Below are 54,590 nucleotides of genomic sequence, written 5' to 3' on the forward strand. Positions count from 1 at the left end.
AAGCAGTACACGCACGCGTGCGTGCAGCCCCGGTAGGGGTTGACCGTCCATTCGAACGGCATCCGGGAGGCGCCCGGCACCCGGTTGAGGATCGAGCGGGCCCGCACCTCGTGGAAGGTGATGCCCCGGAACTCGGGGGCGTCGAAGGTGCGGGTGGTGACCGCGTCCGTGCCGAACAGGGCGATGTCGGCGGGAGCGGCGGGGGTGTCGCCCAGATTGTCCCAGCGCATGGACGCCTCCTCGATGGCTCTGGCTCGGCCCCGCTTCGACTCCGCGTCGGCCGTTCGACCAGAATAGAACAACTGTTCCCTTGATCGTCGCAACCCCGATTTCGCGCCCCGGAGCCCACGTGGTTCCCTAGGCCCACACCCCCGAGGAACCACGAGCTGGAGGAGGAAGTCAATGGCGCAGGTCGAGGCCACGACGGAACGGATCATCGCCGCGGACGCGGAGACGGTGTTCGACGCGCTGGCCGACTACAGCGGCACGCGCGCGAAGGTGCTCCCGGAGCACTTCAGCGAGTACGAGGTGCGCGAGGGCGGCGACGGCGAGGGCACCCTCGTCCACTGGAAGCTCCAGGCCACCAGCAAGCGCGTCCGCGACTGCCTCCTGGAGGTCACCGAGCCCACCGACGGACAGCTCGTCGAGAAGGACCGCAACTCCTCCATGGTCACCACCTGGACCGTGACCCCCGCCGGCGAGGGCAGGTCCCGCGCCGTCGTCACCACCGTCTGGGACGGCGCCGGCGGCGTCGGCGGGTTCTTCGAGCGGACCTTCGCGCCCAAGGGTCTCGGCCGCATCTACGACGCCCTTCTCGACAAGCTGGCGGACGAGGTCGAGCCTCTCGCCAAGAAGTCCGACGACGCCGGGAAGTAACGCCCGGAGCGTTCACCGGTTCGAGTGGATCGCCCGCGCCCCCGTCACCCGCGTCCGCGCGCGACGGGGGCGCGGGCCTTCCTGTCAAACGCGCTGATGAGCGCCCCAAGTGCGCCGTGACGCCGGGACGTTCACCACCCCGGACGCCACGGGCGGCCCGTACCGCCCGACTTGCTCCCCCTTCGCGCCCAATGCGAAGAATGGCGCGGCGCAGACGCCGTGACGAGGGGAGCAGGTACGTGGGTGCGATCACGATGGCCGAGACCACCGAGGGCGCGGCGGGCACGGCAACCGCGAAGGGCGCCGACCACCTCCCCGCGAGCGGTCCGCCCGGCGGCCTCGCGCCGCCGCCCGAACCCGCGCCGGCCCCCCTCGACCCCCGCCGCGTCCGGCTCGTCTTCTGCGGCCTGATGCTCGCGCTGCTCCTCGCCGCCCTCGAGCAGATGATCGTGGCCACCGCCCTGCCGAAGATCGTCGGCGAGCTCCAGGGCCTCGACCGGATGTCCTGGGCGATCACCGCCTACCTGCTGACCTCCACCATCGGTCTGCCGATCTACGGAAAGCTCGGCGACCTCCTCGGCCGCAAGAGCGTCTTCCTCTTCGCCATCGTCGTCTTCGTCATCGGCTCCGGCCTCGCGGGATGGTCCCGCAGCATGGACGAGCTCATCGCCTTCCGCGCGATCCAGGGCATCGGCGCCGGCGGCCTCATGATCGGCGTCCAGGCGATCATCGCCGACATCGTCCCCGCCCGGGAACGCGGCCGGTACATGGGCATGATCGGCGCCGCCTTCGGCCTCGCCTCCGTCGCCGGGCCCCTCCTCGGAGGCTTCTTCACCGACCACGTCTCCTGGCGCTGGTGCTTCTACTTCAACGTGCCGTTCGGGCTCCTCACCCTCGCCGTCGTCGCCGTCGTCCTCAAGCTCCCCACACCCACACCGCGCGGGCGCTTCGACGTCCTCGGCGCCCTGCTCCTCGCCGCCGCCTCCACCTGCCTGGTGCTGCTGACCAGTTGGGGCGGCACCGAGTACGCCTGGGACTCCCGCGTCGTCCTCGCCCTCGCCTGCGGCGCCGCCGGAACCACCCTGCTCTTCCTGGTCGTCGAGCACCTCGCGCCCGAACCCCTCATCCCGCTCCGGCTCTTCCGCGACTCCGTCTTCACCGTCACCGCCCTCATCGGCGCCGTCGTCGGCGTCGCGCTCTTCGGCGCCGCCAGCTACCTCCCCAGCTTCCTGCAGATGGTCGAGGGTGCCAGCGCCACCGAGTCCGGGCTCCTGATGCTGCCCCTCATGGGCGGCATCGTCATCGCCTCCATCGTCTCCGGCCAGCTCATCAGCCGCACCGGCCACTACAAGATCTACCCGGTGGCGGGCGGCGCCGTCTCCGTCCTCGGCATGTGGCTGCTCTCCCGGATGGACGCCGACACCCCCCGTCTCCAGCACAGCCTCTGGCAGGCGGTGCTCGGCACCGGGATCGGCCTCGTCATGCCGGTCCTCATCCTCGCCGTGCAGAACTCCGTGCGCCCCGCCGACCTCGGCACCGCCACCAGCGCCCACAACTACTTCCGCCAGATCGGGGGCAGCGTCGGCGCCGCCGTCTTCGGCACCCTCTTCGCCTCCCGGCTCGACGACGCCCTCGGCGACCGGCTCGCGGGCGTCCTCTCCGGCGGCCCGACGTCCCTGCCCCCGGCCGAGTCGATCACGCCGCAGACGGTGCACACCCTGCCGCCCGCCGTCCGCGACGCCTACATCCAGGCGTACGCGGACGCGATGCCGCGGATCTTCCTCTACCTCGTGCCGGTCCTCGTGCTCGGCCTCGTCCTCGCCTTCTTCCTCAAGGAGAAACCGCTGGTGTCCCACCACAGCCCCACCACCGAGGCCACCGGGGCCGACCACCTCGGCGTCCAGGCCGTCCCGCACGCCCGGCACGTCACCCCCGCACCCGCCTCCGTCGCCCCGCCGCACTCCGGGCTCCCCGTCTGCGGCACCGTCCAGCACCACGACGGCAGCCGGGTCCCCCGGGCCGCCCTCACCCTCATCGACGTCCAGGGCCGGCAGGTCGGCCGCGGTGCCAGTGGCGAGGACGGCCGGTACGCGCTGAGTGTCCCCGGCAACGGCGCGTACGTCCTCATCGCGGCGGCCGGAGGACACCAGCCGCAGGCCGTGGCCGTCACCGTCGGCGACCGGCCGATCGAGCTCGACGTGGTCCTCGGCGGCGCCGGGCGGCTCGCGGGCAGCGTCGTCACCGCCGACGGGACGCCCGTACGGGACGCGGCCGTCACCCTCACCGACGTACGCGGCGAGGTCGTCGCCTCCACCCGCAGCGGACGGGAGGGCGGATACGTCATCACCGAACTGGTCGCGGGCGAGTACACGCTCGCCGCCAGCGCCCCCGCCTTCCGGCCCGCCGCGCTCCCGGTGAGCGTCCAGGCCTCCCGGGAGACCCGCCAGGACATCGAACTGGCCGGCGGCGCCGTACTGCGCGGCACGGTACGGGGCGGCGGCGGGCGGCCCGTCGAGGACGCCCGGGTCACCCTGCTCGACGCGGCGGGCAACGTCGTCGACACCCTCACCACCGGCACCGACGGCATCTTCCGCTTCGTGGACCTGTCATCCGGCGAGTACACGGTCATCGCCGCCGGCTACCCGCCCGTCGCGACCGTCCTCCAGATGGCCGGCGGAGGCCGCACCGAGCGCGACCTCCAGCTCGGCCACCAGGACTGAACCCCCGCGCCGGTCAGGAGGCGGTCGTCGCCTTGCGCAGCGCGCTGATGCAGCTGCCGATCGCCTCCTGGAGGGCTTCGAGGCGCTGGAGCATGTCGGCCTCGTAGATGTCCTCCTCCATCACCTCGTCCAGGGTCAGCTCCTCGAAGACCTTCGTCGCCTTCTGCAGGCTGTTGTAGAACTTCGTCCGCCGCTCCTGCACGCGCAGCGCCGGGTCCTCCTCGACCGCCTTGGCGACCAGGCCCTTCACCGTGTCGTAGGCCTCCCCGGCCCACTCGCCCGCCTCCTCCGAGTCGTCGAGCTCGTCGAGGAGGGACAGGTGCCGCTCCGCCTCGGCCCGCAGCCCGGCCGGCGCCTCCACGAGCTGCCCGGCGGGGGTCTTGATCCGGCCGTTCTCCACGATCTGCCGCACGTACCCGATACGGTCGGCCGCCTTCGCCTCGCTCGCCACCGCCTTCTTCAGACCGTCGGTACGCGCGATGGCGCGGGCCATCTCGGTCTGCAGGGCCGGGTCCTCCTTCATCCGGTCGAGCAGCGCGCCGCGCGCGGCCTGGGCCGTCCCCGGGTCGGCGAGGATCGCGGCCCGCAGCGCCGTCGGGTTCTCGGCGACCTCCAGGGCCTTCGTCGGCCGGATGCCCTCCGCCTCGGCCGCCGCGCTGATCGCCTGGCCGCGCACGGAGGAGGCGCCGTTGCGGGAGACGTAGTACGCGTGCCAGACGTCCGCGTCGGGCAGCTCGACGTCCTCACCCGGGACGAGCACCTCGAACTGCGGGACCAGGCCGTCGTCGGCCGCCATGTCCCAGGCCTTGTAGTGGCGCATGACCCGCTCGGGCGAGCACCCCGCGAGCTCCGCGAACGCCTTCGCGGAAACCTTCCTCCGGGCCGTCCCCTCGGCGGGCTGGCCGCCGGGCCGGACGCTGCGCGCCACCTTGAGCGCGAAGGCCCAGCCGCCCGTGCGCGCGTACACCCCGAAGTCCTGGGCGTCACGGACGACGACGGGGTCGAGGTCGACGGCGGAGGACTCCTCGGGCCGGGGCCCGTCCTGCGCGCCGGAGGGCTCCTCCGGCACGGGCGCGGGCTCCGCCGGGGCCTGTGGCTGCTGTACCCAGAACTCCTCCGAGGCGTCCGGCCGCGCCGCCGCGGAGGGCTCGGGACCGGCGGGGGCGGGGACGGTCGAGGAGGTGTCGGACGGGTCGAGGACGATGCTCACCGAGTGCACTCCGGAAGGTCGGGTAGGAGAACTGCGGCCGACAGCCTATACGCACCCCTTGACGCCTTTCGCCCGTTTCCCTGCGTCGTTCCCCAAGGGGTGTCCGGAACCGTGCGGGCGTCCCGTACCGCCGTCCCGGTGACTCCAGTGGTCCACTCCAACGGCGGTTATCCACAGGGGTGGTGGGGTCGCCGGGCGGCGCGTACGGTGCCAGACATGAAGATCCTCATCAGCGCCGACATGGAGGGCGCGACCGGTGTGACCTGGCCCGCCGACGTGCTCCCCGGCACGCCCCAGTGGGAGAGGTGCCGGGCGATGTTCACCTCCGACGTGAACGCCGCCGTGCTCGGCTTCCTCGACGGAGGCGCGGACGAGGTGCTCATCAACGAGGCGCACTGGTCCATGCGGAACCTCCTCCTGGAGCGGCTCGACGAGCGGGCCGAGATGCTGACCGGCCGGCACAAGTCGCTCTCGATGGTCGAGGGCGTGCAGCACGGCGACGTCGACGGCATCGCGTTCGTCGGCTACCACACGGGCGCCGGCGCCGAGGGCGTCCTCGCCCACACCTATCTCGCGAACTCCATCACGGGCGTCTGGCTCGACGGCGAGCGGGCGAGCGAGGGCCTGCTCAACGCCCGGGTGGTCGCGGAGTACGGCGTCCCCGTCGTCCTCGTCACCGGTGACGACCTCACCTGCGAGGACGCCCTCGGCTACGCGCCGCAGGCCCCGAAGGTCGCCGTCAAGGACCACGTCTCGCGGTACGCGGCGGTGTGCCGGACCCCGGCCAGGACCGCCGCCGACATCCGGTCGGCGGCGAAGGCCGGTGCCGCGCTGGCCGTCCGCCACGAGCCCGACCGGGGCGGCCCCCACACCGTGGAGCTGGAGTTCGACGCCGACCACCTCGGCGCCGCCGCCACGGTGGTTCCCGGCGTGGCGCGGAGCGGCGAGCGGCGCGTCTCGTACACCAGCGAGACGATGTACGAGGCGATTCGTACGTTCAAGGCGGTCACGACCATCGTCTCGGCCGCGGTGGAGGAGCAGTATGGCTGACGAGGCCCGGGGCCCGGACGCGACGGCGCTCGACGAGGTGGTCACCTTCACCTCCGAGCTCATCCGCATCGACACCACCAACCGGGGCGGCGGCGACTGCCGTGAGCGGCCCGCCGCCGAGTACGTCGCCGAACGGCTCGCCGCCGCCGGGATCGAGCCCACCCTCCTGGAGCGGACCCCCGGCCGCACCAACGTGGTGGCCCGCATCCCCGGCACCGACCCCTCCGCCGAGGCCCTCCTCGTCCACGGCCATCTCGACGTGGTGCCCGCCGACCCCGCCGAGTGGAGCGTCCATCCCTTCTCGGGGGAGGTCCGCGACGGGACCGTGTGGGGGCGCGGCGCCGTCGACATGAAGAACATGGACGCGATGGTCCTGGCCGTCGTCCGCTCCTGGGCCCGCCGGGGCGTCCGGCCCCGCCGCGACATCGTCCTCGCCTACACCGCGGACGAGGAGGCCAGCGCCGACGACGGCTCCGGCTTCCTCGCCGACCGGCACGCCGCGCTCTTCGACGGCTGTACGGAGGGGATCAGCGAGTCCGGGGCGTTCAGCTTCCACCCGCAGCCCGGCACCACTCTCTACCCGATCGCCGCGGGGGAGCGGGGCACCGCCTGGCTCAAGCTGACCGCCCACGGCCGCGCGGGCCACGGCTCCAAGGTGAACCCGGCGAACGCCGTGACCCGCCTCGCCGACGCCGTCGCCCGGATCGGCTCGCACACCTGGCCGGTCCGCCTCACCTCGACCGTCCGCGCCGCCCTCACCGAACTCGCCGCGCTGTACGCCATCGACATCGACACCCGTGCGCCCGACCTCGACGTGGACCTGCTCCTCGACAAGCTCGGACCGGCCGCCGCCCTCGTCCGGCCGACCGTCCGCAACAGCACCAACCCGACGATGCTCGACGCCGGCTACAAGGTCAACGTCATCCCGGGCCAGGCCGTCGCGTACATCGACGGGCGGACGCTGCCGGGCACCGAGGAGGAGTTCGCCGCGACCATGGACCGGCTCACCGGCCCGGACGTCGCGTGGGAGTACCACCACCGCGAGGTCGCCCTGGAGGCACCGGTGGACTCGCCGACCTTCGCGAAGCTGCGGGCCGCCGTCGAGCGCTTCGACCCGACCGGGCACGTCGTGCCGTTCACCATGTCCGGCGGCACCGACGCCAAGCAGTTCTCCCGGCTCGGCATCACCGGCTACGGCTTCTCACCGCTCCGGCTGCCCCCGGACCTCGACTACGGAGCCCTCTTCCACGGCGTCGACGAGCGGGTCCCCGTGGACGCCCTGCACTTCGGCGTCCGGGTGCTCGACCACTATCTGAAGTCGGCGTAGGACTGTGACGGGTCCACGCGACACCGCGACCGGGGGAGTTCGGATGACCACGACCACGGCGGCCTACGGCAGCTGGCCGTCACCCGTCGACGCGGTGCTCGCCGCCGCCCACGACGGGCGGCCCGAGTATCTCGGCGCCGTCGGCGACGAACTGTGGTGGACCGCGCCGCGCCCCGCCGAGGGCGGCAGGCGCGCCCTCGTACGACGGCGCGCCGACGGCGCCGAGGAGAGCGTGCTGCCGGCTCCGTGGAACGTCCGAAGCCGGGTGATCGAGTACGGCGGCCGTCCCTGGGCGGCGGCCGTACGCCCGGAGGGCGGCCCGCTCGCCGTGTTCTGCCACTTCCCGGACCAGCGGCTGTACGCGTACGACCCCGACGCCCCCGCCGGCGCCGCGCCCCGGCCCCTCACCCCCGTCTCCGGGACCGGCGGCGGACTGCGCTGGGCGGACCCGGTGATCCACCTGGACCGGGGGGAGGTGTGGTGCGTCCTGGAGGAGTTCACCGGGCCCGCGCCGACCGACGTGCGCCGGGTGCTCGCCGCCGTCCCCCTGGACGGATCGGCCGCCGACGACCGCGCCGCGGTCCGCGAACTCTCCGACGGACGCCACCGGTTCGTGACCGGGCCACGGCTCTCCCCGGACGGGCGGCGGGTGGCCTGGATCGCCTGGGACCACCCCCGGATGCCCTGGGACGGTACCGAGGTCCAGCTCGCCGACGTCGCTCCCGACGGCACCTTCCGGGGGGCCAGGACCGTCGTCGGTGGCCCCGCAGAGTCCATTCCGCAGGTCGACTGGGACACGGAGGGACGCCTGCTCCTCGTCAGTGACCGCACCGGGTGGTGGAACCTCTACCGGGCCGAAGTCGACACCGCCGGCGACCTGACCGACCCGGTCGCGCTCTGTCCCCGGGCCGAGGAGTTCGGCGGACCGCTCTGGAAGATCGGACTGAACTGGTTCACCCCTCTGGCGGACGGGCTGATCGCCGTCGTCCACGGCAGGGGGAGCACCGCCCTCGGCATTCTCGACCCCGGGCGCGGCACCCTCGTGGACGCGGCGGGCCCCTGGACCGAGTGGGCCTCGACGCTCGCCGCGCACGGCACCCGGGTGGTCGGCGTCGCCGCCGGGCCGCGCACCTCGCACGAGCTCGTCGAACTCGACACGCGCACCGGGCGCACCCGCGTGGTCGGTGCCGCCCACACCGACGTGGTCGATCCCGCGTACCACCCCGAACCGCGCGTCCGCACCTTCACCGGCCCCGGCGGCCGGGAGATCCACGCGCAGATCCATCCGCCCCACCACCCGGGCCTCACCGGACCGGAGGGCGAGCGGCCGCCCTACGTCATCTGGGCGCACGGCGGCCCCACCGGACACGCGCCGCTCGTCCTCGACCTGGAGATCACCTACTTCACCTCGCGGGGTATCGGGGTCGCCGAGGTCAACTACGGCGGCTCGACCGGCTACGGCCGGGAGTACCGCGAGCGGCTGCGCGAGCAGTGGGGCGTCGTCGACGTCGAGGACTGCGCCGCCGTCGCCGAGGCCCTCGCGGCCGAAGGCATCGCCGACCCTGCCCGCCTCGCGGTGCGCGGCGGCAGCGCGGGCGGCTGGACGACGGCCGCCTCCCTCGTCGCCACCGACGTGTACGCCTGCGGCACGATCCTCTTCCCCATCCTCGATCTGCGGGGCTGGGCGACCGACGAGACCCACGACTTCGAGTCGCAGTACCTGTACGGCCTCATCGGCGCCCTCGACGAGGTGCCCGGCCGGTACAAGGAGCGTTCGCCGATCGAGCACGTCGACCGCGTCACGGCCCCCTTCCTGCTCCTCCAGGGACTCGACGATGTCATCTGCCCGCCCGCGCAGGCCGAGCGCTTCCTCGCGGCCATGGCCGGCCGGGGCGTCCCGCACGCCTACCTCGCCTTCGAGGGCGAGGGCCACGGCTTCCGCGGCGCCGACACGCTGGTACGCGCGCTGGAGGCCGAACTCTCGCTGTACGCGCGGGTGTTCGGCTTTGAACGACCGGACGTCCCGGGTCTGGAGTACCGCACATGACCGAGCCCGCCGCCGAGTCCGCCGCCGAGGCCACCGCCGGGCCCGTCACCGGGCTCGCGGCCGGGGGCCGGCCGCGTGTCGGCCCGCTCACCCGGCCCGAACGGCTCCGGGCCGGGGCGCGGGTCGCCGTCGTCGCGACGAGTGGTCCCGTCCCCGAGGACCGGCTCGGGGCGGGGCTCGACATCCTGCGCGGATGGGGCCTGGACCCCGTGGTCGCCCCGCACGTCCTGGACACCCATCCCCAGCTCGGGTACCTCGCGGGCGCCGACCGGGCGCGGGCCCGGGACCTGACGGAGGCCTGGTGCGACCCGTCGGTCTCCGCCGTCATCTGCGCGCGCGGCGGATACGGGGTGCAGCGGATGGTGGACCTCGTCGACTGGGCGGCGATCGGGGAGGCCGGGCCCAAGGTGTTCGTCGGCTACAGCGACGTCACCGCCCTGCACGAGGCCTTCGCCGTCCGGGCCGGGTACGCCACCCTGCACGGCCCCATGGTCGCCGCCGGCACCTTCCTCTCGGACCCGCGCACCCAGGAGTCGCTGCGGGCGACCCTGTTCGAGCCCGAATCGGTGCGGACGCTGGGGCCCGGGACGGCGAGGGCCCTGGTGCCGGGCCGGGCCCGGGGGGTGACGCTCGGCGGCTGCGTCAGCCTCATCGCCGCAGACCAGGGCACCCCGCACCACCGGCCCTCGGCACGTGGCGGGCTGCTGCTCCTGGAGGACGTGGGGGAGGAGCCGTACCGGATCGACCGTGTCCTCACCCAGCTGCTGCGCTCCGGCTGGCTCGACGGGGTCGCGGGCGTCTGCCTCGGCTCCTGGGTGGCGTGCGGCCCCTACGAGGAGGTGCGGGCGGTGCTCGCCGACCGGCTCGGCGTGCTGGGAGTGCCGGTCGTGGAGGAGATGGGGTTCGGGCACAGCGCGACGGCGCTGACCATGCCGCTGGGGGTGCCCGGGACGCTCGACGCGGAGCGGGGCACGCTCACCCTCGACGTACCGGCGCTGCGCTGAACCGCGCGGCGCCGTACGAGAACGCGTCCCGGGACCTCGTACGGCGCCTGGTCCAGAGGTGGGTGGGGGTAGCCGGGCCCCACCCCCCTCCACGGGAGACGGTCAGAGCGTCGCGTACCCCGGGCGGACCACCTCGTCGATCAACCGCTGCCGTTCCGGCAGCGGCAGGAACGCGGCCTCCACGGCGGCGACCGTGAACTCCTCGAAGATTTCCGGGCCGTACCCGAAGGCGTCCACCATGTGCTGGAACTCCTCGCTCATGGTGGTGCCGGAGACCAGCCGGTTGTCCGTGTTGAGCGTGATCCGGAAACCGAGACGGCGCAGCTCGTCGATCGGGTGCGAGGCGTAGTCCTTCGCCGCGCCCGTCTGGAGGTTGGAGGTCGGGCAGACCTCCAGGGCGATGCGGTTGTCCCGGACGTACGAGGCCAGCCGGCCCAGGGTGCCGTCCTCCGCGATGTCGTCCGTGATCCGCACGCCGTGGCCGATCCGCTCGCTGCCGCAGACCTGCACCGCCTCGTGGATCGACTCGGCGCCGACGGCCTCGCCCGCGTGGATCGTGAAGTGGCAGTTCTCCCGCTTCAGGTGCTGGAAGGCGGGGAGGTGGCGGGCCGGCGGGTTGCCGATCTCGCCCCCGGCGATGTCGAAGCCGGCGACGCCGTTGTCCCGGTGCGCGACGGTGAGGCGCGCGATCTCCAGGGAACGGTCGGTGTGGCGCATGCCGGTGAGCAGCGTACGGACGGTGATCCGGCCGCCGGTCCTGCGCTCGCCCTCGCGGAAGCCGTCGTTGACCGCCTCGACGACCTCGTCGAGGGTCAGCCCGCCCTCCAGGTGCTGCTCGGGGGCGTAGCGGACCTCCGCGTAGACGACACCGTCCGCCGCCAGGTCCTCGGCGCACTCGGCCGCGATGCGCGTGAGCGCCTCACGGGTCTGCATCACCGCGCAGGTGTGGGCGAAGGTCTCCAGGTAGCGCTCCAGCGAACCGGAGTCGGCGGCGTCCCGGAACCAGACCGCGAGCGCGGCCGGGTCCTCGGTCGGCAGCGCGGTGTAGCCGCACTCCCGCGCCAGCTCGACGATGGTCGCGGGACGCAGCCCGCCGTCGAGGTGGTCGTGGAGGACGGCCTTGGGGGCCCGGCGGATCCACTCGGCGACGGTGGTAGCGGCAGGCGTGGAGAGGTTGTCAGACAAGTGCATGGCGGGGAAGTGTACGCGACGGGGGAGGCGCGCGCTGTGACGGGCCTGACGGGGGCCGAGCCGACGCGGCCGACGGTGCTGTGACGGCCGGGGCGGGGGCGCCACCGGGGACCGGCCGGTGGCGCTGTGGCAGGTCGAAGCGGGGCGCCGTCGCGGCCTGATCGGAGATGCCGACGGGCCGGACGGTGAGCGTGCGGGCGGGCCCGACCCGTTGTGCCGACGGGCCTTACCCCGACCGTGCTGGCGGGGTCTGGCCGCCCTGCGGGCCCGCCGACCACGCCCGGCCGGCGTTCGGTGGGACTTCAGTGGGACTGGAGTACCGGCAGGGCCGGAGCGCCCGTCGGCAGCATGTGCTTGGCCGCGAGGACCGGGACCTCGCCCACCCGGACCACCTGGGTGACCAGGACGGCGGGGGTGTCCGCCGGGCGGCCCAGTTGCTCCCCGCGCCGCCGTCCGAGCAGCGTCGCCGTGATCCCGCTGTGCGCGCTCAGGGCCGTATCGCGCGAGGCCCCGATGAGCACCGACAGCATGGAGACGGCCGGTCCGCGCCCGGCGCCCCTCACCTGTGTCGCCCGAAGCGCGCGCGCGAACTCCGGGTGCACCCGGTCGAGCAGGTCGTCGGCCGTCGCCCACTCGTGGCTCAGCGCCGCCGCCGTACCCTCTCCGGTCAGCACGGACTCCCAGAACCGCAGCTCGGCGCGGGCCGGAGCGAGGAGGTGCTGGGTGGTGAAGTCGGTCGGCTCCTCGACCGTCCGCAGCAGCGCCCGCACCCGCAGCGGAGTCCCCGCACCGATCAGCTCCTCCAGCGGCTGGACGTGCTCGAAACCGCGCCGGGGCGGGCGGTCGTTGACCGTCCGTCCCACCCCGCGCCGTACGGTCAGCAGACCGTCCTCCTGGAGCAGCAGCAGGGCCTCGCGCAAGGCGGGCCGGCTCACTCCCAGCTCGGTGGCGAGCTTGGGTTCGGAGGGGAGCGTCGACCCCGGCGGATAGGTGCCGTCGTGCACGGCGTCCGCGATCCGCTCGTAGAGCGCGACGACCGGTCGACGTCGCTGTCCGCTGACCGCCACGGCCGCTCCTCGTCTCGTTCCCGCCGGTGTCCGGCACCACCGTAGTCGGCCCACGTTGTCTGACAAGTCACCCGTACGGCGCTCTACACCGTCACGGTGGAGCCGCGCTCACCCCATTCTGGTCCCACGGCGGTGGCCGCGTACGACCGACGGCACACGACGGAGGAGAGGGCCGGGCATGAGTCCGAAGGAGACGTCACGGGCGTCGGGCGGGGGCGGGTCCCGACTCACCGAAGCCCTGACGCCGGGCCGGATCGCGATGCTCGCGCTCGCGGTCATGACCCTGGTCTTCATCTTCCAGAACACCGGCCAGGTCAGGATCAGGCTCCTGGTCCCGGTGGTGACCATGCCGCTCTACCTGGCGCTCCTCGCCACCACCCTCATCGGCGTCGCCTGCGGCTTCTCCTTCGCGGCCCGGAGACGGGCGTGAGGCGGCGCGCCGTCGTGGGCGCGGGCGCGGTCCTCGCGCTCGCCGCGCTCGCGTTGACCTCGACCCAGGAGGCGGCGACGGCGAGGACGAGGGCGGACGCCGACCCCCGGGGCCGTCCGATGCCGGACTTCCTCGGTCAGGGGCTCTGGCGTGTCCTCACCCGGCTGGACCGCGGAGCACGGCTCGACGTCCACGACGTGAGCGGCCACGACCGGCGCGTGCTCTGGCCGCCGAGGTGGCAGGTCTGCACGCAGTACCCGGTCGCGGGCGCGGGCCTCGACCGCCGGGCCACCGTCATGATCGGAGTCGTACGCAAGGGCGAGACCTGCCCGCCCCGGGTTCGGACGGCTCGGCGCTGAGATCCGTCGACGGAGCGGGACGTCTCCACACCGACGTACGAGGCGGGTGTCAGGCTCGGCGCTTGTAGTTGATCTTCATCGTGTCGAGGTCGGTCACCGTCGAGCGCAGCGCCCCGTGCCCGTGGCCGAGTTCCCTGAGTGCCGTCTCCACCCGGTCCTCGGCGAGCGCGCCCGCCATCTCGTCGCCGTCCTCGGCGTCGGAGGCGATGACCAGGCGGTACGAGAAGTGCTTCAGCGTCCGGTCGTAGGACAGCGAGCCCTCCTCCGTGAACTGCATCGCCGTCAGCCCGTGCGCGTCCACCTCGGCGAGCAGCCGGGACCGGCTCTCCTCCGACAGGCCGTCGAACGCGCCGCGCACGATCACCCGGTAGGTGTGCTGCGTGCCCATTCCTCGTACTCCCCGCACCGTGGTTCCCCGGCCGCCGATCAGCGCGCCGACCGACCACCCTACGGCGGGGGGCCGCGGCGCCGCCGGGAATATCCGGCGGCACTCCGGGCGAGGCCGGGCCCGGGGGCGTCCGGCGGGTGCGGCCGCGGACTGTCCCGGGAACGTCAGGAGGCACTCCTCGCGGCCGGCCGGCCGGCCCGACCGCGCCAGGTCCCTCTGGGGCAGGCTGCCGGAACGGGCCCGGCGCGGCGGGGCGTTCCGGCTGCTCGAAGCGCGGCTGCTGCTCGCCGAGGGCAGGAAGGACGAGGCCCGCGCCGTCTTCGACACCGGCTTCGAGGTCGCGGACCTGTGCGAGGGCGCCGAGATCCTGGGGGAGGTCTGGGCCCGCCTGACCGACGAACCCCTGCCGTACGCCTACGAGTTCCGGATGCGACCGAGCTGAGGGAGGGGCGCGGCGGGGCGCCGGTCAGGACACCCCGGCCGCTCCACGCGGGGCACCCGTCAGGACACCCGGCACAGGATCTCGCCGTGCGGGACCATGAACCAGGCGTCGTCCCGCGTGCCCCACTCCCGCCAGGCCTCCGCGATCGACGCCAGCTCGGCGGTGGTCGCGTGGCCGCCCGAGACGGCCAGGTCCGCGTAACCGGAGTCGGTCGTACGGTCCGCCCACAGGCCGCTCCACCAGGTCCGCTCGTCGGGGGTGGCGAAGCACCAGGTGGCGGCCGTCGTGGTGATCTCGGTGAAGCCGGCTTCCCGGGCCCAGGAGAACAGGCGCCGTCCCGCGTCGGGTTCGCCCCCGTTGGCGCGGGCGACGCGGTGGTACAGGTCCGACCAGGCGTCGAGCGCCGGCCGTTCGGGGAACCAGGCGAAGGCTCCGTAGTCGCTGTCACGCGCCGCGACCACACCGCCGGGGCGGCACACCCGGCGCATCTCGCGCAGCGCCCGTACGGGGTCGCCGACGTGCTGGAGCACCTGGTGGGCGTGGACGACGTCGAAGGAGTCGTCGGGAAAGTCCAGGGAGTGCACGTCGGCGACGGTGAACCGAACGTTTTCCAGAGCGCGTTCGGCCGCCACGGCGCGCGCCTTCGCCAGGACGTCCTCGGCCGCGTCGACCCCGGTCACCCGGCCGGGTGCGACCAGGGCGGCCAGGTCGGCGGTGATGGTGCCGGGCCCGCAGCCCACGTCCAGGACGTCCAGGCCGGCGCGCAACTCGGGCAGCAGATAGGCCGCCGAGTTGTCGGCGGTCCGCCAGCTGTGCGAGCGCAGGACCGACTCGTGGTGACCGTGGGTGTAGACGGCGGTCTCGTGGGCCGCGTCGGGGATGGAGGGGGCGGAGGCGTGCGTCATGGAGGCGACTCCCTCGGTGGCGGGTGCGTGCTCCCACCGTACGCACGCGTGCCGAATGATGAGACCCGCGTCTCGTGATGTGGGCATACCCTCGTCGGGCAACCCGTACCGCGACCGCCGCCCCTGCCGCAGGACCACGCGTACCGCGACCGTCCGACCCTGCCGGCGGGCAGTCCGTTCCACGACCGTCCGGTCCTCCGGCCGGACCTGACGAACCCTCTGTGACAGCACCGTGAACAGACCGCCCGAACCGCCCCCGCGCGCCTAGTATCGGCGCGCCGCCGCCCGGTGGTCCGCCGCTGCCACGTGCCGAGGAGTCCCGTGCCGAACCCGCCCGCGCCCGCCCGCCGCTCCCTCCTGAAGCTGCTCGCGGCGGGGTCCGCCGCCTCCGCCGTCGCCGGGCTCGCCGCCCCCGCGTACGCCGCACCCGCCGTCCCCGGCGCCCTCGCCGTGCCCGGGATGGTCAAGGCCCTGCCGCCCGAGCACTTCACCGTCCGGGGCACCAACGCCGAGGCGCGGTTCGACGGCTTCGCCGACACCGGGCTCCTCACGCCCGTCGACCGCTTCTTCGTCCGCAACCACACGTCCACCCCCGTCCTCGACGCCGCCGACTGGCGCCTGACGCTCTGGGGCGACGGACTCCACGGCCGCGCCCCCGTCCACCTCACCTACGGGCAGCTCCGCGACCTGCCCTCCGTCACCCGTACGGCTCTGATCGAGTGCGCCGGAAACGGCCGGAGCCTCTACGCGAGCCAGCAGGGCGAGCCGGTCACCGGCACCGCCTGGACCCTCGGCGCCGTCGGAGCCGCCCGCTGGCGTGGCGCCCGCCTCTCCGATGTGCTCCGGCGTGCCGGGATCGCCCGCGACGCCGTCGACCTCCTGCCGCGCGGCCTCGACGACCCGTACGTCTCCGGTGGCGTCGACCACGGCCGGGTCCGCCGCCCGCTGCCGGTCGCCAAGGCCTTCGACGACGTGATCCTCGCGTACGAGATGAACGGCGAGCCCCTCCCGTACGACCACGGCTTCCCCGTCCGGCTCGTCGTCCCGTCCTGGGTCGGCATCGCCTCCATCAAGTGGCTCGGCGACATCGAGGTCTCCACCCGGCCGCTGGCATCGCCCTGGTCCACCGACTGGTACCGGCTCTTCGGCACCGCCCACCCGGAGGGCGGCAGCGCCCCCATCAGCCGCCAGACCCTCAAGTCCGCCTACCAGCTGCCCTCCGGCGCCACCCTGGAGGCGGGCCGCGTCCATCGGCTCACCGGCCGGGCCTGGTCCGCTCTCGCGCCCGTCCGCACGGTGGAGGTGTCCACCGACGGCGGCGCCCGCTGGCGCCCCGCCCGGCTCCTCGACACCCCCCGGCGCAACGGCTGGGTCCGCTGGACCGTGGCGTGGCATCCGCACCGCACCGGGCCGGTCACCCTGCTCTCCCGCACCACCGACACCGCCGGAAACACCCAGCCCGAACGGGCCGTCCACAACACCCAGGGCTATCTCTTCGACGCGGTCGTACGGCACCCGGTGACCGTCGTCTGAGCCCGCCCGCTCCCGCTCCGCCGGGTCCCGCCCCAGCCGGCCCCGCCCGCCCCCGCCCGGCTGCATCCCCCGCCGTCGCCGCACCGGCACCCCCCCACGGGCATCGCCTGAAGCGACGTCTGGGGCGGCGGGAACGCCCGAAACTTCGTATAAAGGGCACGGGGGTGCCGTATCGGCGCCCCCGTCCGCTCAGGAGGTACGGGACATGCGGCAGACGGTTCCGGACGGCCGTGGCCCGGTGCGCTACGGCCCCCCCGTCCCCGACACCGGCCTGCCCGTCCTGCCGGGACTCGCCGCACTCCTCGCCGCGGCCGCCGAGCGAACCGCACCCGAACCGCCAGGGGGCGGCCCCGTCCTGCGGGAGGCGGCCTCCGGCTACTGGTGGCGCCGCGGGCTGCGCACCCACCCCGAGGACGTCGTGGCGGGCCCCGGCGCCCCCGCTCTCCTCCTCGCCCTGATCGCCGCCCACGGCGGCGACCTCCTCATGCCCCGGCCCTGCCCCGCCCGCTGGACCCCGCAGGCCCGGCTCCTCGGCCGCCCGGCCTACCACGTGCCGACCCCCGCCGAGTGCGGCGGCGTCCCCGACCCCTACGCCCTCCTGGAGACGGTCCGGCGGGTCCGCGCCGAAGGCGGCACCCCCCGCCTCCTGCTGCTCTCCGTCGCCGACGACCCCACCGGCACCGTCGCCCCGCCCGAACTCGTCCGCGAGGCCTGCGAGGCGGCCGTCGCCGAGGGCCTCCACGTCATCAGCGACGAGACCTGGCGCGACACCCTCCACCAGCCCCACGACACCGTCTTCCTCAGCCCCGCCGAGATGTGCCCGGACGACGTGACCGTCGTCAGCGACCTCGGCGGCGCGCTCACCCCGGCCGCCTGGCCCTGCGCCGTCGCCCGCTTCCCGCCCGCCGACCCGTCCCGCGCCGACCGCTGGACCGACCGCAGGGCCCGCGTCCTCGACGTCCTCACCGCCCTCGGCGCCGTCGTCCCCGGACCCGTCGCCCCCGCCGCCGCCCACGCCCTCGACGAACCCGAGGACGTGACCGTACGGGCCCGCCTCGCCGCCACCGTCCACGGCCGCCTCGCCGGGGCCGCGCACCACGCCGTCCTCGCCGCCGGGGCCCTCGCCCTGCCACCGGCGGCCGGCCGTCACCTCTACGCCGACCTCGGGCCGCTCCGGGCCGGCCTCGCCGCGCGGGGCGTCACCGACTCCCTGGAGCTGGAGAGCCACCTCACCGAGCGGCTCGGAGTCCCGGTCACCGGCGGTCACCGCTTCGGTGACGAACTCGGCGCGCTGCGCGTCCGGATCGACACGGGCATGTTCCTGGGGACCACGGGGGAGGAGAGAGCCGAGACGCCGCAATTCCGGAACCCCCTCGACCTCCCCCATGTGACCCGCGGCCTCACGGAGTTCGGGGGAGCCCTGGAGGAACTCCGATGACAGAGCCCGCAGATCCGCCACGAGCCGCACGACCCGCGCAGATCGGAGTCCGCAGATGACCGAACGGACGGCACCGCCCGCGCGCGCCGTACAGTCCCCGGCCACGGTTCCCGTCGCCGTGCCCGGCGCCGAGCCCGCCCCCGCGTCCGTCCTCCAGCCCGTCGGGCGGCTGCGGTCGGACTGGCCGCGCACCTTCGCCGACCGGCTCACCGCGCCCCTCCCCGGCATCCGCGCCCTGGCCAGGTTCGCCCGCGAGGGATCCGTGCGCCCCCGTCCGGAGGGTCTCCGTGACGTCCCCCTTCTGCCCTTCGAACCGAGCCCGCTCCCGCCCGCTGGGCCGGACACCCTCGCCGTCACCTGGGCGGGGCACGCCAGTTGGGTGCTGCGGCTCGGCGGGCTCACCGTGCTCACCGACCCGGTCTGGTCCCACCGCATCTTCGGCACCCCGGCCCGTCTCACCCCGGTCGGCGTCCCCTGGGCGGACCTCCCGCCCGTCGACGCCGTCGTCATCAGCCACAACCACTTCGACCATCTCGACGCCCCCACCCTGAAACGGCTGCCCCGGCACACCCCCGTCTTCGTCCCGGCGGGCCTCGGCCGCTGGTTCACCCGCCGCGGCTTCGGCCGGGTCACCGAACTCGACTGGTGGGAGGCGGCCGAACTCGACGGCGTGCGCTTCGACTTCGTCCCCGCCCACCACTGGTCCAAGCGCACCCTTCTGGACACCTGCCGCTCCCTGTGGGGAGGCTGGGTGATGACCGACCGGGCCGGGCAGCGCGTCTACTTCGCGGGGGACACCGGGTACGGCCACTGGTTCGCCGAGATCGGCCGCCGGTACCCCGGCATCGACCTGGCGCTGCTCCCGATCGGTGCCTACGACCCCCGCTGGTGGCTCAGCGACGTCCACACCGACCCGGAGGAGGCGGTCCGCGCCCACCAGGACCTGGGGGCACGGCGGATGGCGCCCATGCACTGGGCCACCTTCGTCCTCTCCTCCGAGCCCGTCCTCGAACCCCTCGCCCGGGTCAGGACCGCCTGGGAGAAGGCCGGGCTGCCCCGTGAGGACCTCTGGGACCTGCCGGTCGGCGCCTCACGGGTGCTCGCTCCCTGACGGAGCGGCCGCGCGGGGCGCCCCCCGGACCCGCCGCCACAGGCCGGGGACCGCGCTGACCAGCACCGTCAGGAGCACCGCCGCGAGGACCCCCTGCCACGGTTCCGGGAAGAGCGAGCCGCCCAGGATCCCGATCAGCTGGTACGTGGCCGCCCACGCCAGGCAGGCCGCGACATCCCCCCGGACGAAGCGCCGCAGCGGCATCTCGGAGAGCAGACACGCCAGCATCACCGGGATCCGCCCCGCCGGCACGAGCCGGGACAGCACGAGCACCGACACCTGATGGGTGTCGAGCCGCTCCCGCGCGTGGGCGAGCCGGTCCGGGGTCACCCGTCGCCGCAGCGCGGCGAGCCACCGCGAACCGTTGCGGGAACGGCCCCCGCGCTGCCCGAGCCAGTAGAGGGCGGCGTCGCCGAGGCACGCGGCGAACGCCGCCACCAGGAAGACGAAGAGCAGCGCGAACGGCGAGGACTGGTGGAAGGCGACCACCGCCGCCGAGCTGACGATCGCGCCCGTCGGCACGATCGGCACGAGCGCGCCGAGCGCCACGAGCAGGAACAGCGTGGGATAGCCGACCGCCTGCTGGGTCGACTCCGGCGGCAGCTCCCGCACCACGTCGACGATCCGGGTGAACCCGTCGCTCACCGCGCGACCTCCGGCCGCACCCGTTCGCCGTGATCGAGCCGATGGACCGCGACCTTCGGGGCCAGCCGGGCCGCGTGGCGTACGAACTCGTCGCCGGGCGCGTGGAACTCGTGCGGCCGGATCCCGTCGAGACCGATCGGCCAGTACGTGCCGTAGTGCACCGGGACCGCCGCCGCGGGTGACAGCGCGGCGAGCGCCTCGGCGGCCCGGCCCGCGTCCAGGTGGCCGTGGCCGAGGTACGGGCCCCAGCCGCCGACCGGCAGCAGTGCCACGTCCACCGGCCCCACAGCCTCCGCCATCCCGTCGAACAGGCCCGTGTCCCCGGCGAAGTACGTCCGTGCCTCGCCCTCGACGACATACCCGAGGGCGGGCGCGCGGTGCGGTCCGACCGGCAGCCGCCGCCCGTCGTGGAGCGCCGGCACGGCCCGTACCGTCACTCCCTCCACCGTCACGGTGTCACCCGGCTCGACCTCGGTCAGCCGCACGCCGTTCCCGTCGAGCCTGCGCAGTCCGGGTACGGCGGCGGGGGCGCCGCGCGGTACGACGAGCAGGGTCCCGGGCGCGAGCCGGGCGAGCGAGGGCAGATGCAGGTGGTCGGAGTGCAGGTGCGAGACGAGGACGGCCTCGGCGGCGGCCGCCTCGGGCGGCGGCAGGGCACCTCGCCGTCGCCGCAGGTGGGCGAGCCGCCGGGCGAACAGCGGATCGGTGAGGAAGCGGACCCCGGAGTCCTCGACCGTGCAGGTCGCATGACCCCACCACGTGACCTCCACCGGCGTGCCGCCTTCCGTTCTCGTGGGCTCCGGCCGCCGTTCACGATGTCCACGGCCGTCCCGTACCTCCGTAACGAGGGTAAATGCCCGGGGCGGGCGCCGGAGGATGTTCGGCCGTGCCGGACCGCAGTAGGGTCGGCCCATGGACGACGTTCGGGTGGCGGCGATCGCCAGCCTCACCCCGCTCGAAGAGCTGGACAGCGAGCCCTTCCTTGTCGACACGCGCCGCCAGCACGCGGTGTGTGCCCGCTGGGCCGACGACAAGGGGTACGTGGTCGCCCGCCAGTTGCTGTTCTACGGCATCCGGCCCGACCACGCGGCCCTGTGGGCGGACGTGGAGGCGGGGGCGGTCGACCTGTTCGTCGCCGCCAACGAGCGGGTCCTCGCCCGCGCGTTGACCTCCGTGCCCGGCTTCCGCGCCGAGTGCGCGCGGCGCGGGGTGCGGGTGGAGACCGTCTGTCCCGACGAACCGGCGTACGACGCGGCGGCCAAGGCGGGGGTGCACCGCCGGCTCTCCATGCCGACGGCCGGATACGACGGCTGCTGAGCGGCCGCCCTCCCGCCCACGGTGCTCCGTACACGGCCGGACTCATGGCCTGACACACGGCCCGACGTCTCACGGACGCTGGATCTGCCAGGTGCCCCGACGCCTCACGGACGCACGCCCCACCGGGCGACCTGACACAGACCTGACACACCAGGGCCCGACAGAGGGCCTGACACGAGACCTGACACACCAGGGCCGATCGCCGTCGCCCCTCGTCCCCGTCGGTCGCGGGCGTTGTGCCACGCTTGCACCAGGAAACGGGCGAAAGGTGAGGCGGGCGTGGGTGACGGGCGATGGGGCGGCGCCGACCGCTGGCGATCCGCGGGCCGTGCGCTGGGGCAGGTCGCGGTGGTCTGGGCGGTGTCCACGCTCACCCTGCTGATCCTCGCCGGGCTGCTCCCCGACTTCCACCTCCAGTCCCCGGACGGCGACACCTTCACGAGGACGGCGCTCACCGCCGCCGCGGCGGCGGGCGCCTTCGGTCTGCTCGGCGCGCTCGTGTGGCCGCTGATCGTGCGGGCTCTGCTGCTCGTCCCGGCCCTCGTCCTCGGCCTGCTCGGCTTCTTCCTCAACGGCTCGCTGCTGCTCGTCGCGCTCTGGCTGGTCCCCGACGGGCGGGGGGCCGCCGACCCCGAGACGGCCGTCGTGGTCGCCGCCGTCATGTCCGCCGTCGCCTCCGCCACCTCCACCGCCCTCGCCGTCCGCGACGACGACGCCTACCGGCGCCGCCTGTACCGGCTCACCGGCCGCACCCGTCCCCGCGCACCGGGCGACGCCCCCGAGCAGGTCCCCGGCACGGTCTTCCTCCAGCTCGACGGCGTCGGCCACCACGTGCTCCGGGGCGCCGTCGCCGCAGGGCTCATGCCGACCGTCGCGGGCCTGATCGACACGGGCCACCGGCTCGTGCCCTGGCGCACCGACTGGTCCAGCCAGACCGGCGCGAGCCAGCTCGGCATCCTGCACGGCTCCAACGAGGACGTGCCCGCCTTCCGCTGGTACGAGAAGGACACCGGCCGGATCATGGTGTCGAACCGTCCGGCCAGTGCCGTCGAGCTCCAGCGCCGGGCCGTGCGCCGCACCGGGGACGGCGGGCTGCTCACCTTCGACGGGGCCTCCCGGGGCAACCTCTTCAGCGGCGGCGCCGACCAGGTCGCCCTCGTCCTGTCGGTGGCCGCCCGCCGCGGCCGCCGCAACCGCTCACGGGCCGGCTACTTCGCGTACTTCTCCGACCCGGCCAACGCCGTCCGTACCGCCGGATCGTTCGTCGCCGAATGCGTCCGCGAGGTGGGGGAGTCGGTCCGGGCGCTGCTGCGCCGCGAGACGCCGAGGGTCTCGCGCGGCGGCACGTACCCCTTCGTCCGCGCCTTCGCGACGGTCCTGGAACGGGACGTCGTGGTCTCGGCCGTGATGGGCGACATGCTGGCGGGGCGGACCGCCGTCTACGCCGACCTCGTCGCCTACGACGAGGTCGCCCACCACTCGGGCCCGCACGGCCGGGACACCGACCGGGTCCTGCGGCGCCTCGACCGCTCCGTCGCGCTCATCGCCACCGTCGCCGAGCACGCCCCGCGCCCGTACCGGATCGTGCTGCTCTCCGACCACGGGCAGAGCCCCGGTGAGACCTTCGAGGGGGCGTACGGACTGACGCTGAAGGACCTCGTCAGGGCGGGGTGCGGGCTGCCGGTGCCACGGCGGGTGGGCAGGACCCGCAGCGGTTCGGAGGCGCGGGACGCGGCCAGGGACGCGCTGCGCCTCGCGCTCCACCGGCCGGTGGACGAGACCGACGAGACGGCGCGTGAGCTGCCCGCCCGGCCCTCGGAACCGGTCGTCCTCGCCTCGGGCAACCTCGGCCTCGTGTCCTTCCCGGACGTGCCCCACCGGATGACCCGGGAGGAGATCGACCGGCGCCACCCCGCCCTGCTCCGCACGCTCGCGAACCATCCGGGCGTCGGCTTCGTGCTCGTGGCGAGCGCGGAGCACGGCTCGGTGGTGCTCGCCCGTGACGGGGCGGAGGTGCCGGTCGCCGAACTCGACGACGCGGGGCCGCTGGCCGTCTTCGGGCGGGGCGCGGCACGGGCGGTGCGGCGCACGGACGGTTTCCCGCACGTCGCGGACATCATGGTCAACTCCATGTACGACCCGGCGACCGGCACCGTGCACGCCTTCGAGGAGCAGATCGGTTCGCACGGCGGCCTGGGCGGCGAGCAGTCGTGTCCCTTCCTCCTCTCGCCGCCGGAGCTGTCGCCGGCGGTGGCCGAGGGGGAGGAGCTGGTCGGCGCGGAGCAGGTGCACCGGGTGCTGCGGCGCTGGCTGCGGGAGTGCTCGGGCCCGCAGGTGCCGGTGCCCCCGCTCGCGTCCCTGGACTCGTCCGACGACGGACCGGGACCGCTCCTTCCGGTGGACGACCCGGTCGCGCAGGACGAGAAGCACTGACGCGGACGCCTGTTCGTCGCGAGCGGACGACGGTCCGGAGGCGTACGACGGGGCGGCCGCCGCCCCTTGACGCCGACTTGACCCTCACGGGCCCGGCCCGCCGGCGGCGCGGTCGTCAGTCCTGGCGACCCCCGGAGGTGACCGCCGGGGCGGTGAAACAGGGGCCCCACCCGTAGGCCGCTCGGGCGGATCTCGGGCCCGGGGCGCCGCGCCGGGACCCCGGCGGGGCAGTACGGATCTCCATGAGCCCCGCGCCCGAGCCGACCGTCGAGCCCGCCACCCCGGCGGGCCGCCCGGCACGCCCGGACCGGCGCCGCCGCCCCTGGGTCACGCTGCTCCTGATCCTCGCCGCCCTGCTCGGGGCCGGGGCCGGGGCCACGCTCACCGGTGGCGCCGAACTCCGGCCCGCCTCCGCCGCCCCGGCCCCCGACCCGGGCGGCGAGACCCACGATCCGGCCTCCACCGAGGCCGGGCTCGCCGGCCGTTCCCGACGCCACCGGACCGGCCTCCGGCCCGTTCGCCCCCGACACCCGGCCTTCGGCGGCCGCAGGCACCGTCGGATTCCGGCTCCGGCCCCCGTGCCCGCCCCGCGCGGCGACGTGCTCCGGTGCGTGGTGATGCGCTGCTGAGGAGGCCCGCCCTCCCCGCAGCCCCCGACATCACCCCCGCACCAACGAGGAGTTCCGTCATGCCCGTCGACCCCTTCGCCGTCCTCCAGGCCCTGCTGCGCGCCGAGGCCTCCCGCTCCCTGCGCACGGATGCCTCGGGCTCCCCGCGCACGGAGACTTCGCGCTCCCTGAGTACGGAGGTCTCCGGCTCCCCGCGTACAGAAGCTTCGCGTTCCGTGAGTACGGAGGGTTCCGGCTCCCCGCGTACCGGGGCTTCGCGCTCCCCGCGTACGGAGCCCTCCGGCTCCCCGCGTCGAGCGCCCGAGACCGGGGCCGCCGCACCGGCCTCGGATCCGCTCCCGGCGCCCGAGACGCCCGCCCACCGGGGGGACCGCGTCCGCTGACGCCGGACCCGAGGTGCACCGCGGTGCCCGTGGGTGACCCGCTGCGACCCGGCGGCGGTAGGCGCGGCACGCCTCCGCGCCGCCGGGCCCGCATGACCTCCCGCGTAATCGACCCCCGGCCCGCCGAGCGGCATGCTCGTGGACACCGGGACCCGGGCGGCGCACTCCGCTCGGGCTCCGGGCTCCCACCTGCGTCAACGTCCCTCTGGAGGGTGATCCGTCATGTCCCAGGCCCTGCTCACCGGTCTCGCCCGCACCACCCGGCCCCAGTCCGCGCTCCGCCGGTTCCTCGCCCTCGACGCCGTCGTCACCGGCGCCAACGGCATCGCCTACGCCGTCGCCTCCGGGCCGCTGGGGGAGTTCCTCGGGATCGACGCGGGCCTCCTGCTCGCCCTCGGCGTCCTCCTCACCGCGTACGCCGCCGGCGTCGCCTGGCTCGCCTCCCGCCCGCAGCCCCCGACGACCGCCGTGAAGGTGGTCGTCGACATCAACGCGCTCTGGGCCGTCCTCAGCGTCGTCGCCCTCGTCGGCTGGCTGGAGCCGACCACCGCGGGTCTCGTCTGGACGCCGCTCCAGGCGGCCACCGTCGCCGGCTTCGCCGCGCTCCAGTGGATCGCCCTCCGGGCCTCCACGACATGAGGGCCGCTTGCCGGATCAGCCCTGATCGCTGAACGGCGGCAGCGACCGCAGGTACGCGACCGTCGCCGGGTCGGCCGGGAGGAACGTCTCGATGGCCAGCTCGGCGACCGTCACGTCCAGCGGGGTGTTGAACGTCGAGATCGACGACACGAACGACAGCACCCGCCCGTCGTGCTCGACACGGAGCGGCAGCGCGAAGTACGGGTATGCCTCCGGGCCCGGGGCGTCCGGGGCACGCTCGTCGTCCGTGCCCGGCGGCAGCGGGTACGCCGCCACCTCCGCGTAGAGCGCCCGCAGCGACTCCGAGCGGGCCAGGGCGATCTGACGCTCCATCTGGTGCAGCAGATGCCCCCGCCACTCCGGCAGGTTCCGGATCCGGGGTGCGAGTCCCTCCGGGTGCAGGGTGATCCGCATCGCGTTCAGCGGCGGGGTCAGCAGATGCTCCGGCAGCCCGTCGAGCAGCAGCCCGATGCCCCGGTTGGCCGCCACCACCGTGTACGAACCGTCCACCACCAGCGCCGGATACGGCTCGTACCCCTGCAACAGGCGCTCGATGCCGTCCCGGAGCGCCTCCAGGCGCGGGGCGTCGAGCGGCGACTCCGTGTACCGGGGCGCGTAACCGGCGGCGAGCAGCAGCACGTTCCGCTCGCGTACCGGCACCTCCAGGTGCTCGGCCAGTCTCAGGATCATCTCCTCGCTCGGCCGGGACCGGCCCGTCTCCACGAACGAGATGTGCCGCGCCGAGGAGTCGGCGCGCAGCGCGAGCTCCAGTTGGCTCAACCGCCGTCGCTCACGCCAGCCGCGCAGCAGCGGCCCCACCCCCGTGTCGCTCACGACAGTTGTCATGGCCAGACGGTATCCCAGAGGTGGACCCGGGTACGTTCCTTCCGGGACCCCTGTCCGTCACCCGCGCCACCCGACCGGAGGGAGCACCGCCGTGCCCACACAGCCGCTGTCGCAGAAGGAGATCGAGGACCGTCTGCGGGAGCTCCCCGGCTGGTCCGTCGAGGACGACCGCCTCACCCGCCGCTACCGGCTCGGCGACCACTTCGCGGCGACCGCGCTCGTCGTCCACGTGGCGCGGATCCAGCAGGAGCTGGACCACCACTCGGACCTGACCCTCGGCTACGACACCGTCTCCGTGTCCGTTCACACCCACTCCGCCGGTGGTGCCGTCACCGAGAAGGACTTCGAACTCGCCGAGCGCGTCCAGGGGATCGCCCCCGGCCACGGGGCCGACTGACCTTTCCCGTCGGGTGACGTCCCCCGCTCGTAGGATCCCCGGCATGACGGAGACCCTGCTCGACTACGAGGCCGAGGCGGCGCACTACGACCGGACCCGGGGCGGAGTGCCCCGGGCCGTCGCGGCGGCCGAAGCCGTCCTGCGGCTCGTGCCGCCCGGCGCCCGGGCACTGCTCGACCTGGCCTGCGGCACCGGCCTCGTCACCGAACGGCTCACCCGGCCAGGACTGCGCGTCCACGGAGCCGACGCCGCCCACGCCATGCTGCGGGTCGCCGCCGCACGCGTACCCGGCCGCGTCGTACGCGCCGACGCCCGGCGGCTGCCGCTGCCCGACGCCTCCCTCGACGCGGTCTGCGCCGTCTGGCTGCTGCACCTCGTGCCGTTCACCGCGGAGATCGTCGCCGAGGCGGCCCGCGTCCTGCGCCCCGGCGGAGTCCTGATCGCCACCGTCGACAAGGACGCGGCCCACGACGTCGGCAGCGACATCGACGAGATCCTCCGCCCGCACCGGTCCGCCGCGGCGGCGTCCGACCGGGCACAGCTGATCACCCGTCACGCCGTCGCACAGGGCCTCGCACCCGCCTCCGGCACCCGGTTCACGGGACACGGCCAGGGTGCCACCCCGCGCGACACCGTACGCAAGCTGCGCGCCGGCTACTTCGCCTCCTGGTTCGACGGCGACACCGCGGCCGCCACCACGATCGCCGCCGCCCTCACGGCTCTCCCGGACCAGGACCGCCCCCGTGACGATCCTCGCTACCGGCTGGCCCGCTTCGTCAGGCGCGGCTGAGCCGGTTCGCCCGGGTGACGGCCGCGGGCGCCGCGCCCGCCGTCGAGAGGGCCGGGACCCTCACCCCGTGACCTCCGTCGTGCCCGAGGGCAGCGCGTCCCCGAGATAGCCGGCCAGATCCGGCGCGTCCGGCGCCAGGACGTGACGGACCCAGGCGCTCCGCTCGTGCCCCAGCGGCGCCAACTCCCACACACAGCCGATCCACGAGCGGTCCACCCGCACGAAACGCGTCGGATCGGTGTCGGGACAGCCGAGGACGGGCTGCCCCGCCGCCCCGCCGCCGAAATGGAGCACGTTGTCCCACACCCAGCTGTACGCGTTGAGGTACGCGCCGGTGTCGCCGCCCCGGTGCAGCACCACGAAACCGGCCGCCGGCGTGCCGTCCGCCGGCGGCAACAGCTGCGGCAGCAGCGCGTACGCCGCCTTCTCCACCTCCGGTTCGATGCCCGCGGGATCGGCGGTGACGTGATAGCGCTTGAGCTGCCGCCCGCCGATCTCGACCGGCGGCAGGGCGAGGAGGAACTTCTCTGCGAAAGCCATGGCTGGACTGTAGGACCGCTTCACTGACACCTTGTGTCAGTGAAGTCCAGCCGGCTCATCTCGATCCTCCTGCTGCTCCAGACCCGGGGCCGGATGACGGCCGCCGAGCTCGCGGAGGAGCTGGAGGTCTCCGTCCGCACCGTCTACCGCGACGTCGACTCACTGCACGCCGCCGGGGTACCGCTCTACGGCGACGCCGGACACCGCGGCGGCTACCGCCTCCTCGCCGGACACCGCCACCGCCTCACCGACCTGTACGCCCGCGAGGCCGAGGCACTGGTCCTCGCCGGCCTGCCCGGCGCCGCCGAAGAACTCGGGCTCGGGCCGCACTTCGCCGAAGCACAGCTGAAACTGCGCGCCGGCCTCCCCGTACCGCTGCGCGAGCACGTCGACCGGCTGCGGGCCCGCTTCCACATCGACGCCCCCGGCTGGTACGACGAGGGCACCGAAGCCCCGTTCCTGCCCCAGGTCGCCGACGCCGTCCGCACCGGCCGCGCCCTCGAAGTCCGTTACCGGCGCTGGCGGACGCCGACCGATGTCGACCGCCGCCTCGAACCGTACGGACTCGTGCTCAAGGCCGGCCGCTGGTACCTGATCGCAGGGCCCGGACCGCGCACCTACCGCGTCGACCAGATCCTCGACCTCACCGTCACCGACGACGAGGTCACCATCCCGGAGGGTTTCGACCTCGCCGGTCACTGGCGCGAGAGCCAGGCCGACTTCCATGCCCGGCTCCACGCGGACGAGGCCGTCGTCCGCGTCTCCGCGTCGGGCGCGGCCCGGCTGACCGGCGCCGCGGCCCGGGCGCTCGCCGCGACCGGCACTCCGGAACCCGACGGCTGGATCCGCGCCACCCTCCCCGTCGAATCGGCCGACCACGCCCACGACACCTTCCTCGCCCTCGGCACCGAGGTGGAGGTACTGGCCCCCGAGGAGCTCCGCAGCCGCATCGCCGCGACCGTACGGACCCTGGCGCGGCGCTACGCCTGAACCGGTCTCAGGCGCCCTGACCGCCCCAGGCCTCCGCGGCGAACGCGGCGAACGAGCGCGGCTCGCGGCCGAGGACCCGCTTCACCCCGTCCGTCGCCGAGGCGTTGTGGCCGTCGAGGAGCGTCGCGAACAGGGCCGCGAGCCACCCCGCCTCGGCCTCCGGGAGCCCGAACCCGGCCAGGAGCCCCGCGTACTCGGCCTCCGGCATCGCCCGGTAGACCACCGGGCGCCCCGAGGCACGCGAGATCTCCGCCGCCACCTCCGCGAAGCCCATGGGCCGCGGCCCCGTCACCTCGTGCACCCGCCCCGCGTGCCCGTCCGCCGTCAGGGTCTCCACGATGACGTCCGCCAGATCGTCCACGTCGATGAACGGCTCGGCCGTGTCACCCGCCGGGAAGACCAGCTCCCCCTCCGCGACGCCCTCCGCGAGCATCCCCTCGGTGAAGTTCTGCGCGAAGAACGACGCCCGGACGACGGCCAGTTCGACGCCGTCGGCCGCCGTCCTCAGCGCCTCCTCCGCCACCAGCGCCTCGGGCTCCCCGCGCCCGGACAGCACCGTCAGACGGCGCACCCCGCCCTCGGTGGCGAGCCGGCCGAAGGTGCTCATCGCCTCCGCCGCACCGGGTGCGGCGAGGTCCGGGTAGTAGGCCACGTACGCGGCGTCCGCGCCCCGCAGCGCCGGCGCCCAGGTCGCGGGGTCCTCCCAGTCGAAGGGGGTCGACCCGGTACGGGAACCGGCGCGGACCGTCGCCCCGCGGGCCGCGAGCCGCTCGGCCACGCGCCGCCCGGTCTTCCCGGTGGCGCTCGTGACGAGGAACGTCCCCCGGGTGTCGCTCGCTTCGGTCGTGTCGTTCGTCCTGCTCGTCTGGTTCGTGTGCGTCGTCATGGCTCAAGACTCCCGCCCACGGACGCCGTTGCCCATGCTCCGCAGTCTCACGCCCCTACGCCTGCGTCTCACTCCCCAGGGTCTTCCGCCCGGATCGACCCCGACATGATCCGAACGAGAAGCCCTAGGCTCTCCCTCCATGGACGCACTCGCCGGACTGCTCGACGGGCCCCGCGCCCGGGGCGCCTTCCTCCTCCGCATGATCATGGACCCGCCGTGGTCCGTGCGCATCGAGGACGGGGCGCCGATCTGCCTGATGTGCGTCACCGAGGGCGAGGCCTGGCTCGTCCCCGACATCGGCGAACCCGTCCTCCTGCGGCCCGGGGACATCGCCATCGCCCGCGGCCCCGAGCCGTACACCGTCGGCGACGCCCCCGACGCCCCGCCGCGCGCTGTCGTCGGCCCCGGCGGCGTCTGCACCACCCTCACCGGGGAGCCGCTCGCCGAGGCCATGCGGCTCGGCGTCCGCACCTGGGGCAACGCGCCGGACGGCGGCACCACGCTCCTCGTCGGCACCTACCGGATGGACGGCGAGGTCGGCCGGCGGCTGCTCGACGCCCTCCCCAGGCTGCTCCACCTGCCCGCCGACGCGTGGAACTGCCCCCTCATGCCCTTCCTGGGCGAGGAGATCGCCCGCGACGAACCCGGCCAGACCGTCGTCCTCGACCGGGTCCTCGACCTGATGCTGATCGCCGGCGTCCGTGCCTGGTTCGCCCGGCCCGGCGCCGAGGCGCCCGCCTGGTACCGGGCCATGGGCGACCCGGTGGTCGGCCGCGCGCTGCGGCTGCTCCAGAACGACCCCGCCCACCCCTGGACCGTCGCCTCGCTCGCCGCGAAGACGGGCGTGTCCCGAGCCGCCCTCGCCCGCCGTTTCACCGCACTCGTCGGTGAGCCCCCCATGGCGTACCTGACGGGCTGGCGGCTCGCGCACGCGGCCGACCTGTTGCGCGAGACGGACGCCACGGTCGAGACGGTGGCCCGGCAGGTGGGCTACGGCGGAGCGTTCGCACTGAGCGCCGCGTTCAAGCGGGTCCGCGGAGTCAGCCCTCAGGAGCACCGGGCCGGCGCTTGACGGGGCCGGTGCCTGACGGGGCCGGCGCCCCCATCACCCCCGGCTCTTTGCCGGACCGGCAATATTTCTCGCGCCGCGCGCCGGCTCGTCGCAGGCTGGGCCCATGAGTCAGCACAGCGAACCCCCGCACCCGCACGGCGGTCAGGGACACGGACCCGGTCACGATCACGGGCAGGGGCACGGACCGACCCACGCCCACGGTCCCGCGCAGGGCCACCGTCACGAGGGCGGCCGCCCGGACTGGAACGAGATCGCCCCCCTCCTGGAGCGGCAGGCCGAGATCGCGAGCCCCGCCTACGCGGACGCCGCCGCGTGGCTCGGCACGCTCGCCCCGGCGCAGGGCGTCCGCCGGATCCTCGACGTCGGCAGTGGCCCCGGCGTCGTCACCGCCGTGCTGGCCGACGCCTTCCCGGCCGCCGAGGCGGTCGCCGTCGACGGCACTCCCGAACTCCTCGCCCGTGCCCTCGCCCGCGCCGAAGCGCGCGGCCTCGGCGCCCGGGTCTCCACCGTCCACGCCGAACTCCCCGACGGCATCGCCGGCCTCGGGCGGGCGGACCTGATCTGGGCCGGCAACTCCCTGCACCACATCGGGGACCAGCGGGCCGCGCTGGAGGAGTTCGCCGGGCTGCTCAACCCCGGCGGCCTGATGGTCCTCGTCGAGGGCGGCCTGCCCACCCGGCACCTGCCCCGGCACATCGGGATCGGCCGGCCGGGCCTCGAGGCGCGTCTCGACGCCGCCCACACGGACGCGTTCAGCGAGATGCGCGCCGAACTCCCCGGGGCTCAGGACGAGCCGGAGGACTGGCGGGCGCTCCTCGCGGGTGCCGGCCTCACCCCCGCCGGCACCCGCACGTTCCTCACCGACGTGCCCGCGCCGGTCTCCCCGGTCGTGCGGGAGTTGGCGCTCGCCCACTACACCCGGCTCAGGGACGGCTTCGGCGCCCGGCTCGACGCGGACGACCGGGCGACGCTCGACCGGCTCCTCGACCCGTCCGACGAACTGTCCCTGCACCACCGCCCGGACCTGTTCCACCTCACGGCCCGTACGGTGCACACCGCCCGCAAGGGCTGACGGGCCGGGGGACCTCCCGGGTCAGGACACCGGCTCCAGCCGCCACCACTGGAACGGGGAGTCGGTGTCCTCCCACTGCCGTACGTTCCCCCCGGCGGCCGTCGAGCCGTCCGCGACCTCCAGGCACAGCCCGCTGATGAAGCTCACCAGCGCGACCGTCCCGGGCGACTGGAGGTCCTGCTCGACGATCCACTCCTGCGCCCCGAAGTTGTTCGCCTTCCACTGCTGGACGTTGGCGCCGTTCTCCGTGGACGCGTTGGCGACGTCGAGCCGCTTCCCGCTGGCGGCGTTGACCAGGTGGTAGAGCCCGCCGCCGTTCGGCACGGGCGTGATGTGCCAGTGCTGCCCCGGAGTTCCGTTCCCGGTGCCCTGCTGCACGTTCGCCCCGCTGCGGCCCGACCCCTCGTACACCTCGAGAAGCAGCCCGCTGCCCACGTTCCGCACCCGGTACAGCCCCTCCTCGACGGGCCCCGGAGAACCACTCACCGCACCGACTCCTTCTGCTCGCCCTGCCGTCGGACATCACGGCACGCGGCCGCGAAGGGCCCCCACGGGCCGTTCACCGACCCTATGTCCCGGGTCTGACAGCGCGGCCGCCGCCGCTCACGCGGCCCCCGGCCGACGGGCTACCGGGCAGGGGCGCCCCCCCGTCGGGGACCGCGCCGCACCGCGGCGACGGCACGGTGCCACGGGGTGCTCCGCCTTCAGGCGCCGGCGCTGAACTCCGCCGGGTCCGGGCCCAGTCGGCGGTTCTCGTCGAGCGCGGCGATCGCCGCCAGGTCCTCGGCGTCCAGTTCGAAGCCGAAGACGTCGATGTTCTCCCGGATGCGGGACGGGGTGACCGACTTGGGGATCACGACGTTCCCCAGCTGGAGGTGCCAGCGCAGCACGACCTGCGCCGGAGTCCGGCCGTGCTTGCGGCCGATCGCGACGATCGCCGGCACGTCCAGGAGCCCCTTGCCGGAGCCGAGCGGCGACCACGCCTCGGTCGCGATGCCGAGCCGGTCGTGCGCCTCACGGGCGGCCCGCTGGGGGAGCTGCGGGTGGAGTTCGATCTGGTTGACGGCGGGCACCACAGAGGTCTCCTCGATCAGCCGCTCCAGGTGCTCGGGGAGGAAGTTCGACACGCCGATCGCCTTGGCACGCCCGTCCGCGTAGATCTTCTCGAACGCCCGGTACGTGTCGACGTACGCGTCCTTCGCGGGGACCGGCCAGTGGATCAGGTACAGATCGACGTAGTCGAGTCCCAGCTTGTCGAGCGAGGCGTCGAAGGCCTTCAGCGTCGAGTCGTAGCCCTGCTCGCTGTTCCACAGCTTGGTGGTGACGAACAGGTCCTCGCGGGCGATCCCGGAAGCGGCGACGGCACGGCCCGTGCCCTCCTCGTTCCCGTAGATCGCGGCGGTGTCGATCGAGCGGTAGCCGGCCTCCAGGGCCGTCGTCACGGCGGCCGCGGCCTCGTCGTCCGGCACCTGCCAGACACCGAAGCCGAGCTGCGGCATCCGGACGCCGTTGTCGAGGGTGACGGAGGGAACCTTGCTGTCCGTGCTCACGTGGGAGGGATCCTTACCTTGTCGCGAATCGTGACGGCCGTACGTCCGCGGACGGCCGTGCGGCCACTCCCAGCGTCAACGATCACGGGTCGTTCCGCATTCCGCATTCCGCGTCCCGGGTGTCACGTCGCGTGCTCCGACCGCGGGCGGAGCTCAGCCGTACAGCGCGGCGACCTCCGCCGCGTACGCCCGCTCGATCGCCTTCCGCTTCAGCTTGAGGGACGGGGTGAGCAGCCCGTGCTCCTCGCTGAACGGATGCGCCAGGATCCGGAAGGTGCGGATCGACTCGGCCTGCGAGACCAGCGTGTTCGCCGCCACCACCCCCCGCCGGATCTCGGTCTCCAGGGCCGGGTCCCGCACCATCTCCGCCGGGGCGAGCGGCGCCCGCCCCTGCATCGCCAGCCAGTGCTCCACCGCCTCCTGGTCGACCGTCACCAGGGCGGCGATGTACGGCCGGTCGTTGCCGACGACGATGCACTGGGCGATCAGCGGATGCGCCCGCACCCGCTCCTCCAGGCCCGCGGGGGCGACGCTCTTGCCGCCCGAGGTCACCAGGATCTCCTTCTTCCGCCCGGTGATCGTCAGATAGCCGTCCTCGTCGAGGGCCCCGAGGTCCCCCGTGGCCAGCCACCCGTCGTTGAGGACGGCCGCGGTCGCCTCGGGATCGTTGAGGTACCCGGAGAAGACCTGACCGCCGTGCAGCCACACCTCGCCGTCCTCCGCGATGTGCACCGTCGTGCCGGGGACGGGCTGCCCGACCGTGCCGTACCTCGTGCGCTCGGGCGGGTTCGCGGTGGCGGCGGCCGAGGACTCGGTGAGCCCGTACCCCTCGAACACCGTGACCCCCGCACCCGCGAAGAACAGTCCTGTCGCGCGGTCCATCGCCGAGCCGCCCGACATGGCGTGCCGCAGCCGCCCGCCCAGCGCCGCCCGGATCTTCCCGTACACCGTCCGCTCGAAGAACTGGTGCTGCACGCGCAACGCCGCCGAAGGACCCGGACCCGTCCCGAACGCCTTCTGCTCCAGGGCCTCCGCGTAGGCGACTGCCACCTCCACCGCCTTGTCGAAGGGCCCCGCCTTCCCCTCCCGCTCCGCCTTGCGGCGCGCAGCGGCGAAGACCTTCTCGAAGACGTACGGAACGGCGAGCACGAAGGTCGGCCGGAACGCCGCCAGGTCCGGAAGCAGCTCGCCGGCCGCCATCACCGGCTGGTGGCCCAGCTTCACCCCGCTGCGGACGGCCGCGACCTCCACCATCCGGCCGAAGACGTGCGCGAGCGGCAGGAACAGCAGCGTCGACGCCTGTTCCCCCGGCCGGGAACGGAACACCGGCTCCCAGCGGCCCACCAGCATGTCCGTCTCGAACATGAAGTGGGAATGGGTGATCACACAGCCCTTGGGGCGGCCGGTCGTCCCCGACGTGTAGATGACCGTCGCCACCGTCTCCGGGGTCACCGCCCGCCGGTGCCGGTGCACGACCTCCTCGTCGATGTCCCTCCCCGCCGCCGTCACCTCCGCCACCGCACCCGCGTCCAGCTGCCACAGGCGCCGCAACAGGGGCAGCCGGTCGATCACCGAGCCGATCGTCATCGCGTGGTCCTCGTGCTCCACCACGCACGCCGTGACCTCGGAGTGGTGCAGCATCCAGAAGACCTGCTCGGCGGAGGAGGTCGGGTAGACCGGCACGGACTGCACGCCCAGCGACCAGAGCGCGAAGTCGAACAGCGTCCACTCGTAGCGGGTACGGGCCATGATCGCGACCCGGTCGCCGAACCGCACCCCCTCCGCGATCAGCCCCTTCGCGAGGCCGAGGACCTCGTCCCGGAACCGCGCGGCCGTCACGTCCCGCCACTCCCCGTCCGGGCCCTTCCGGCCGAACACGATCCGGTCGGGATCGGCGAGGGCGCGCTCGTACAGGGCGTCCGCCAGACCGCCGACCTGAGGCGCCGCCTCGACGGGCGGCACGGTGAACTCGCGCACTGACCTGCTCCTCGACGGCTCGGTGGCTGGAAAAGCCCGTTTGTCGCGCTCCGTACGGCGCGGGTGACGGTACCCCACACGACTCCCCGGCGGCAGGGCCTTCACCAAGCCGGAACCTTCCCCGTTCCCACAGGTCAGGGCGGGTGGAGAAGCCAAGTCACGGGCACCCCGGGGCCGTTACCGACCGCCCGGTACGTCCACCGGACGGGAATCTCCACGGAATCTGTACCGGCCGCTCACCGCGGCGCCGCCCCGAGGCGACGCGGCGTCCGGTCGGCGGGGTCTGTGCGACCGGGGCTCCGTCCGGCCGCCGGGCCGGCGCGGGTGGGTGGCCGCCCGCGCACGGAGGGCGGCCCGGTCGAGTCCTCGCCCGATCACCCCGGTCTGTGCAGCCGGTCGCCGCCCGCCAGGATCGCCTCCGCCAGCGCGTCCGCCGCCTCCTGCACCGCCCCGCCCCGGCGCCCGCCCCGCAGCACGAATCCGACGTCCCCCAGCTCCGGGAGCCCCGCGCGGGCCGGGACCGGCACCAGGCCCGGCGGCACCAGGCCCCTCGTGTGCGCCATCACCCCGAGCCCCGCGCGGGCCGCCGCCACGTTCGCGCTCAGACTGGAACTCGTACACGCGATCCGCCACGCCCGGCCCTGTGCCTCCAGCGCCTCCAAGGCGCGCGCCCGGGTGATCCCCGGCGGCGGGTACAGGATGAGCGGCACCGGCCGCTCCGGATCCAGCCGCAGCCCCGGCGCCCCGATCCAGATCAGCGTGTCCTCCCACACGAGCCGGCCCTCGCTCTCCGCCCCGCGCCGCTTCGCCAGGATCAGATCGAGCCGGCCTGCCGCCAGCCGGGCCTGGAGCGTGCCCGACAGCTCGACCGTCAGCTCCAGGTCGACCTCGGGGTGCTCGCGCCGGAACGACTCCAGGATCTCCGGCAGCCGGGTCGTGACGAAGTCCTCCGACGCGCCGAAGCGCAGCCGCCCCCGCAGCCGGGTCCCGCCGAAGAAGGCCGCCGCGCGCTCGTGCGCCTGAAGGATCGAGCGCGCGAAGCCGAGCATCGCCTCCCCGTCCTCCGTCAGCGCCACCCGGTGCGTGTCGCGGGTGAACAGCGGCCGCCCGGTCGCTCCCTCGAGGCGCCGTACATGCTGGCTGACCGTCGACTGGCGCAGCCCCAGGCGATCGGCGGCCCGGGTGAAGCTGAGCGTCTGGGCCACGGCGAGGAAGGTGCGCAGGTGTGTGGGCTCGTACACGGGACGACCGTACGCTCATCACGCTTCATGATGACAGTCAGAGGGCTGTACGGGATTCCCGATCACCGATCCGTGGACCAGGATGGGAACGCGCGACCCGCCCGCCCCGCAGTGCACAGAGCAGTGGAGCCCATGACCGTCCCCGCCCCAGCCCGCACCCCACGCCGTACCCTCCGCCCGCCGTCCTGGCTCCCCGTCGACGGATACGTCCTCGCGCTCCTCGGCACGGTCGCCCTCGCCGCGCTGCTGCCCGCCTCCGGAACCGCCGCCGACGCCGTGGAGGGCGCGTCGACCGGGGCCGTGGCCCTCCTCTTCTTCCTCTACGGCGCCCGGCTCTCCACCCGCGAGGCCCTCGACGGCCTCCGGCACTGGCGGCTCCACCTCACCGTTCTCGGCAGCACGTTCCTGCTCTTCCCCCTCCTCGGACTCGCCGCGCGCGGCCTCGTCCCCACCGTCCTCACCCCGCAGCTCTACAGCGGTCTCCTCTTCCTCTGCCTGGTGCCGTCCACCATCCAGTCCTCCATCGCCTTCACCTCGATCGCCCGGGGCAACGTCCCCGCCGCGATCTGCGCCGGATCCTTCTCCTCGCTCGCCGGCATCGTCCTGACCCCGCTCCTCGCGGCGCTGCTCCTCGGTGACAGCGCCGGGGGACTCTCCGCCGACGGGCTCCTGAGGATCGTGCTGCAACTCCTCGTCCCGTTCCTGGCGGGACAGCTCCTGCGCCGCTGGGTCGGCGGCTTCCTGGGCCGGCACAGGAAGGTCCTCGGACACGTCGACCGGGGCTCGATCCTCCTTGTCGTCTACACCGCCTTCAGCCAGGGAATGGTCGCCGGCATCTGGCACCTCGTGACCCCCGCGCGGTTCGGTCTGCTGCTCGCCGTCGAAGCCGTGCTGCTCGCGGTGATGCTCGCCCTGACCTGGTACGGAGCCGGCCGACTCGGCTTCGACCGGGCCGACCGGGTCGCGATCCAGTTCGCCGGTTCGAAGAAGAGTCTGGCGGCAGGACTGCCGATGGCCAGCGTCCTCTTCGGCTCCCAGGCCGCGCTCGCCGTCCTCCCGCTGATGCTCTTCCACCAGATGCAGCTGATGGTCTGCGCGGTCATCGCGAGACACCGTTCCCGCGACGCCGCGGACCCCGCCCGGCCACCGGAGCCCACCCCCGCCTCGCCCGTCCCCCGAGCGGACGACACGGAGCCGCCCCGGCCACCGAAGCCCGACCCCGCCTCGACCGCCCCCGGGGCCGACCCCACGCAGCCGCCCCCGCCACCGAAGCCCGACCCCGCCTCGCCCGCCCCCCGAACCGAGGCCACTGCGAAGTCCCGCGCCTGACCCCGGCCCCCGCCGCGCACGCTCCCCACGCCCCCCGAGGGCGGCGCCGGAGAAGCGGACGGGCGCGCGGGCGCCGGTGGCGGCGAGCAGCTCCCGTCGGCCGGATCACACCCCCGTGCGGCCCGCGATGATCATCGGGGCCGCTACGGTGCTCCCATGCCCGCACTCGATCCCGGCCGTACCGCGCTCGTCCTCGTCGACCTCATGGAACGCATCGTCGCGCTGCCCCTCGCCCCCCGGCCCGGCACCGACGTCCTCGCCGCGGCCGCCCGGCTCGCCGACACCTTCCGGGCCGCCGGCGCCCCCGTCGTCCACGTCCGGGTCGAGCGGCCCAACGTCGACCGCCAGCCGCCCGGCAGCGACCTCGTCCCCGACCTCGTCGCGGACGGCGACCCCGTCGTGGTCAAAAGCACCCTCGGCGCCTTCCAGGACACCCGACTCCACGAGCTGCTCACCGGACTCGGCGCCACCACGCTCGTCCTCGGCGGCATCGCCACCAATCTCGGCGTCGAGTCCACCGCCCGTGCCGCGTCCGACCACGGCTACGAGCTCGTCTTCGCCGAGGACGCCATGAGCGCGCTCACCGCCGACGAGCACCACGCGTCCGTCGCCCTCGACTTCCCCCGCCTCGGCACGGTCGCCCCGGTCTCCTCGATCACCCTGGACGGCCCCGCGTGACCCCCGTCCCGATACGGTACGGGGCCCGCCCCTGCTCCCTCGTCGTCTGCCGCGGCTGCTGCTGCGGCGACGCCCGCAAGAACCCCGGCACCGACCACACCGGCCAGCTCGCCCGCCTCCGGGCGGCCGCCGCGGCCTCCGGCGGCCGGCTCGCCGTCCGTACCAGCGACTGCCTCGGGCCCTGCGCCCAGGCCAACATCGTCGTCGTCCAGCCCTCCACCGAAGGCCGCCGACGCGGCGGGCGGGCCGCGTGGGTCGCGTTCACCCTGGACGAGGACTCCCTCGACGACATCCTCGCCTGGACGGCGGCCGGCGGCCCCGGCATCGCCCCGCCCCCGGCGACCCTCGCCCTCCAGATGATCGACCCGCCGAAGAACTGACCCCGGCCGCGGCCCGAGCCCGACACCGCGGAAGCCGTGCCACGCCCGGGGCCTTGTCACGGTCGGCCAAGGGGTACGCGTGAATCTTGGTGGGTTACGTGCCCGGTTACCCATCAGTCGCTGGCAAGACTGGGGAGTTCCTGCCGAAGAACGAACCACCGAGGGGGTCCCGGGATGACGGGCACTCGCATTGCCGCGCTCGGGCACTACCAGCCCACCAAGGTGCTCACCAACCACGACCTCGCGGAGCTGGTGGACACCGACGACGCGTGGATCACCAGCCGGGTCGGCATCCGCACCCGGCACGTCGCCGGGCCCGACGAGCCCGTCGACGAGCTCGCCGCGCACGCGGCGGGCAAGGCCCTGGCCACCGCCGGGCTGACCCCCGACGACATCGACCTCGTCCTCGTCGCCACCTCCACGGCCATCGACCGCTCGCCCAACATGGCCGCCCGCGTCGCCGCCCGTCTCGGCATGACCTCGCCCGCCACCATGGACCTGAACGTGGTCTGTGCCGGGTTCACGCACGCCCTGGCCACCGCCGACCACGCCGTACGGGCCGGTGGGGCGCGCCGTGTCCTCGTCATCGGCGCCGACAAGATGACCGACGTGGCCGACTGGACGGACCGCACCACCTGCGTCCTCGTCGGCGACGGCGCGGGCGCCGCGATCGTCGAGGCCACGGAGGCGGACACCGGCGCCATCGGACCCGTCCTGTGGGGATCCGTCCCGGGGATGGGCCACGCCGTCCGGATCGAGGGCACCCCGCCCCGCTTCGCGCAGGAGGGCCAGAGCGTCTACCGCTGGGCCACCCAGCGGCTGCCCGCCCTCGCCCGGCAGACCTGCGAGCGCTCGGGCATCGCGCCCGAGGACCTCGCGGGCGTGGTCCTGCACCAGGCCAACCTGCGGATCATCGAGCCGCTCGCCGCGAAGATCGGCGCCGTCAACGCCATCGTCGCCCGTGACGTCGTCGACTCGGGCAACACCTCGGCCGCCTCGATCCCGCTGGCCCTGGCCAAGCTGGTCGAACGCGGCGAACTGGCCTCCGGTGCCCCGGTCCTGCTGTTCGGCTTCGGCGGCAACCTCTCGTACGCGGGCCAGGTCGTCCGGATCCCCTGACCCCCGTTCGGCGGAGCCCGGTGGCGGCGCGCCGGGGGCGGACCTAGCTTCGATCGCGGTGAGGGTCGTCGCCCCGCGGCACGGAATCGCTCCGCTGCCGGGACTCTCGCGCGATCTGGAGGACACCGCCATGCGTGCGATACGTGCCGCTTCCGCAGCCGTGCTGAGCGCCGCCGTCGTGGTCGCGGCCGCGCCCATCGCCCTGGCGGGCGAGGAGGACCCCGGCATCACGTCGTTCGGCTTCTCCGTCACTCCCGAGACCGTCGCCCCCGGCGGCACCGTCACCCTCACCACCGACGGCTGCGAGGTGCCGTCGGTGACCGTCACCTCCGGCGTCTTCGACACCGTGACCCTCGAAGAGGGCCGTCCGGGCAGCGCGACCGTCGACGTCGACGCCGAGGCCGGTGCGCGGTACGAGATCACCTTCGACTGCGAGGGCGAGCGAGGCACCACCACCCTCACCGTCGCCCAGGGCGGTACCGGCGGGAAGACGACGACCGGGCACGACGACCGGATGGAGCCCGGAGCGCTCAAGGGCGTCAAGGCGGGCTACGGAACCGCCGCCGCCTCCGGTGCGGAGTCCGACGGGCTCGGTGCCGCCGAGACGGTCACCGGTGTCGTCCTCGTCGCGGGCGCGCTCGGCGCCGCAGTCGTCCTGATCCGCCGCCGCGACGCCGGCGACAGCGCCTGACGGCCGGGAACCGGGGGGCCGTGATCAGCCCCTCCGCCCCGGTGTGACGAGGTCCGGGACGGAGGGGCGCCACCATCCACGGGCGGGGCGCGAGGAGGACGGCGGACGTGGGACGGTCGGACGGTACGGGGCGCCCCGCGGGCACGGGACGGACGGGCGCGACCCGGAGGACGGTACGAGGCGGTCGGACGTGACCGGGCGTGCGGAGGCGACCGGACGCCCTGGCGCCTGGGGTGTCGTCGCCGTCGTCCTCCTCGTCGGCGTCCACCTCGTGCGCGGTGGTACGGGGGAACCGCGGTCCGACGGTCCGCCGCAGCCCCTCGCCGCCGTCGCTCCCGACGCCCCCCGGGCGGCCGCCGCCCTCGTCCCCGTGTCCGTACCCGACCCGCTGCCCCCGTCCACGCCGGTGCGGGTCCGCGTACCCGCCGTCGGGATTGACGCGCCCGTCACGAAGGTCGGGCTCGACGCCGAAGGGTGGATCGAGGCGCCTCCGCCCGAGGACGACCGGCTCGCGGGCTGGTTCACCGGTGCCGTCACGCCCGGCGAACGCGGCACCGCCGTCGTCGTCGGCCATGTCGACACCCCGGGCGGACGGGCCGTCTTCTACGACCTCGGCGCACTCGGCAGGGGGCACCGGGTGGAGATCGCGCGCCGCGACCGCCGGATCGCCGTCTTCGCCGTGTACGGCGTGGAGGTCGTCCCCAAGGAGGGCTTTCCCGCCGATCGGGTCTACGGCGACGCCGGCGCCCCCGAACTCCGTCTGATCACCTGCGGCGGCGCCTTCACCGAGGAGAACGGCTACGCGGGAAACGTGGTGGTCTCGGCCCGCCTGATCGAGGTCCGCTGACCGCCCGAGTCCCGGACCGCCCGAGTCCCGGACCGGTCGGGACATCGGAGCGGTCCCGCCCGTTCCGGGCCCGACACAGGGACCGGCGCCGCCGCCTTCGCGCGCGAGCAGCGCGGTCAGCCCCGGGGCACCGCGACGTACGCCTCGGCGGGCCTGGTGGTCGGCGTGTAACGGGACGCGGCGGACACGGTCGGGGTCAGGTCCCGGTGGATCACCCTGGCCACGGCCTGGATCGTGTTCACGCCGTAGCTCATCGTGCTGTTGCCGTCGGTGAGCACGGAGATGCTGTAGTCGTGGCCGCCGCCCTTGAAGGTGCCGATGCTGTGCACGCGCCAGCCGCGCGTGGCGCGCTGCAGCCAGCCGTTCTTGACGTGCACGGACACGGAGGAAGGTGCGCCCGACGTGGTCCCCCACCGCTGCGAGGTGATGACGCTCCCCATGAGCTTGAGGATGTAGGCCCGGGAGTTGTCGCTCAGGACGGAGTTCCTGGCGGTGATCAGCGAGAGCAGCCGCTGCTCGTCGGTGACGTTGATCTGGGTGAGTCCCCAGTAGCCCCCGGCCCCCGGCACCGTCCGCGTCATGCCCGCGGCCGACAGGAACCCCTTCACCTTGGTGACACCGAGCTGGTTCCACAGGGAGGTGGTGGCCGCGTTGTCGGATTTGGTGATCATGGCGGTCGCGAGGCTGGTCTCGCGCGAGGTCAGATACCGGTTGGTCTTCTTGGCGTCCCAGAGGAGCGTGGCGAGGACGGTCACCTTCACGATGCTCGCCGAGTCGTACGAGCCCGTGGCGCGCAGCGTGCAGGTGGTGTTCGTGGTGCGGTCGCGCAGGCCGACGGCGACGGTACCGGTGCGCCCGGCCAGGGCGACGGTGATGTCCTTCTGGAGCTTGGCGGCGAGCCCGGCCTTGCCCGACGTGCAGCTGACCTGCGGCGCGGTGGCGGCGGACGCGGGCGCCGCGCCCGCGACGACGGGCACGAGGATCCCGGCCGCGGCCACGACCGGAAGCACGCGGGCACGCAGGGATATGTGGTGAGTCATGTGGGTCCCCCCTGGAAACGAGACGAACACGCCTACAGCGCGGTCGCCATACATGACTCCTGAGCGTGCGGATGGTTGTACGAATCCCGCGAACGGCTCGTCACCGCCTTCACGATGACCTGACGGACTCACGGCGAAGGATTGGCCTGGACCGCGTCGTGCTCGTCAGTGTGGCCCCCACGGAGCCGGCGTCGGGGGGCGCCGGGCTCCCGGGCAACGGCCTTCCCGCCCCCGTGGCGCTCCGGGCGGCTTCGCCCACGTCGAGGTCCCCGTATCCACCGGACGGTCGCTCCCCACCCTCGTCGCGGCCACCGAAGCGAAGAACCCGCTGCTCGGCCTGGCCGGAATCACCTGATCCACCGAATCGGGCCGCCCGACCCCACTGACCACGGAAAACGCTGGTGAAAGGCACCTCCATCCCCTGGTAGAGTTACATCTGTCGCCGCGAGGGAAACCCCGAAGCGACAGACACCTTGTCCGGGTGGCGGAATGGCAGACGCGCTAGCTTGAGGTGCTAGTGCCCTTTATCGGGCGTGGGGGTTCAAGTCCCCCCTCGGACACCAGCGACCAGCGGAAAGGCCGGTCGATCTTCGGATCGATCGGCCTTTCGCGTTCCACGCCGTCGATCAGGCCGGCCGGTCCTGGGGCTTGCGCGCCACGACCAGTCGGCACCGCGGGCTCCCGTCCTCCCTGCGGCCCAGGGTCTCGACCGGGGCGAGCGAGACGTCGAAGCCCGCGTCCCCCAGCCGGCGGCGGACGTCCGCGAGACGGAAGGTGCGGTAGTACATGACGAAAGGCGGCCGCCGGACGGCGTTGCGGACACGCATCGCCGCGTCGAAGCCCCACAGGGTCCAGTAGAGGCGGGATCCGACCGGCGGCGGCGCCGGCAGGGGGAAGGCGAAGGTGCCGCCGGGGCGCAGGGCCGCGTGGACCTGGCCGAACAGGGTGCGCTGGTCGTCCGGGAGGAAGTGGCCGAAGGCGCCGAAGCTCACCGCCAGGTCGAAGACCGGGGCGAAGGGCAGGGCCAGGGCGTCGGCGCGGACCAGGTCGGCGGCGGGGTGGGAGTCGCGGGCCCGGGTCAGCATGCCCGTACTGAAGTCGACGCCGGTGATCCGGCCCGCGCACACGGAGCGCAGGACGCCGAGTCCCGCGCCGGTGCCGCAGCAGACGTCGAGCCCCGAGTCGAAGGGGCCGAGGGGCTCGAGCGTGCGGGCGACGGCGGTCAGGAGACGGTCGGAGGTGCGGAAGGGGGTCGCGTCGAAGGTGTCGGCGAGCAGGTCGTAGCCGCGCTCGACCGAGGAGAGCGCCTGGACGGTCAGCTCGCGGAGGCTGGGACCCTGCGGGGTGAACATGCTCCCGACCCTATGCCGTCCGGGCCCCGACGGTCAGAGCGCGCTGCCCACCTGCCGTGCCGACCAGGACGGCGCGGTCCCCGTCAGCTGGCAGACCAGCAGGTAGAGGGGGATCGGCGGGGTGTAGGGCGAGGTCCCGTCGGGGTGGTGGATGAGGCGCGGCCGGCGGTCCGGGATCTCGGCGCCCGGGGCGTAGCAGCCGGGCATGGGCCAGGTCAGTTCGTGGTCGGAACCGGCCGGGACCAGCCACCACCACCAGTCGGCGTCGGCGTAGACGCAGCCCTTGGCGGGGAGCCGGGAGAGGATCTTGAAGCCGAAGCGGGCCGGGACGCCGACGGCGTCGCAGCCGAGGCCGGTGTGCAGTCCGGTGGGGACGGCGAGGCGGGTGGCGCCCAGGTCCCGGGGGCGGGCGGAGGGACCGGGGCGGAGCGCGGGTGCGAGGCGGGAGTCCGAAACGCGGTCGGGAGCCCGGCGGATCCCCGGAAACAGCGGGATCATGCGGGTGGCCATCGACCTCAGCACGGTTCCCCCATGCCGTGGGCCAACTCCGCCCAGACGACCTGGGCCGTGCCGTGTCCGGTGCGGTCGGCGCCCCAGGCGGTGCACAGCGCGTCGACGATCAGGAGTCCGCGGCCGCGCTCCTCCTCACCGCAGTCGCGCATCCGCGGGCCCGCCGGGCCGCCCTCGTCCCGTACGGCTATCCGCAGTGTCTCCTCGTCCTCGCGGAGCTCGCAGATCACCCGGCCGCTCGCGGTGTGCACGACGGCGTTGGTGACCAGCTCGGAGAGGACCAGGGCCACCGTGTCACGTATGTCGGGGCCGCAGCCCCAGAGGATGAGCCGTTCCTCGGCCAGTCCGCGGGCCCGGGCGACGGAGGCGGTGAGGGCCGGGAGCTCGAAGGCGAAGCGGCGGACGGTGTCGGTGTGAGGCTGTGGGCGCTGGGCCATGACCCTGGGGGCTCGAGAGCTCATCAGAGCGGAAGGCTGCGCGTTACCAGAAGCCACGACCGGTTCCTCACAACAGTGGGCAGGACTGCCGTACGGCGCTGTCGCCGTGACGCGGTGGCGCACGGCGGCAGCGTGTACTGGTTCACCGGATCACTGTCCTCCTGACTTGGACACTTGGCAAGTGGCACTCTGAAAATTGCAGAGTGCCGTGTTCTCTCTGGAGCGGCTTCGTGTCACACTCGTCGAAACATGCGTCGGGGAGGTCAGAGTGAGCGAGCCGCGGTCCGCCCCCACGGTGGGACAGGTCGTTCTCGGGAGGCGCCTGCAGGATCTGCGGGAGCGCGCAGGCCTGAAGAGGGAAGAGGCCGCGAAGATCCTCCGGGTGGCCCCGGCCACCGTCCGGCGGATGGAGACCGCCGAGGTCGCGCTGAAGATCCCGTACGTGCAGCTCCTGTTGAAGGAGTACGGGATCCCGGACTCCGAGGCGGAGGGCTTCGTCGCCCTCACGGAGGAGGCCAACCTCCCCGGCTGGTGGCAGCGGTTCCACGACGTGCTGCCCGGCTGGTTCTCCATGTACGTGAGCCTGGAGGGGGCCGCCAGCCTCATCCGCGCGTACGAGCCCCAGTTCGTCCCCGGCCTGCTCCAGACCGGGGACTACGCCCGCGCCATTCTGCGCAGCGGGGCGGTCGGTGGCGGCAGCGATGCCGACAAGGAAGAGGAGACCGAACGGCATGTAGCCCTGCGGATGGAGCGTCAGTCCCTGCTCACCAGGGAGGACGCCCCGAAGTTCTGGGTGATCATGGACGAGACGGTCTTCCGCCGACCGGTCGGCGCCGGGCCCGAAGTGATGCGCGACCAGCTCGACCGGCTGCTCGAAGCGTCCGAGCTGCCGAACGTCACCCTGCAGATCGCGGAGTTCGCGTCCGGCCACCACCCCGGCACCTACGGACCGTTCGTCCTCTTCCGCTTCGCCATGCCGGAACTCCCGGACATGGTCTACAGCGAGTACCTGACCGGCGCGGTCTATCTCGACGCGCGCCCCGAGGTGGCATCCCACCTGGAGGTCATGGACCGCATGGCGGCTCAGGCCGCGACTGCACAACGCACGAAGGACATCCTCCGGGATCTCCGCAAGGAGCTGTGAATGGATCGCGTATACAACGGCATGCCCGCCGCGGAGCTAGGTGCCGAGGGATGGCACAAGCCCTGGAGCGGCGGGAACGGGGGCAACTGCGTGGAGGCCATGAAGCTGGCCGACGGCAGGGTCGCCGTGCGACAGTCCGCAGACCCTGAAGGACCCGCGCTCATCTACACCCACGGAGAAATCGCCGCCTTCATCCAGGGGGCCAAATCCGGTCAGGCGGATTTTCTGCTCACCTGACCCCTTCCGCCCCACCCTCACCGTCGCGTAACTCTTGCTTCAGCGCCACTCGTTCACCCCGACCAGGAGAGCCGATGACCCAGGACCCCGCAGCGCCGCGGAGTGAGATCCGCATCGACACCAGCACGCCGCACCCCGCGCGCATGTACGACTGGTTCCTGGGCGGCAAGGACAACTATCCCGTCGACGAGGCGATGGCCCGTCAACTGCTCACCGTCGACGCCCGGGGCCGGGACATGGCCCGCGTCAACCGGGCCTTCATGCACCGCGCCATCCGCTGGCTCAGCGCCCACGGCGTCCGCCAGTACCTGGACGTCGGCACGGGCATCCCGACCGAGCCCAACCTGCACCAGATCGCGCAGGAGGCCGCGCCGGAGTCCCGCATCGTCTACTGCGACAACGACCCGATCGTGCTCGCGCACGCGGCCGCCCTGCTGCGCTCGACCCCGCAGGGGGCCACCGAGTACATCCAGGCGGACGCCCGCGAGCCCGAGGTCATCCTCGAAAGGGCCGGAAAGGTCCTTGACTTCGATCAGCCCATCGCCCTGTCGATGCTCGCCCTGCTGCACTTCGTCGGGGACGAGGACGGCGCGTACGAGCTGGTCGCCAAGATCGTCGAAAAGCTCGCGCCGGGCAGCTACCTGGTCCTCTCCCATGTCACCGGGGACTTCGACCCCGAGGGGGCGGCGAAGGCGGCCGCCATGTACAAGGCGCGCGGGCTGACCCTGCGGCCCCGCTCGCGGGACGAGCTGGCCGCGTTCTTCGACGGGCTCGAGTTCGTCGAACCCGGCGTCTCGCTCACCGCGGAGTGGCACCCGGAGCTGGGCGAGCCGGTCCCGGTCGCGGGCGACGAGCCCATCCCCGGGTGGGCGGGCGTCGCGCGGAAGCCCTGACCCGCCCCTCACGAACAGCGCGACCGGGCCCGCGGACCGAAGAGGTCCGCGGGCCCGACCCGTCCCGAGCGGCCGATCCGCCTGCGCGGCCGGTTCGTCCGGGCGCCCGGGGTCCGGGCTCTCAGCGCCCCGGCGGTACCAGCGTCACCCGGAAGCTCCGTGCGGGGCTCACGTTGCCGGCCGCGTCGATCGTGCGGTACTCGATCCGGTGCGTGCCGTAGTCGGGCGTCGCGTCGTCCCACGGCACGGACCGGCTCCGGCCCAGCTTCCCGTACACGAGGTCGTCGATCACGGTGCCGTCCGGCGTGAAGCGGAACGGCGCGTCCGCGTCCGTAGGCCAGCCGTAGTACGTGTACCAGCCGTCGCCGTCCACGCGGAACTGGCGCACCACCGCGCCCACCTGGTCGTCCCGGGCGGTCAGCCGCAGCGTGAACGGGCCGTCGTAGACGTACTCCACCGGTCGGCCGGGACTCCGTACCGTACGCAGCGGCTCGGACAGTTCGTACGCGGCCGTCGCCGGACGGGCGTCCACCGTCCAGGTCAACTCCTCGTCGCCGCCCGCGATTCGGGCGCTCAGGGCGTGGGTCCCGGGTGCGAGGCGGAGCCGACGCAGGTCCAGGTCACGGTCGTTGGGGCCGGTCGCGACGGGACGTCCGTCGACGCGCCACCGCACGGCCGGTGTGCCGTCCACCGGGTGGGTGGTGTCCGCGTGGACGACGGTCCGGGCGCCGACGGGCGCGCCGGTGGGGGTGTGGCCGGTGAACGCGGCCTCGGTCCCGTCCGGGACGGTCGTGAGGGCCGGGTCCACCGTCCAGCTCACCGTCCGGGTGAGGGCGGCGGAGGCGCGGACCGCCGGGTCGCGGACGAAGGGCGTCGGGTCGGTGACCGTCGCCGTGAGGGTGTGCGGGCCGGGGGAGAGCCGCAGTCCCCGCAGGTCGACCGTGCGGGCGCCGTGCGTGGGAAGGGTCCGCCCGTCGAGGCGCCAGGTCACGGTGAGCGCGCCGCCCACCGGGTGCAGGGTGTCCACCCACACCGTCCGGTCCGCACCGACGGGGGAGGTGTCCGGAGTGTGGTCCTGGACCAGGTCCACCTTCGCGGAGATCGCCTGGACCATGACCTCGCGCTCCACCTGGTCGAAGGAGTAGCCGAGGGTCTTCATGAGCGAGTGCCGGCTCGGGCGCCAGACGCCCTTCGTGCTGTAGAGACCGCCCTCGTGGCGTCCGATGACCCCGCCCGAATCGCTCTCCTCGCCGAGCCAGCGCCACCACTTGGCCTTCCGCTCCCGCATCTGCGCCTCCGTCAGGAGCGTGTGGTGGGCGGAGGAGGGCTCGGGGCCGGAGTAGTCCCCGCCGGGGACACCGCGCGCGTAGTAGTCGTACTCGTCCTGGAGGCCGCCCAGGGAATGGCCTATCTCGTGCGGGGTGATGAGCGAGGAGAGGGCGTTGCCGCCGGACGCGGTGGCGTAACCGCCGCCCGCGCCCCCGTAGGTGGAGCTGTGCGCGAGGGCGACGACCTGCCGGTTGCCGCGGTTCGTGCCCGGGACGAGATCGGCGAGTGCCGCGGCCTTGCGGCTGTCGACGGTCAGCAGCCGCCGCACGCTCGCCGGATCGCAGCCGCCCCAGAACCCCATGTCGAGCACGGTGTCACGGGCGGGGGCGTCGAGACCGGGGTCGCAGTCCACACCCGAGTCGGCCGAAGGGGCCTCCACCGCCCACACGTTGACGTACGAGCGGTACGAGGCGAAGGGCTCGATGCTCCACAGGGTGTTCAGATGCCGTTCGAGGTCCGCCCGGAACGCCGGCATCTGGGCCGCGGTGTAGCCGTCGCCCATGAACACCAGGTTGAACCGTCGGTCCGCGGGCCCGGTCGTCTGCACCGGGACGACCACCGGACCGTCCCCCCGCGTCGGCGTCTGCGCCGCCGCCGGTACGGTGCCCACCAGACCGGCGGCCAGCAGGCAGGCGGTGACGAGGCGGGCCACCTCTCGTCGAACGCCCTTGTTCTGTGAGGTCATGGGGCGCGAGCCTAGGCCGCGCCCCCGGCGCCGTAAAGATGTTCGCCGGCCGTACAGGCGGGTGTCGGCTCAGCGCCGCAGGTACGCCAGACCCGGGTGCTCCGCCGTGTATCCGTCCACGAGGCGGCGGGCGACGGCCACCGAGTCGACCAGCGGGTGCAGGGCGAAGGCCTTGACGGCGGTCGCCCGTGAGCCGCTCTCCGCCGCCGCGAGGACCTCCCGCTCCACCGCCTTCACCGCCGTCACCAGACCGACCGCGTGGTACGGCAGCGGGGACACCGCCACCGGGTGGGCGCCGTTCGCGTCGACGAAGCAGGGCACCTCGACCACCGCGTCCGCGTCGAGCGCCCCGAGCGTCGTGCCGTTGCGCACGTTGAGGATGAGCGTGGCCCGCTCGTCGCGCGCCACCGCCCGCATGAGGGCGAGGGCCACCTTCTCGTAACCGCCTGACTCCAGGTCCTCCTCGTCCCGCTCCCCGATCCCGGCGGCCTCCCGGTTGGCGGCCATGTAGGTGGCCTCGCGGTCGGCGAGCGTACGCCGCCAGGCGGCCAGGGCGGGCGTGTCGGGCTTCCCCATCTCCCGGTAGAAACCGGCCTGCTGGTCCCGCAGGTAGGCGCCCCGGGTCCGCTCGGCGGTCCGGTAGGCCCGCACGGCCTCCCGGTTGAAGTAGTAGTAGTGCAGGTACTCGTTGGGGATCGCACCGAGAGAGCGCAGCCACTCCGCGCCGAAGAGCCTGCCCTCCTCGAACGAGCCGAGCGCCTCCTCGTCGGCGAGCAGCCGGGGCAGCTCGTCCCGGCCGCCGACCCGCAACCCCCGCAGCCATCCCAGGTGGTTGAGGCCCACGTAGTCGATCCAGGCCTCGTCCGGGTCGGCTCCCAGGACGCGGGCGACCCGGCGGCCGAGCCCCACGGGGGAGTCGCAGATGCCGACGACCCGGTCGCCGAGGATCCGGGACATCGCCTCCGTCACCAGGCCCGCCGGGTTCGTGAAGTTGATGACCCAGGCGTCCGGGGCGAGTTCGGCGATCCTGCGGGCGACGCGCACCGCGACGGGCACGGTCCGCAGGCCGTACGCGATGCCGCCCGCCCCCACCGTCTCCTGGCCGAGAACCCCCTCGTCGAGCGCGATCCGCTCATCGGCGGCCCGGCCCTCCAGACCCCCGACCCGGATCGCGGAGAACACGAAGTCCGCCCCGCGCAGCGCCTCGTCCAGGTCCGTCGTCGCCGTCACCCCCGGCGCGTCCGGCACCCCTTCGCCCTGCTCCGCGAGGACCCTGGCGATGGCCGAGAGCCGCCCCTCGTCGAGGTCGTACAGGGTGACGTGGGTGACCCGCCCCTCGGCGTGATCGCCGAGGAGAGCCCCGTACACCAGCGGCACCCGGAACCCGCCGCCTCCGAGAATCGTCAGTTTCATGCTCGTACGCTACTCGGGCGCGCCCTCTGAGCAGCGGGATTCCGGACCGGCGTCCACGGCGGCGGCCCCATGCCGGGCGCGGTCCCGCGGTCCGGGTGGGGAACAATGGCGGCATGTCCCGACGCAAGCCCCGCCCCCGTACGGCCGCCGTCGCGGCCCCCGCCGTGACCCCCGACTCGCCCTGCCCCTGCGGCCTCGACGCCCGGTACGGAGCGTGCTGCGGCCGGTTCCACGCGGGGACGGGCGGCACGGCGCCCACCCCCGAGCTGCTCATGCGCTCCCGCTACAGCGCCTTCGTGGTCCGTGACGAGGCCTATCTGCTGCGCACCTGGGCGCCGGAGACGCGTCCGGACGAGGTCGACTTCGACCCGGGCCTGCGCTGGACCGGCCTGGAGATCGAGGGCGCCACCGAGGGAACGGCGTTCCACCAGCGCGGCACCGTCACCTACACGGCCCGCTACGTCCACGACGGCGGGCCCGGCGCGCTGAGCGAGCGGAGCCGCTTCGCCCGCCACGAGGGCGCCTGGGTGTACGTGGACGGGGACGTCGCCCCGTAGCGGGTGGTGGTCAGCGGGCGCCCGCCTGGACCGTCGGGCGGTCACGGGGGAGGCCGTTCGCCAGGTCCTCGGCGACGATCTTCTTCGCGATGGCGTCCGTCGCCACGCGCAGCTCGGGGCCGCTGGGACGGCCGCGTTCCTGTTCGACCCGGTCGGAGAGCCAGGCGCCCCACGCGCGCGTGATGACGTCCGCCTCGCGCTTCCCGGCCGGGGTGTGGGAGAGCAGACTGCCGTCGCGGGTGAGGAATCCCTCGTCGACCATCCGGTCGAAGACCGGCAGGAGCACCTCGGGCGGGACCCGGCGGCCCGCCGAGATCAGGCCCAGGCTCGCGTGCCCGACCGTCCGGGTGAAGAGCTCGACCTGCATGACCGCCCAGGCCCCGGCCGGGTCGAGCCGGGTGTCGGAGGCGGCGACGACCCGCCGGGCCGTGTCGAGGTCGGCGCGGCGCAGGATCCGGCCGACGGACAGTTCGAGGAGTTTCGCGGAGTCGCCCGACATGGTGGGGGAGGCGAAGCCCTCGCCCATGTCGGGCGCCGCGGCGCGGGCGGAGTCGCGGAGCTTCACCTGTTTGAGGAAGAGGGCGACGACGAAGCCGATGGCGGCGACCGGCACGGTCCAGAGGAAGACGGTGTGGAGGGTGTCGGCGTAGGCGTGGACGAGGGGTTCCGCGACCTCGTCCGGCAGGGCGTGCACTCCGGCCGGGCTCTGCGCGGCCTGTCCGAGTCCGGCCGGGTCCACGCCGAGGCTCCCCGCGACGGCCGAGGCCTCGCCGACCCCGGCCGTGAGGTTGGGGGTGAGGGCGTTGACGTAGATCGTGCCGAAGACGGCGGTGCCGAAGGAGCTGCCGAGCGTACGGAAGAAGGTGACGCCGGAGGTGGCGGTGCCGAGGTCGGCGTAGTCGACGGTGTTCTGCACGGCGATGGTGAGTACCTGCATGCACAGGCCGATGCCGACGCCGAGCACGAACATGTACAGCGAAGCGAGCCAGGTGCTGGTTCCCGGATCCATGAGCGACAGCAGGTAGAGCCCGAGCCCCATCACGAGACAGCCGGCGATCGGGAAGATCCGGTAGTGGCCCGTCTTGCTGACGACGTTGCCGCTGAAGACGGAGGCGATGAGCAGTCCGACGACCATGGGCAGGGTGCGGATGCCGGAGACGGTGGCGGAGTCACCGTCGACGTACTGGAGGTAGGTCGGCAGGAACGTCATCGCGCCGAGCATGGCGAAGCCGACGACGAAGCTCAGCACGGAGCACACGGTGAACACGGGATTGCCGAACAGCCGCATGGGCAGCATGGGTTCGGCGGCCCGGGTCTCCACCCAGCAGAACAGGCCGAGGGCGATGACGCCGCCGGCGAAGAGACCGATGATGACGCCGGAACCCCAGGCGTACTCGTTGCCGCCCCAACTGGTGGCCAGGATCAGGGCGCTGGCTCCGGCGGCGATGAGCGCGATGCCCGCGTAGTCGATGGCGGGCCGGGTCGCCGCGCGTACGGAGGGGATCGTGCGGGCGGCGGCGATGACGACGAGGATCGCGATGGGCACGTTGACGTAGAAGGCCCAGCGCCAGCTGAGATGGTCGGTGAACAGGCCTCCGAGCAGCGGACCGATGACGGTGGAGACACCGAACACGGCACCGATGGCGCCCTGGTACTTGCCGCGTTCGCGCAGCGGGATCACATCGGCGATGAGCGCCATGGAGGTGACCATCAGGCCGCCCGCGCCGATGCCCTGCAGCCCGCGCCAGACGATGAGCAGCGTCATGTTGGTGGCGAGTCCGCAGAGGAACGAGCCGGTGATGAACACGACCGCCGAGATCTGGAAGATCACCTTGCGGCCGAAGAGATCGCCGAACTTGCCGACGAGGACGGTCGCGACCGTCTCGGCGAGCAGGTACGCGGTGACCACCCACGACATGTGGGCGGCGCCGCCGAGGTCCGAGACGATCGTGGGCAGCGCGGTGCCGACGATCGTCTGGTCGAGCGCGGCGAGCAGGACACCCAGCAGGATCGTGCCGAAGACGATGTTGCGGCGGCGGCGGTCGAGCAGGGGCGGCTCGGTGGCGGCGGCCGGGGGCGCGGGCGCCGCGTCGCTGGTCGTGGTCACTCCCGCAGCGTCACACCGGCTCCGTCCCGGTGCATGCGGGGGACCGCCGAACGGGCGGACCGTCAGAAGGTGACGGGCAGCTTCGGATGGTGCTTGGCGAGGATCTTGTTGGCCCGCGCGAGCGCCGCGAGGGCGTGCTCGCGGTCGGCCCGGTCCTCCGCGCACAGCGGCCCCCGGAACCGGTACACCTCGCGCACCGCGCAGTCCGCGTCGACCTCGGCCTGGAGGACGTGCAGCGGCAGACAGGCACCGATCAGCGCGGCCACGCGGTCGGGGATCGGAACGGGGACGAGGCGCGAGGGCGAGGTGATCACGGTTCAGTCCTAGCGGGTTCGGGAAGGGTACGGAAGGGTGTGGTCTCCATACGTACCGGATCGTCGTCGGCGTTCCGGCACGGCGATGTCACGGCGGGGCGACGACGCGACGGCCCCGCGGCGCCGCGCGAGGACGCCGGGGACCGGGGACGGGCCGGGGACACCGGGCGGGTACGGAGGCGTTCTCGCAGGTACGGGGACGGGTGGCCGTCGCCGGGGCGCGCGACTCTTCCGCGTGCCGCACGCGCGTGCGGTGAACGCGTGATCGGCGCCGGGGTGTTGGGCCCGGTCGGACGCCGAACAGAATGTGAAGCATCTCACTCGGCGGAACGGCGTCTTCCGGACAGGTCCCGCACCTTCAGGACGGCGAGAGGATCTCCGACAGGTCGTACGAGGCGGGTTCGTCCAGCTGGTCGTACCCGCAGGACTCCGGCGTGCGGTCCGGACGCCACCGCTTGAACTGCGCCGTGTGGCGGAAGCGGTCACCCTCCATGTGGTCGTACCCCACCTCGCAGACCCGGTCGGGCCGCAGCGCCACCCACGACAGGTCCTTCTTCCCCGACCAGCGGCTCGGCGCTCCCGGCAGCCGCGCTCCCTCGTGCGCGGACTCCTCCGTCCACGCCGCCCACGGATGCCCGGCCGGCGGGTCCATCCGCAGCGGCTCCAGCTCCTCGATCAGCTCGGCCCGCCGGGCGGCGGTGAACGCCGCGCACACGCCGACGTGCTGGAGCGCGCCCCGGTCGTCGTACAGCCCGAGCAGCAGCGAGCCGACCACCGGCCCGCTCTTGTGGAAGCGGTAGCCGGCCACCACCACGTCGGCGGTCCGCTCGTGCTTGATCTTGTACATCAGTCGGGCGTCCGGCCGGTACGGCAGATCGAGGGGCTTGGCGATCACCCCGTCGAGGCCCGCGCCCTCGTACTGCTGGAACCAGCGGCCGGCCAGCTCGGCGTCGCGGGTCGCCGGGGCCAGATGGACGGGCGCCTCGACCCCGGCGAGCACCCGCTCCAGGGTCTCCCGGCGCC

56 protein-coding genes and 1 tRNA gene (2 of these 57 running past the window's edge) are annotated in these 54,590 nt (G+C 73.9%); 33 read left to right on the plus strand and 24 right to left on the minus strand.

All coding sequences use genetic code 11. From position 1 onward, the window contains the following. A protein-coding gene (locus ACFWV2_RS03855) for an Rv2578c family radical SAM protein (RefSeq protein ID WP_384401184.1) crosses the window boundary here: on the minus strand, positions 1 to 230 show its start. The gene continues 802 nt to the left of window position 1, outside the view; the window shows 230 of its 1,032 coding nt (coding positions 1–230); it begins with the start codon at positions 228 to 230; its stop codon lies beyond the left edge, outside the window. Between the two features lie 172 nt (positions 231 to 402). On the opposite strand from ACFWV2_RS03855, the gene ACFWV2_RS03860 reads away from it, so the two are divergent. Both ACFWV2_RS03860 and ACFWV2_RS03865 read left to right on the plus strand, forming a co-directional pair. After that, positions 403 to 876: an SRPBCC family protein gene (locus tag ACFWV2_RS03860; RefSeq protein ID WP_384401188.1), complete on the plus strand. Its 474-nt coding sequence runs from the start codon at positions 403 to 405 to the stop codon at positions 874 to 876. A 239-nt stretch (positions 877 to 1,115) separates the two neighbouring features. Then, complete coding sequence (locus tag ACFWV2_RS03865) at positions 1,116 to 3,596, plus strand: MFS transporter (RefSeq protein WP_384401191.1); 2,481 nt, start codon at positions 1,116 to 1,118, stop codon at positions 3,594 to 3,596. Positions 3,597 to 3,609: 13 nt separating this feature from the next. Here ACFWV2_RS03865 and ACFWV2_RS03870 read toward each other — a convergent pair whose 3' ends face one another. Next, positions 3,610 to 4,806: a hypothetical protein gene (locus tag ACFWV2_RS03870; protein ID WP_384401193.1), complete on the minus strand. Its 1,197-nt coding sequence runs from the start codon at positions 4,804 to 4,806 to the stop codon at positions 3,610 to 3,612. A 216-nt stretch (positions 4,807 to 5,022) separates the two neighbouring features. Between ACFWV2_RS03870 and ACFWV2_RS03875 the strand changes: the two genes are divergently transcribed. The 4 genes from ACFWV2_RS03875 to ACFWV2_RS03890 are packed head-to-tail and all read left to right on the plus strand — an operon-like array spanning position 5,023 to position 10,234. Then, positions 5,023 to 5,856, plus strand: coding sequence for a M55 family metallopeptidase (locus ACFWV2_RS03875; protein WP_384401196.1), 834 nt, complete (start codon positions 5,023 to 5,025; stop codon positions 5,854 to 5,856). Then, positions 5,849 to 7,183 (plus strand): M20/M25/M40 family metallo-hydrolase, encoded by a 1,335-nt coding sequence (locus ACFWV2_RS03880; protein ID WP_384401199.1) that lies wholly within the window; start codon positions 5,849 to 5,851, stop codon positions 7,181 to 7,183. The genes ACFWV2_RS03875 and ACFWV2_RS03880 overlap by 8 nt, the downstream gene beginning before the upstream one ends. A gap of 43 nt (positions 7,184 to 7,226) precedes the next feature. After that, complete coding sequence (locus tag ACFWV2_RS03885; RefSeq protein WP_384401202.1) at positions 7,227 to 9,230, plus strand: prolyl oligopeptidase family serine peptidase; 2,004 nt, start codon at positions 7,227 to 7,229, stop codon at positions 9,228 to 9,230. Beyond that, positions 9,227 to 10,234: an LD-carboxypeptidase gene (locus ACFWV2_RS03890; RefSeq protein WP_384401205.1), complete on the plus strand. Its 1,008-nt coding sequence runs from the start codon at positions 9,227 to 9,229 to the stop codon at positions 10,232 to 10,234. The genes ACFWV2_RS03885 and ACFWV2_RS03890 overlap by 4 nt, the downstream gene beginning before the upstream one ends. Positions 10,235 to 10,336: 102 nt before the next feature. On the opposite strand, the gene ACFWV2_RS03895 is transcribed toward ACFWV2_RS03890, so the two are convergent. Together ACFWV2_RS03895 and ACFWV2_RS03900 are read right to left on the minus strand one after the other, a co-directional pair. Further along, on the minus strand, positions 10,337 to 11,425 hold the full coding sequence (locus tag ACFWV2_RS03895) for an adenosine deaminase (protein ID WP_384401208.1): 1,089 nt from the start codon (positions 11,423 to 11,425) through the stop codon (positions 10,337 to 10,339). Between the two features lie 302 nt (positions 11,426 to 11,727). Then, on the minus strand, positions 11,728 to 12,492 hold the full coding sequence (locus tag ACFWV2_RS03900; RefSeq protein WP_384401211.1) for a GntR family transcriptional regulator: 765 nt from the start codon (positions 12,490 to 12,492) through the stop codon (positions 11,728 to 11,730). A 178-nt stretch (positions 12,493 to 12,670) separates the two neighbouring features. On the opposite strand from ACFWV2_RS03900, the gene ACFWV2_RS03905 reads away from it, so the two are divergent. Beyond that, entirely contained in the window at positions 12,671 to 12,922 is a 252-nt protein-coding gene (locus ACFWV2_RS03905; RefSeq protein WP_384401214.1) for a lipopolysaccharide assembly protein LapA domain-containing protein, read from the plus strand. Beyond that, the gene (locus ACFWV2_RS03910; protein ID WP_384401217.1) at positions 12,919 to 13,281 is read left to right on the plus strand and encodes a hypothetical protein; all 363 of its coding nucleotides are present in this window, start codon (positions 12,919 to 12,921) and stop codon (positions 13,279 to 13,281) included. Before ACFWV2_RS03905 ends, ACFWV2_RS03910 begins: the two co-directional genes overlap by 4 nt. A 49-nt stretch (positions 13,282 to 13,330) precedes the next feature. Here ACFWV2_RS03910 and ACFWV2_RS03915 read toward each other — a convergent pair whose 3' ends face one another. Beyond that, positions 13,331 to 13,669, minus strand: coding sequence for a DUF6204 family protein (locus tag ACFWV2_RS03915; protein ID WP_384401220.1), 339 nt, complete (start codon positions 13,667 to 13,669; stop codon positions 13,331 to 13,333). Between ACFWV2_RS03915 and ACFWV2_RS03920 the strand changes: the two genes are divergently transcribed. Beyond that, positions 13,662 to 14,111: a hypothetical protein gene (locus ACFWV2_RS03920; RefSeq protein WP_384401223.1), complete on the plus strand. Its 450-nt coding sequence runs from the start codon at positions 13,662 to 13,664 to the stop codon at positions 14,109 to 14,111. The two genes, ACFWV2_RS03915 and ACFWV2_RS03920, sit on opposite strands and share 8 nt — an antisense overlap. A 59-nt stretch (positions 14,112 to 14,170) precedes the next feature. On the opposite strand, the gene ACFWV2_RS03925 is transcribed toward ACFWV2_RS03920, so the two are convergent. Next, complete coding sequence (locus ACFWV2_RS03925; RefSeq protein WP_384401226.1) at positions 14,171 to 15,016, minus strand: methyltransferase domain-containing protein; 846 nt, start codon at positions 15,014 to 15,016, stop codon at positions 14,171 to 14,173. A gap of 321 nt (positions 15,017 to 15,337) precedes the next feature. On the opposite strand from ACFWV2_RS03925, the gene ACFWV2_RS03930 reads away from it, so the two are divergent. The 3 genes from ACFWV2_RS03930 to ACFWV2_RS03940 all read left to right on the plus strand — a co-directional run bounded on the left by ACFWV2_RS03930 (position 15,338) and on the right by ACFWV2_RS03940 (position 19,098). Beyond that, positions 15,338 to 16,549: a sulfite oxidase gene (locus tag ACFWV2_RS03930; RefSeq protein WP_384401229.1), complete on the plus strand. Its 1,212-nt coding sequence runs from the start codon at positions 15,338 to 15,340 to the stop codon at positions 16,547 to 16,549. A gap of 205 nt (positions 16,550 to 16,754) precedes the next feature. Further along, complete coding sequence (locus ACFWV2_RS03935) at positions 16,755 to 17,987, plus strand: aminotransferase class I/II-fold pyridoxal phosphate-dependent enzyme (protein WP_384401231.1); 1,233 nt, start codon at positions 16,755 to 16,757, stop codon at positions 17,985 to 17,987. Positions 17,988 to 18,042: 55 nt separating this feature from the next. Continuing rightward, complete coding sequence (locus tag ACFWV2_RS03940) at positions 18,043 to 19,098, plus strand: MBL fold metallo-hydrolase (RefSeq protein WP_384401234.1); 1,056 nt, start codon at positions 18,043 to 18,045, stop codon at positions 19,096 to 19,098. Here the strand turns inward: ACFWV2_RS03940 and ACFWV2_RS03945 are convergent. Together ACFWV2_RS03945 and ACFWV2_RS03950 are read right to left on the minus strand one after the other, a co-directional pair. Then, positions 19,078 to 19,743, minus strand: a complete 666-nt coding sequence (locus tag ACFWV2_RS03945; protein ID WP_384401237.1) for a DedA family protein — start codon at positions 19,741 to 19,743, stop codon at positions 19,078 to 19,080. The two genes, ACFWV2_RS03940 and ACFWV2_RS03945, sit on opposite strands and share 21 nt — an antisense overlap. After that, a complete protein-coding gene (locus tag ACFWV2_RS03950; RefSeq protein ID WP_384401240.1) occupies positions 19,740 to 20,513 on the minus strand; it encodes an MBL fold metallo-hydrolase in 774 nt (257 codons plus the stop codon). The genes ACFWV2_RS03945 and ACFWV2_RS03950 overlap by 4 nt, the downstream gene beginning before the upstream one ends. 142 nt (positions 20,514 to 20,655) lie before the next feature. Here ACFWV2_RS03950 and ACFWV2_RS03955 point away from each other — a divergent pair, with 142 nt between their 5' ends. From ACFWV2_RS03955 to ACFWV2_RS03975, 5 genes are all read left to right on the plus strand, one after another. Further along, a complete protein-coding gene (locus ACFWV2_RS03955; protein ID WP_384401243.1) occupies positions 20,656 to 21,060 on the plus strand; it encodes a hypothetical protein in 405 nt (134 codons plus the stop codon). 279 nt (positions 21,061 to 21,339) lie between these two features. Beyond that, positions 21,340 to 23,493 (plus strand): phage holin family protein, encoded by a 2,154-nt coding sequence (locus ACFWV2_RS03960; RefSeq protein ID WP_384401246.1) that lies wholly within the window; start codon positions 21,340 to 21,342, stop codon positions 23,491 to 23,493. A 242-nt stretch (positions 23,494 to 23,735) separates the two neighbouring features. Beyond that, on the plus strand, positions 23,736 to 24,122 hold the full coding sequence (locus ACFWV2_RS03965) for a hypothetical protein (RefSeq protein ID WP_384401249.1): 387 nt from the start codon (positions 23,736 to 23,738) through the stop codon (positions 24,120 to 24,122). A 59-nt stretch (positions 24,123 to 24,181) separates the two neighbouring features. Beyond that, positions 24,182 to 24,505 carry a hypothetical protein gene (locus tag ACFWV2_RS03970; RefSeq protein ID WP_384401252.1) on the plus strand — a complete coding sequence of 108 codons (324 nt, stop codon included), beginning with the start codon at positions 24,182 to 24,184 and terminating at the stop codon, positions 24,503 to 24,505. Between the two features lie 222 nt (positions 24,506 to 24,727). Continuing rightward, the gene (locus tag ACFWV2_RS03975) at positions 24,728 to 25,144 is read left to right on the plus strand and encodes a hypothetical protein (RefSeq protein ID WP_384401254.1); all 417 of its coding nucleotides are present in this window, start codon (positions 24,728 to 24,730) and stop codon (positions 25,142 to 25,144) included. Between the two features lie 15 nt (positions 25,145 to 25,159). Here ACFWV2_RS03975 and ACFWV2_RS03980 read toward each other — a convergent pair whose 3' ends face one another. After that, positions 25,160 to 25,990 (minus strand): helix-turn-helix domain-containing protein, encoded by an 831-nt coding sequence (locus ACFWV2_RS03980; RefSeq protein ID WP_384401257.1) that lies wholly within the window; start codon positions 25,988 to 25,990, stop codon positions 25,160 to 25,162. Between the two features lie 91 nt (positions 25,991 to 26,081). On the opposite strand from ACFWV2_RS03980, the gene ACFWV2_RS03985 reads away from it, so the two are divergent. Together ACFWV2_RS03985 and ACFWV2_RS03990 are read left to right on the plus strand one after the other, a co-directional pair. Continuing rightward, positions 26,082 to 26,387 carry a 4a-hydroxytetrahydrobiopterin dehydratase gene (locus tag ACFWV2_RS03985; RefSeq protein ID WP_360786941.1) on the plus strand — a complete coding sequence of 102 codons (306 nt, stop codon included), beginning with the start codon at positions 26,082 to 26,084 and terminating at the stop codon, positions 26,385 to 26,387. 43 nt (positions 26,388 to 26,430) lie between these two features. Then, a complete protein-coding gene (locus ACFWV2_RS03990) occupies positions 26,431 to 27,177 on the plus strand; it encodes a class I SAM-dependent methyltransferase (RefSeq protein WP_384401261.1) in 747 nt (248 codons plus the stop codon). A 60-nt stretch (positions 27,178 to 27,237) separates the two neighbouring features. Here the strand turns inward: ACFWV2_RS03990 and ACFWV2_RS03995 are convergent, their stop codons facing one another. Further along, on the minus strand, positions 27,238 to 27,717 hold the full coding sequence (locus tag ACFWV2_RS03995) for a hypothetical protein (RefSeq protein WP_384401264.1): 480 nt from the start codon (positions 27,715 to 27,717) through the stop codon (positions 27,238 to 27,240). A 39-nt stretch (positions 27,718 to 27,756) separates the two neighbouring features. Here ACFWV2_RS03995 and ACFWV2_RS04000 point away from each other — a divergent pair, with 39 nt between their 5' ends. Beyond that, positions 27,757 to 28,707, plus strand: coding sequence for a helix-turn-helix transcriptional regulator (locus tag ACFWV2_RS04000; protein WP_384401267.1), 951 nt, complete (start codon positions 27,757 to 27,759; stop codon positions 28,705 to 28,707). Between the two features lie 7 nt (positions 28,708 to 28,714). Here ACFWV2_RS04000 and ACFWV2_RS04005 read toward each other — a convergent pair whose 3' ends face one another. Further along, entirely contained in the window at positions 28,715 to 29,593 is an 879-nt protein-coding gene (locus ACFWV2_RS04005; RefSeq protein WP_384401270.1) for an NmrA family transcriptional regulator, read from the minus strand. Between the two features lie 139 nt (positions 29,594 to 29,732). Here ACFWV2_RS04005 and ACFWV2_RS04010 point away from each other — a divergent pair, with 139 nt between their 5' ends. Next, a complete protein-coding gene (locus ACFWV2_RS04010; protein WP_384401273.1) occupies positions 29,733 to 30,665 on the plus strand; it encodes a cupin domain-containing protein in 933 nt (310 codons plus the stop codon). A 103-nt stretch (positions 30,666 to 30,768) separates the two neighbouring features. Continuing rightward, positions 30,769 to 31,737, plus strand: coding sequence for a class I SAM-dependent methyltransferase (locus ACFWV2_RS04015; RefSeq protein WP_384401276.1), 969 nt, complete (start codon positions 30,769 to 30,771; stop codon positions 31,735 to 31,737). 21 nt (positions 31,738 to 31,758) lie between these two features. Here the strand turns inward: ACFWV2_RS04015 and ACFWV2_RS04020 are convergent, their stop codons facing one another. The 4 genes from ACFWV2_RS04020 to ACFWV2_RS04035 form a co-directional block, all read right to left on the minus strand. Then, entirely contained in the window at positions 31,759 to 32,223 is a 465-nt protein-coding gene (locus ACFWV2_RS04020) for an RICIN domain-containing protein (protein WP_384401279.1), read from the minus strand. Between the two features lie 218 nt (positions 32,224 to 32,441). Next, complete coding sequence (locus ACFWV2_RS04025) at positions 32,442 to 33,236, minus strand: aldo/keto reductase (protein WP_360787608.1); 795 nt, start codon at positions 33,234 to 33,236, stop codon at positions 32,442 to 32,444. Between the two features lie 204 nt (positions 33,237 to 33,440). Further along, on the minus strand, positions 33,441 to 35,264 hold the full coding sequence (locus tag ACFWV2_RS04030; RefSeq protein ID WP_384401281.1) for an AMP-dependent synthetase/ligase: 1,824 nt from the start codon (positions 35,262 to 35,264) through the stop codon (positions 33,441 to 33,443). Between the two features lie 374 nt (positions 35,265 to 35,638). Next, positions 35,639 to 36,505: a LysR substrate-binding domain-containing protein gene (locus tag ACFWV2_RS04035; protein WP_384401284.1), complete on the minus strand. Its 867-nt coding sequence runs from the start codon at positions 36,503 to 36,505 to the stop codon at positions 35,639 to 35,641. 132 nt (positions 36,506 to 36,637) lie between these two features. On the opposite strand from ACFWV2_RS04035, the gene ACFWV2_RS04040 reads away from it, so the two are divergent. From ACFWV2_RS04040 to ACFWV2_RS04065, 6 genes are all read left to right on the plus strand, one after another. Then, complete coding sequence (locus tag ACFWV2_RS04040; protein WP_384401287.1) at positions 36,638 to 37,834, plus strand: bile acid:sodium symporter family protein; 1,197 nt, start codon at positions 36,638 to 36,640, stop codon at positions 37,832 to 37,834. A gap of 156 nt (positions 37,835 to 37,990) precedes the next feature. Beyond that, positions 37,991 to 38,512, plus strand: a complete 522-nt coding sequence (locus tag ACFWV2_RS04045) for an isochorismatase family protein (protein ID WP_384401290.1) — start codon at positions 37,991 to 37,993, stop codon at positions 38,510 to 38,512. Continuing rightward, entirely contained in the window at positions 38,509 to 38,892 is a 384-nt protein-coding gene (locus ACFWV2_RS04050) for a (2Fe-2S) ferredoxin domain-containing protein (RefSeq protein ID WP_351211734.1), read from the plus strand. Before ACFWV2_RS04045 ends, ACFWV2_RS04050 begins: the two co-directional genes overlap by 4 nt. A gap of 174 nt (positions 38,893 to 39,066) precedes the next feature. Next, on the plus strand, positions 39,067 to 40,011 hold the full coding sequence (locus ACFWV2_RS04055; protein ID WP_384401294.1) for a beta-ketoacyl-ACP synthase III: 945 nt from the start codon (positions 39,067 to 39,069) through the stop codon (positions 40,009 to 40,011). A 130-nt stretch (positions 40,012 to 40,141) separates the two neighbouring features. Next, complete coding sequence (locus ACFWV2_RS04060; RefSeq protein ID WP_384401297.1) at positions 40,142 to 40,702, plus strand: hypothetical protein; 561 nt, start codon at positions 40,142 to 40,144, stop codon at positions 40,700 to 40,702. A 190-nt stretch (positions 40,703 to 40,892) separates the two neighbouring features. Beyond that, a complete protein-coding gene (locus ACFWV2_RS04065) occupies positions 40,893 to 41,549 on the plus strand; it encodes a class F sortase (RefSeq protein ID WP_384401300.1) in 657 nt (218 codons plus the stop codon). Between the two features lie 116 nt (positions 41,550 to 41,665). On the opposite strand, the gene ACFWV2_RS04070 is transcribed toward ACFWV2_RS04065, so the two are convergent. After that, the gene (locus tag ACFWV2_RS04070; RefSeq protein WP_384401303.1) at positions 41,666 to 42,589 is read right to left on the minus strand and encodes a serine hydrolase; all 924 of its coding nucleotides are present in this window, start codon (positions 42,587 to 42,589) and stop codon (positions 41,666 to 41,668) included. A 475-nt stretch (positions 42,590 to 43,064) separates the two neighbouring features. On the opposite strand from ACFWV2_RS04070, the gene ACFWV2_RS04075 reads away from it, so the two are divergent. Continuing rightward, positions 43,065 to 43,152 (plus strand) — tRNA-Leu (locus tag ACFWV2_RS04075). A 63-nt stretch (positions 43,153 to 43,215) separates the two neighbouring features. On the opposite strand, the gene ACFWV2_RS04080 is transcribed toward ACFWV2_RS04075, so the two are convergent. From ACFWV2_RS04080 to ACFWV2_RS04090, 3 genes are read right to left on the minus strand one after another with little or no spacing between them, the layout of a single operon-like run. Further along, positions 43,216 to 43,941: a class I SAM-dependent methyltransferase gene (locus tag ACFWV2_RS04080; RefSeq protein ID WP_384401306.1), complete on the minus strand. Its 726-nt coding sequence runs from the start codon at positions 43,939 to 43,941 to the stop codon at positions 43,216 to 43,218. A 33-nt stretch (positions 43,942 to 43,974) separates the two neighbouring features. After that, positions 43,975 to 44,451 carry a hypothetical protein gene (locus ACFWV2_RS04085; RefSeq protein ID WP_384401309.1) on the minus strand — a complete coding sequence of 159 codons (477 nt, stop codon included), beginning with the start codon at positions 44,449 to 44,451 and terminating at the stop codon, positions 43,975 to 43,977. 5 nt (positions 44,452 to 44,456) lie between these two features. Next, positions 44,457 to 44,888, minus strand: a complete 432-nt coding sequence (locus ACFWV2_RS04090) for an ATP-binding protein (RefSeq protein ID WP_384401312.1) — start codon at positions 44,886 to 44,888, stop codon at positions 44,457 to 44,459. A gap of 268 nt (positions 44,889 to 45,156) precedes the next feature. On the opposite strand from ACFWV2_RS04090, the gene ACFWV2_RS04095 reads away from it, so the two are divergent. The 3 genes from ACFWV2_RS04095 (at position 45,157) to ACFWV2_RS04105 (ending at position 47,162) form a co-directional block, all read left to right on the plus strand. Continuing rightward, positions 45,157 to 46,032, plus strand: coding sequence for a helix-turn-helix transcriptional regulator (locus ACFWV2_RS04095; protein ID WP_384401315.1), 876 nt, complete (start codon positions 45,157 to 45,159; stop codon positions 46,030 to 46,032). Next, positions 46,033 to 46,269 carry a DUF397 domain-containing protein gene (locus ACFWV2_RS04100; protein WP_317875019.1) on the plus strand — a complete coding sequence of 79 codons (237 nt, stop codon included), beginning with the start codon at positions 46,033 to 46,035 and terminating at the stop codon, positions 46,267 to 46,269. It abuts the gene before it with no gap. Between the two features lie 74 nt (positions 46,270 to 46,343). Then, positions 46,344 to 47,162: an SAM-dependent methyltransferase gene (locus ACFWV2_RS04105; RefSeq protein WP_384401318.1), complete on the plus strand. Its 819-nt coding sequence runs from the start codon at positions 46,344 to 46,346 to the stop codon at positions 47,160 to 47,162. Positions 47,163 to 47,283: 121 nt separating this feature from the next. On the opposite strand, the gene ACFWV2_RS04110 is transcribed toward ACFWV2_RS04105, so the two are convergent. Beyond that, positions 47,284 to 49,176, minus strand: a complete 1,893-nt coding sequence (locus tag ACFWV2_RS04110; protein ID WP_384401321.1) for a M64 family metallopeptidase — start codon at positions 49,174 to 49,176, stop codon at positions 47,284 to 47,286. Between the two features lie 69 nt (positions 49,177 to 49,245). Next, entirely contained in the window at positions 49,246 to 50,589 is a 1,344-nt protein-coding gene (locus tag ACFWV2_RS04115; RefSeq protein WP_384401324.1) for a 6-phospho-beta-glucosidase, read from the minus strand. Between the two features lie 113 nt (positions 50,590 to 50,702). Here ACFWV2_RS04115 and ACFWV2_RS04120 point away from each other — a divergent pair, with 113 nt between their 5' ends. Then, positions 50,703 to 51,146, plus strand: a complete 444-nt coding sequence (locus ACFWV2_RS04120; RefSeq protein WP_384401327.1) for a YchJ family protein — start codon at positions 50,703 to 50,705, stop codon at positions 51,144 to 51,146. A 10-nt stretch (positions 51,147 to 51,156) separates the two neighbouring features. On the opposite strand, the gene ACFWV2_RS04125 is transcribed toward ACFWV2_RS04120, so the two are convergent. The 3 genes from ACFWV2_RS04125 to ACFWV2_RS04135 form a co-directional block, all read right to left on the minus strand. Then, positions 51,157 to 53,253 (minus strand): MDR family MFS transporter, encoded by a 2,097-nt coding sequence (locus tag ACFWV2_RS04125; protein ID WP_384401330.1) that lies wholly within the window; start codon positions 53,251 to 53,253, stop codon positions 51,157 to 51,159. Positions 53,254 to 53,315: 62 nt separating this feature from the next. Beyond that, on the minus strand, positions 53,316 to 53,567 hold the full coding sequence (locus tag ACFWV2_RS04130; RefSeq protein WP_384401333.1) for a hypothetical protein: 252 nt from the start codon (positions 53,565 to 53,567) through the stop codon (positions 53,316 to 53,318). A 358-nt stretch (positions 53,568 to 53,925) separates the two neighbouring features. Further along, on the minus strand, positions 53,926 to 54,590 hold the 3' portion of the coding sequence (locus ACFWV2_RS04135; RefSeq protein WP_384401336.1) for an ATP-dependent DNA ligase. Its footprint extends 400 nt past the window's final position; 665 of the gene's 1,065 nt are visible here — the last part of the coding sequence; its start codon lies off the right edge, out of view; its stop codon occupies positions 53,926 to 53,928.

The sequence above is a fragment of the Streptomyces sp. NPDC058671 genome, from assembly GCF_042716475.1.
Taxonomy (GTDB): Bacteria; Actinomycetota; Actinomycetes; order Streptomycetales; family Streptomycetaceae; genus Streptomyces.

What these genes read in the sequence shown, in the direction of transcription:
- ACFWV2_RS03995 (WP_384401264.1), bottom strand. Translation starts at nt 27,717, where the DNA reads ATGGCTTTCGCAGAGAAGTTCCTCCTCGCCCTGCCGCCGGTCGAGATC.
- ACFWV2_RS03875 (WP_384401196.1), top strand. Translation starts at nt 5,023, where the DNA reads ATGAAGATCCTCATCAGCGCCGACATGGAGGGCGCGACCGGTGTGACC.
- ACFWV2_RS04025 (WP_360787608.1), bottom strand. Translation starts at nt 33,236, where the DNA reads ATGCCGCAGCTCGGCTTCGGTGTCTGGCAGGTGCCGGACGACGAGGCC.
- ACFWV2_RS03980 (WP_384401257.1), bottom strand. Translation starts at nt 25,990, where the DNA reads ATGACAACTGTCGTGAGCGACACGGGGGTGGGGCCGCTGCTGCGCGGC.
- ACFWV2_RS03880 (WP_384401199.1), top strand. Translation starts at nt 5,849, where the DNA reads ATGGCTGACGAGGCCCGGGGCCCGGACGCGACGGCGCTCGACGAGGTG.
- ACFWV2_RS04015 (WP_384401276.1), top strand. Translation starts at nt 30,769, where the DNA reads ATGAGTCAGCACAGCGAACCCCCGCACCCGCACGGCGGTCAGGGACAC.
- ACFWV2_RS03990 (WP_384401261.1), top strand. Translation starts at nt 26,431, where the DNA reads ATGACGGAGACCCTGCTCGACTACGAGGCCGAGGCGGCGCACTACGAC.
- ACFWV2_RS03935 (WP_384401231.1), top strand. Translation starts at nt 16,755, where the DNA reads ATGCGGCAGACGGTTCCGGACGGCCGTGGCCCGGTGCGCTACGGCCCC.
- ACFWV2_RS03975 (WP_384401254.1), top strand. Translation starts at nt 24,728, where the DNA reads ATGTCCCAGGCCCTGCTCACCGGTCTCGCCCGCACCACCCGGCCCCAG.
- ACFWV2_RS03925 (WP_384401226.1), bottom strand. Translation starts at nt 15,016, where the DNA reads ATGACGCACGCCTCCGCCCCCTCCATCCCCGACGCGGCCCACGAGACC.
- ACFWV2_RS03965 (WP_384401249.1), top strand. Translation starts at nt 23,736, where the DNA reads ATGAGCCCCGCGCCCGAGCCGACCGTCGAGCCCGCCACCCCGGCGGGC.
- ACFWV2_RS04085 (WP_384401309.1), bottom strand. Translation starts at nt 44,451, where the DNA reads ATGGCCACCCGCATGATCCCGCTGTTTCCGGGGATCCGCCGGGCTCCC.
- ACFWV2_RS03970 (WP_384401252.1), top strand. Translation starts at nt 24,182, where the DNA reads ATGCCCGTCGACCCCTTCGCCGTCCTCCAGGCCCTGCTGCGCGCCGAG.
- ACFWV2_RS03895 (WP_384401208.1), bottom strand. Translation starts at nt 11,425, where the DNA reads ATGCACTTGTCTGACAACCTCTCCACGCCTGCCGCTACCACCGTCGCC.
- ACFWV2_RS04005 (WP_384401270.1), bottom strand. Translation starts at nt 29,593, where the DNA reads ATGACGACGCACACGAACCAGACGAGCAGGACGAACGACACGACCGAA.
- ACFWV2_RS03860 (WP_384401188.1), top strand. Translation starts at nt 403, where the DNA reads ATGGCGCAGGTCGAGGCCACGACGGAACGGATCATCGCCGCGGACGCG.
- ACFWV2_RS03915 (WP_384401220.1), bottom strand. Translation starts at nt 13,669, where the DNA reads ATGGGCACGCAGCACACCTACCGGGTGATCGTGCGCGGCGCGTTCGAC.
- ACFWV2_RS03885 (WP_384401202.1), top strand. Translation starts at nt 7,227, where the DNA reads ATGACCACGACCACGGCGGCCTACGGCAGCTGGCCGTCACCCGTCGAC.
- ACFWV2_RS04100 (WP_317875019.1), top strand. Translation starts at nt 46,033, where the DNA reads ATGGATCGCGTATACAACGGCATGCCCGCCGCGGAGCTAGGTGCCGAG.
- ACFWV2_RS04080 (WP_384401306.1), bottom strand. Translation starts at nt 43,941, where the DNA reads ATGTTCACCCCGCAGGGTCCCAGCCTCCGCGAGCTGACCGTCCAGGCG.
- ACFWV2_RS04090 (WP_384401312.1), bottom strand. Translation starts at nt 44,888, where the DNA reads ATGGCCCAGCGCCCACAGCCTCACACCGACACCGTCCGCCGCTTCGCC.
- ACFWV2_RS04010 (WP_384401273.1), top strand. Translation starts at nt 29,733, where the DNA reads ATGGACGCACTCGCCGGACTGCTCGACGGGCCCCGCGCCCGGGGCGCC.
- ACFWV2_RS03890 (WP_384401205.1), top strand. Translation starts at nt 9,227, where the DNA reads ATGACCGAGCCCGCCGCCGAGTCCGCCGCCGAGGCCACCGCCGGGCCC.
- ACFWV2_RS04040 (WP_384401287.1), top strand. Translation starts at nt 36,638, where the DNA reads ATGACCGTCCCCGCCCCAGCCCGCACCCCACGCCGTACCCTCCGCCCG.
- ACFWV2_RS03940 (WP_384401234.1), top strand. Translation starts at nt 18,043, where the DNA reads ATGACCGAACGGACGGCACCGCCCGCGCGCGCCGTACAGTCCCCGGCC.
- ACFWV2_RS04070 (WP_384401303.1), bottom strand. Translation starts at nt 42,589, where the DNA reads ATGACTCACCACATATCCCTGCGTGCCCGCGTGCTTCCGGTCGTGGCC.
- ACFWV2_RS04045 (WP_384401290.1), top strand. Translation starts at nt 37,991, where the DNA reads ATGCCCGCACTCGATCCCGGCCGTACCGCGCTCGTCCTCGTCGACCTC.
- ACFWV2_RS04115 (WP_384401324.1), bottom strand. Translation starts at nt 50,589, where the DNA reads ATGAAACTGACGATTCTCGGAGGCGGCGGGTTCCGGGTGCCGCTGGTG.
- ACFWV2_RS04110 (WP_384401321.1), bottom strand. Translation starts at nt 49,176, where the DNA reads ATGACCTCACAGAACAAGGGCGTTCGACGAGAGGTGGCCCGCCTCGTC.
- ACFWV2_RS03905 (WP_384401214.1), top strand. Translation starts at nt 12,671, where the DNA reads ATGAGTCCGAAGGAGACGTCACGGGCGTCGGGCGGGGGCGGGTCCCGA.
- ACFWV2_RS04055 (WP_384401294.1), top strand. Translation starts at nt 39,067, where the DNA reads ATGACGGGCACTCGCATTGCCGCGCTCGGGCACTACCAGCCCACCAAG.
- ACFWV2_RS04105 (WP_384401318.1), top strand. Translation starts at nt 46,344, where the DNA reads ATGACCCAGGACCCCGCAGCGCCGCGGAGTGAGATCCGCATCGACACC.
- ACFWV2_RS03955 (WP_384401243.1), top strand. Translation starts at nt 20,656, where the DNA reads ATGGACGACGTTCGGGTGGCGGCGATCGCCAGCCTCACCCCGCTCGAA.
- ACFWV2_RS04120 (WP_384401327.1), top strand. Translation starts at nt 50,703, where the DNA reads ATGTCCCGACGCAAGCCCCGCCCCCGTACGGCCGCCGTCGCGGCCCCC.
- ACFWV2_RS04060 (WP_384401297.1), top strand. Translation starts at nt 40,142, where the DNA reads ATGCGTGCGATACGTGCCGCTTCCGCAGCCGTGCTGAGCGCCGCCGTC.